Origin of the sequence: Kluyvera genomosp. 1 (assembly GCF_001266615.1) — a bacterium.
GTDB lineage: Bacteria > Pseudomonadota > Gammaproteobacteria > Enterobacterales > Enterobacteriaceae > Kluyvera > Kluyvera cryocrescens_A.
In genome coordinates this window covers 1-57,671 of the sequence record NZ_LGHZ01000032.1, presented here as the reverse complement: position 1 = coordinate 57,671, position 57,671 = coordinate 1, and the positions used below count along the sequence as shown (strand labels likewise).

55 protein-coding genes (1 of these 55 running past the window's edge) are annotated in these 57,671 nt (G+C 54.0%); 35 read left to right on the top strand and 20 right to left on the bottom strand.

The genetic code is table 11. The features are described from left to right. From KP80_RS16920 to rihA, 4 genes are all read left to right on the top strand, one after another. Nucleotides 1–29 carry the final stretch of an amino acid ABC transporter permease gene (locus KP80_RS16920; RefSeq protein ID WP_052284813.1) on the top strand. Its footprint begins 712 nt before the window's first position, so 29 of the gene's 741 nt are visible here — the last part of the coding sequence; its start codon lies beyond the left edge, outside the window; it ends in the stop codon at nt 27–29. Next, nucleotides 29–703: a glutamate/aspartate ABC transporter permease GltK gene (gene gltK / locus KP80_RS16915; protein ID WP_052284812.1), complete on the top strand. Its 675-nt coding sequence runs from the start codon at nt 29–31 to the stop codon at nt 701–703. Before KP80_RS16920 ends, gltK begins: the two co-directional genes overlap by 1 nt. Then, a complete protein-coding gene (locus KP80_RS16910) occupies nt 703–1,428 on the top strand; it encodes an amino acid ABC transporter ATP-binding protein (protein ID WP_052284811.1) in 726 nt (241 codons plus the stop codon). The genes gltK and KP80_RS16910 overlap by 1 nt, the downstream gene beginning before the upstream one ends. A gap of 117 nt (nt 1,429–1,545) precedes the next feature. Beyond that, entirely contained in the window at nt 1,546–2,481 is a 936-nt protein-coding gene (gene rihA / locus KP80_RS16905) for a pyrimidine-specific ribonucleoside hydrolase RihA (RefSeq protein WP_052284810.1), read from the top strand. Nucleotides 2,482–2,541: 60 nt separating this feature from the next. Here rihA and KP80_RS16900 read toward each other — a convergent pair whose 3' ends face one another. Beyond that, the gene (locus tag KP80_RS16900) at nt 2,542–3,024 is read right to left on the bottom strand and encodes a zinc ribbon-containing protein (RefSeq protein ID WP_052284809.1); all 483 of its coding nucleotides are present in this window, start codon (nt 3,022–3,024) and stop codon (nt 2,542–2,544) included. A gap of 225 nt (nt 3,025–3,249) precedes the next feature. Here KP80_RS16900 and leuS point away from each other — a divergent pair, with 225 nt between their 5' ends. The 15 genes from leuS (at nt 3,250) to lipA (ending at nt 18,830) form a co-directional block, all read left to right on the top strand. Then, nucleotides 3,250–5,832 (top strand): leucine--tRNA ligase, encoded by a 2,583-nt coding sequence (gene leuS, locus KP80_RS16895; RefSeq protein WP_156315682.1) that lies wholly within the window; start codon nt 3,250–3,252, stop codon nt 5,830–5,832. 14 nt (nt 5,833–5,846) lie between these two features. After that, nucleotides 5,847–6,419, top strand: a complete 573-nt coding sequence (gene lptE, locus KP80_RS16890) for an LPS assembly lipoprotein LptE (RefSeq protein ID WP_052284807.1) — start codon at nt 5,847–5,849, stop codon at nt 6,417–6,419. Further along, nucleotides 6,419–7,450, top strand: coding sequence for a DNA polymerase III subunit delta (gene holA, locus KP80_RS16885; protein ID WP_052284806.1), 1,032 nt, complete (start codon nt 6,419–6,421; stop codon nt 7,448–7,450). Before lptE ends, holA begins: the two co-directional genes overlap by 1 nt. Next, the gene (gene nadD / locus KP80_RS16880; RefSeq protein WP_052284805.1) at nt 7,443–8,102 is read left to right on the top strand and encodes a nicotinate-nucleotide adenylyltransferase; all 660 of its coding nucleotides are present in this window, start codon (nt 7,443–7,445) and stop codon (nt 8,100–8,102) included. Before holA ends, nadD begins: the two co-directional genes overlap by 8 nt. Before the next feature lie 24 nt (nt 8,103–8,126). Continuing rightward, nucleotides 8,127–8,738, top strand: a complete 612-nt coding sequence (locus tag KP80_RS16875) for an adenosylcobalamin/alpha-ribazole phosphatase (RefSeq protein WP_052284804.1) — start codon at nt 8,127–8,129, stop codon at nt 8,736–8,738. Between the two features lie 259 nt (nt 8,739–8,997). Continuing rightward, the gene (gene rsfS, locus KP80_RS16870; RefSeq protein WP_052284803.1) at nt 8,998–9,315 is read left to right on the top strand and encodes a ribosome silencing factor; all 318 of its coding nucleotides are present in this window, start codon (nt 8,998–9,000) and stop codon (nt 9,313–9,315) included. 3 nt (nt 9,316–9,318) lie between these two features. Further along, nucleotides 9,319–9,786: a 23S rRNA (pseudouridine(1915)-N(3))-methyltransferase RlmH gene (rlmH, locus tag KP80_RS16865; protein WP_052284802.1), complete on the top strand. Its 468-nt coding sequence runs from the start codon at nt 9,319–9,321 to the stop codon at nt 9,784–9,786. Between the two features lie 27 nt (nt 9,787–9,813). Continuing rightward, nucleotides 9,814–11,715, top strand: a complete 1,902-nt coding sequence (gene mrdA / locus KP80_RS16860; RefSeq protein WP_052284801.1) for a peptidoglycan DD-transpeptidase MrdA — start codon at nt 9,814–9,816, stop codon at nt 11,713–11,715. Between the two features lie 2 nt (nt 11,716–11,717). After that, nucleotides 11,718–12,830 carry a peptidoglycan glycosyltransferase MrdB gene (gene mrdB / locus KP80_RS16855; RefSeq protein WP_052284800.1) on the top strand — a complete coding sequence of 371 codons (1,113 nt, stop codon included), beginning with the start codon at nt 11,718–11,720 and terminating at the stop codon, nt 12,828–12,830. A gap of 10 nt (nt 12,831–12,840) precedes the next feature. Continuing rightward, complete coding sequence (gene rlpA, locus KP80_RS16850; RefSeq protein ID WP_052284799.1) at nt 12,841–13,953, top strand: endolytic peptidoglycan transglycosylase RlpA; 1,113 nt, start codon at nt 12,841–12,843, stop codon at nt 13,951–13,953. 138 nt (nt 13,954–14,091) lie between these two features. Continuing rightward, nucleotides 14,092–15,291 (top strand): D-alanyl-D-alanine carboxypeptidase DacA, encoded by a 1,200-nt coding sequence (gene dacA / locus KP80_RS16845; RefSeq protein ID WP_052284798.1) that lies wholly within the window; start codon nt 14,092–14,094, stop codon nt 15,289–15,291. A gap of 105 nt (nt 15,292–15,396) precedes the next feature. After that, nucleotides 15,397–15,660, top strand: coding sequence for a DUF493 family protein YbeD (ybeD, locus tag KP80_RS16840; RefSeq protein ID WP_035894333.1), 264 nt, complete (start codon nt 15,397–15,399; stop codon nt 15,658–15,660). A gap of 99 nt (nt 15,661–15,759) precedes the next feature. Next, a complete protein-coding gene (gene lipB / locus KP80_RS16835; protein WP_052284797.1) occupies nt 15,760–16,401 on the top strand; it encodes a lipoyl(octanoyl) transferase LipB in 642 nt (213 codons plus the stop codon). Nucleotides 16,402–16,706: 305 nt separating this feature from the next. Continuing rightward, on the top strand, nt 16,707–17,663 hold the full coding sequence (locus KP80_RS16830) for a YbeF family transcriptional regulator (RefSeq protein ID WP_052284796.1): 957 nt from the start codon (nt 16,707–16,709) through the stop codon (nt 17,661–17,663). A gap of 201 nt (nt 17,664–17,864) precedes the next feature. Next, nucleotides 17,865–18,830: a lipoyl synthase gene (gene lipA / locus KP80_RS16825; protein ID WP_052284795.1), complete on the top strand. Its 966-nt coding sequence runs from the start codon at nt 17,865–17,867 to the stop codon at nt 18,828–18,830. 211 nt (nt 18,831–19,041) lie between these two features. Here the strand turns inward: lipA and tatE are convergent, their stop codons facing one another. Then, nucleotides 19,042–19,242, bottom strand: coding sequence for a twin-arginine translocase subunit TatE (tatE, locus tag KP80_RS16820; protein WP_052284794.1), 201 nt, complete (start codon nt 19,240–19,242; stop codon nt 19,042–19,044). A 126-nt stretch (nt 19,243–19,368) separates the two neighbouring features. Further along, the gene (locus tag KP80_RS16815; RefSeq protein WP_052284793.1) at nt 19,369–20,157 is read right to left on the bottom strand and encodes a deaminated glutathione amidase; all 789 of its coding nucleotides are present in this window, start codon (nt 20,155–20,157) and stop codon (nt 19,369–19,371) included. Between the two features lie 175 nt (nt 20,158–20,332). On the opposite strand from KP80_RS16815, the gene crcB reads away from it, so the two are divergent. Beyond that, on the top strand, nt 20,333–20,710 hold the full coding sequence (crcB, locus tag KP80_RS16810; RefSeq protein WP_052284792.1) for a fluoride efflux transporter CrcB: 378 nt from the start codon (nt 20,333–20,335) through the stop codon (nt 20,708–20,710). Nucleotides 20,711–20,768: 58 nt separating this feature from the next. Here the strand turns inward: crcB and cspE are convergent, their stop codons facing one another. Beyond that, the gene (gene cspE, locus KP80_RS16805) at nt 20,769–20,978 is read right to left on the bottom strand and encodes a transcription antiterminator/RNA stability regulator CspE (protein WP_000034826.1); all 210 of its coding nucleotides are present in this window, start codon (nt 20,976–20,978) and stop codon (nt 20,769–20,771) included. A gap of 162 nt (nt 20,979–21,140) precedes the next feature. Then, a complete protein-coding gene (pagP, locus tag KP80_RS16800; RefSeq protein WP_197276168.1) occupies nt 21,141–21,698 on the bottom strand; it encodes a lipid IV(A) palmitoyltransferase PagP in 558 nt (185 codons plus the stop codon). Nucleotides 21,699–22,417: 719 nt separating this feature from the next. Here pagP and dcuC point away from each other — a divergent pair. Together dcuC and rna are read left to right on the top strand one after the other, a co-directional pair. Beyond that, entirely contained in the window at nt 22,418–23,788 is a 1,371-nt protein-coding gene (gene dcuC / locus KP80_RS16795) for an anaerobic C4-dicarboxylate transporter DcuC (protein WP_052284791.1), read from the top strand. 93 nt (nt 23,789–23,881) lie between these two features. Continuing rightward, entirely contained in the window at nt 23,882–24,682 is an 801-nt protein-coding gene (gene rna, locus KP80_RS16790; RefSeq protein ID WP_052284790.1) for a ribonuclease I, read from the top strand. Between the two features lie 33 nt (nt 24,683–24,715). Here rna and KP80_RS16785 read toward each other — a convergent pair whose 3' ends face one another. Further along, on the bottom strand, nt 24,716–25,546 hold the full coding sequence (locus KP80_RS16785) for an alpha/beta fold hydrolase (RefSeq protein WP_052284789.1): 831 nt from the start codon (nt 25,544–25,546) through the stop codon (nt 24,716–24,718). 10 nt (nt 25,547–25,556) lie between these two features. Here KP80_RS16785 and KP80_RS16780 point away from each other — a divergent pair, with 10 nt between their 5' ends. The 3 genes from KP80_RS16780 (at nt 25,557) to uspG (ending at nt 26,783) form a co-directional block, all read left to right on the top strand. Continuing rightward, nucleotides 25,557–25,781: a hypothetical protein gene (locus KP80_RS16780; protein WP_052284788.1), complete on the top strand. Its 225-nt coding sequence runs from the start codon at nt 25,557–25,559 to the stop codon at nt 25,779–25,781. Then, entirely contained in the window at nt 25,781–26,191 is a 411-nt protein-coding gene (gene rnk / locus KP80_RS16775) for a nucleoside diphosphate kinase regulator (protein ID WP_052284787.1), read from the top strand. The genes KP80_RS16780 and rnk overlap by 1 nt, the downstream gene beginning before the upstream one ends. A gap of 163 nt (nt 26,192–26,354) precedes the next feature. Then, nucleotides 26,355–26,783: a universal stress protein UspG gene (gene uspG / locus KP80_RS16770; RefSeq protein ID WP_052284786.1), complete on the top strand. Its 429-nt coding sequence runs from the start codon at nt 26,355–26,357 to the stop codon at nt 26,781–26,783. Nucleotides 26,784–26,865: 82 nt separating this feature from the next. Here uspG and ahpF read toward each other — a convergent pair whose 3' ends face one another. Next, nucleotides 26,866–28,431, bottom strand: a complete 1,566-nt coding sequence (gene ahpF, locus KP80_RS16765) for an alkyl hydroperoxide reductase subunit F (protein WP_052284785.1) — start codon at nt 28,429–28,431, stop codon at nt 26,866–26,868. A 245-nt stretch (nt 28,432–28,676) separates the two neighbouring features. Then, nucleotides 28,677–29,240, bottom strand: a complete 564-nt coding sequence (ahpC, locus tag KP80_RS16760) for an alkyl hydroperoxide reductase subunit C (RefSeq protein ID WP_052284784.1) — start codon at nt 29,238–29,240, stop codon at nt 28,677–28,679. Nucleotides 29,241–29,957: 717 nt separating this feature from the next. On the opposite strand from ahpC, the gene citR reads away from it, so the two are divergent. The 3 genes from citR (at nt 29,958) to KP80_RS16745 (ending at nt 32,828) form a co-directional block, all read left to right on the top strand. Beyond that, entirely contained in the window at nt 29,958–30,872 is a 915-nt protein-coding gene (gene citR / locus KP80_RS16755) for a DNA-binding transcriptional repressor CitR (RefSeq protein ID WP_052284783.1), read from the top strand. A 121-nt stretch (nt 30,873–30,993) separates the two neighbouring features. Beyond that, nucleotides 30,994–32,217, top strand: a complete 1,224-nt coding sequence (locus tag KP80_RS16750; RefSeq protein WP_052284782.1) for a phosphoadenosine phosphosulfate reductase — start codon at nt 30,994–30,996, stop codon at nt 32,215–32,217. Further along, on the top strand, nt 32,202–32,828 hold the full coding sequence (locus tag KP80_RS16745; protein ID WP_052284781.1) for an IbrB-like domain-containing protein: 627 nt from the start codon (nt 32,202–32,204) through the stop codon (nt 32,826–32,828). Before KP80_RS16750 ends, KP80_RS16745 begins: the two co-directional genes overlap by 16 nt. Here the strand turns inward: KP80_RS16745 and KP80_RS16740 are convergent, their stop codons facing one another. The 8 genes from KP80_RS16740 to entC form a co-directional block, all read right to left on the bottom strand. After that, the gene (locus tag KP80_RS16740; protein WP_052284780.1) at nt 32,829–33,989 is read right to left on the bottom strand and encodes a pyridoxal phosphate-dependent aminotransferase; all 1,161 of its coding nucleotides are present in this window, start codon (nt 33,987–33,989) and stop codon (nt 32,829–32,831) included. Nucleotides 33,990–34,079: 90 nt separating this feature from the next. Continuing rightward, nucleotides 34,080–34,277 (bottom strand): YbdD/YjiX family protein, encoded by a 198-nt coding sequence (locus KP80_RS16735; RefSeq protein WP_052284779.1) that lies wholly within the window; start codon nt 34,275–34,277, stop codon nt 34,080–34,082. Nucleotides 34,278–34,335: 58 nt separating this feature from the next. After that, on the bottom strand, nt 34,336–36,441 hold the full coding sequence (gene cstA, locus KP80_RS16730; RefSeq protein ID WP_052284778.1) for a pyruvate/proton symporter CstA: 2,106 nt from the start codon (nt 36,439–36,441) through the stop codon (nt 34,336–34,338). 262 nt (nt 36,442–36,703) lie between these two features. Further along, nucleotides 36,704–37,117, bottom strand: coding sequence for a proofreading thioesterase EntH (gene entH, locus KP80_RS16725; RefSeq protein WP_052284777.1), 414 nt, complete (start codon nt 37,115–37,117; stop codon nt 36,704–36,706). A gap of 1 nt (nt 37,118) precedes the next feature. Beyond that, nucleotides 37,119–37,874: a 2,3-dihydro-2,3-dihydroxybenzoate dehydrogenase EntA gene (gene entA / locus KP80_RS16720; protein WP_052284776.1), complete on the bottom strand. Its 756-nt coding sequence runs from the start codon at nt 37,872–37,874 to the stop codon at nt 37,119–37,121. Then, nucleotides 37,874–38,728 carry an isochorismatase gene (locus tag KP80_RS16715; protein ID WP_052284775.1) on the bottom strand — a complete coding sequence of 285 codons (855 nt, stop codon included), beginning with the start codon at nt 38,726–38,728 and terminating at the stop codon, nt 37,874–37,876. Before KP80_RS16715 ends, entA begins: the two co-directional genes overlap by 1 nt. A gap of 12 nt (nt 38,729–38,740) precedes the next feature. Further along, on the bottom strand, nt 38,741–40,351 hold the full coding sequence (gene entE / locus KP80_RS16710) for a (2,3-dihydroxybenzoyl)adenylate synthase EntE (RefSeq protein ID WP_052284774.1): 1,611 nt from the start codon (nt 40,349–40,351) through the stop codon (nt 38,741–38,743). Nucleotides 40,352–40,366: 15 nt separating this feature from the next. After that, nucleotides 40,367–41,548, bottom strand: coding sequence for an isochorismate synthase EntC (gene entC / locus KP80_RS16705; RefSeq protein ID WP_052284773.1), 1,182 nt, complete (start codon nt 41,546–41,548; stop codon nt 40,367–40,369). Nucleotides 41,549–41,781: 233 nt separating this feature from the next. On the opposite strand from entC, the gene fepB reads away from it, so the two are divergent. Further along, a complete protein-coding gene (gene fepB / locus KP80_RS16700; protein ID WP_231625937.1) occupies nt 41,782–42,741 on the top strand; it encodes a Fe2+-enterobactin ABC transporter substrate-binding protein in 960 nt (319 codons plus the stop codon). Between the two features lie 59 nt (nt 42,742–42,800). Here fepB and entS read toward each other — a convergent pair whose 3' ends face one another. Then, on the bottom strand, nt 42,801–44,045 hold the full coding sequence (gene entS / locus KP80_RS16695) for an enterobactin transporter EntS (RefSeq protein WP_052284771.1): 1,245 nt from the start codon (nt 44,043–44,045) through the stop codon (nt 42,801–42,803). 109 nt (nt 44,046–44,154) lie between these two features. Between entS and fepD the strand changes: the two genes are divergently transcribed. Genes fepD through fepC form a run of 3 tightly spaced genes read left to right on the top strand, consistent with a single transcriptional unit; the run spans nt 44,155 to nt 46,942 of the window. Further along, nucleotides 44,155–45,162: a Fe(3+)-siderophore ABC transporter permease gene (gene fepD, locus KP80_RS16690; protein WP_052284770.1), complete on the top strand. Its 1,008-nt coding sequence runs from the start codon at nt 44,155–44,157 to the stop codon at nt 45,160–45,162. Then, nucleotides 45,159–46,151 carry an iron-enterobactin ABC transporter permease gene (fepG, locus tag KP80_RS16685; protein ID WP_052284769.1) on the top strand — a complete coding sequence of 331 codons (993 nt, stop codon included), beginning with the start codon at nt 45,159–45,161 and terminating at the stop codon, nt 46,149–46,151. Before fepD ends, fepG begins: the two co-directional genes overlap by 4 nt. Continuing rightward, nucleotides 46,148–46,942, top strand: a complete 795-nt coding sequence (fepC, locus tag KP80_RS16680; protein ID WP_052284768.1) for an iron-enterobactin ABC transporter ATP-binding protein — start codon at nt 46,148–46,150, stop codon at nt 46,940–46,942. The genes fepG and fepC overlap by 4 nt, the downstream gene beginning before the upstream one ends. A gap of 188 nt (nt 46,943–47,130) precedes the next feature. On the opposite strand, the gene entF is transcribed toward fepC, so the two are convergent. Genes entF through fes form a run of 3 tightly spaced genes read right to left on the bottom strand, consistent with a single transcriptional unit; the run spans nt 47,131 to nt 52,481 of the window. Continuing rightward, a complete protein-coding gene (gene entF / locus KP80_RS16675) occupies nt 47,131–50,994 on the bottom strand; it encodes an enterobactin non-ribosomal peptide synthetase EntF (protein WP_052284767.1) in 3,864 nt (1,287 codons plus the stop codon). After that, on the bottom strand, nt 50,991–51,209 hold the full coding sequence (locus KP80_RS16670; RefSeq protein ID WP_052284766.1) for an MbtH family protein: 219 nt from the start codon (nt 51,207–51,209) through the stop codon (nt 50,991–50,993). Before KP80_RS16670 ends, entF begins: the two co-directional genes overlap by 4 nt. A gap of 15 nt (nt 51,210–51,224) precedes the next feature. Further along, complete coding sequence (gene fes / locus KP80_RS16665; protein ID WP_052284765.1) at nt 51,225–52,481, bottom strand: enterochelin esterase; 1,257 nt, start codon at nt 52,479–52,481, stop codon at nt 51,225–51,227. Nucleotides 52,482–52,757: 276 nt separating this feature from the next. On the opposite strand from fes, the gene KP80_RS16660 reads away from it, so the two are divergent. The 3 genes from KP80_RS16660 to KP80_RS16650 all read left to right on the top strand — a co-directional run bounded on the left by KP80_RS16660 (nt 52,758) and on the right by KP80_RS16650 (nt 57,458). Continuing rightward, nucleotides 52,758–55,028: a TonB-dependent siderophore receptor gene (locus KP80_RS16660; protein WP_052284764.1), complete on the top strand. Its 2,271-nt coding sequence runs from the start codon at nt 52,758–52,760 to the stop codon at nt 55,026–55,028. A 51-nt stretch (nt 55,029–55,079) separates the two neighbouring features. Further along, nucleotides 55,080–55,703, top strand: a complete 624-nt coding sequence (entD, locus tag KP80_RS16655) for an enterobactin synthase subunit EntD (protein WP_052284763.1) — start codon at nt 55,080–55,082, stop codon at nt 55,701–55,703. A 192-nt stretch (nt 55,704–55,895) separates the two neighbouring features. Continuing rightward, on the top strand, nt 55,896–57,458 hold the full coding sequence (locus KP80_RS16650) for an AbgT family transporter (RefSeq protein WP_052284762.1): 1,563 nt from the start codon (nt 55,896–55,898) through the stop codon (nt 57,456–57,458). Nucleotides 57,459–57,671: the final 213 nt, after the last annotated feature.

Sequence of the window (57,671 nt, the reverse complement as noted above, 5' to 3'; positions counted from 1 at the left end):
GCCTGCCGGGCAATTTGGGGGGTAAATAATGTACGAATTTGACTGGAGTTCTATCGTCCCGTCGATGCCCTACCTGCTGGCAGGTCTGGTTATCACGCTAAAAATCACCGTTACGGCGATTATCATCGGTATTGTCTGGGGCACTATCCTTGCGGTAATGCGCCTGTCGACATTTAAACCCATTGCCTGGTTTGCCAAAACCTACGTCAACGTTTTCCGCTCTGTACCGCTGGTAATGGTACTGCTGTGGTTTTATCTGATTGTGCCGGGTTTTCTGCAAAACGTGCTGGGGCTGTCGCCAAAAAGCGATATCCGTCTGATTTCGGCGATGGTGGCATTTTCGATGTTTGAAGCCGCCTACTACTCGGAGATTATCCGCGCCGGGATTCAAAGTATCTCCCGCGGGCAGTCGAGCGCCGCGCTGGCACTGGGGATGACCCACTGGCAGTCAATGAAACTCATCATTTTGCCACAGGCGTTCCGCGCCATGGTGCCGCTGCTGCTTACCCAAGGGATCGTACTGTTCCAGGATACCTCGCTGGTATACGTCCTGAGCCTGGCTGACTTCTTCCGTACCGCCTCAACCATTGGCGAGCGTGATGGTACCCAGGTGGAAATGATCCTGTTTGCTGGTTTTGTTTACTTTGTTATTAGCCTTAGCGCCTCGCTGCTGGTCAGCTACTTGAAGAAAAGGACCGTGTAATGATTACCCTGAAAAATGTTTCTAAATGGTATGGCCACTTTCAGGTGCTGACCGACTGCTCCACGGAAGTGAAAAAAGGCGAAGTGGTGGTGGTGTGCGGACCATCAGGCTCCGGTAAATCCACGTTGATTAAAACCGTAAACGGTCTGGAGCCAGTGCAGCAAGGCGAAATTCTGGTCAACGGCACTCAGGTGAACGATAAGAAAACGGATCTCGCCAAGCTACGTTCTCACGTTGGCATGGTATTCCAGCATTTTGAATTGTTCCCGCATCTGTCAATCATCGAAAACCTGACGCTGGCACAGGTCAAAGTCCTGAAGCGCGATAAAGCCGCCGCTCGTGAAAAAGGGCTCAAGCTGCTTGATCGCGTGGGGCTTTCCGCGCACGCCAATAAATTTCCGGCCCAGCTTTCTGGTGGCCAGCAGCAGCGTGTGGCAATCGCTCGCGCGCTGTGTATGGATCCGGTAGCGATGCTTTTTGATGAACCAACATCTGCGCTCGATCCGGAGATGATCAACGAAGTGCTGGACGTGATGGTTGAACTGGCCCACGAAGGGATGACGATGATGGTGGTAACCCACGAGATGGGCTTTGCCCGTAAAGTGGCTAACCGAGTGATCTTTATGGATGAGGGCAAAATCGTCGAAGACGCCGAAAAAGAAGCCTTCTTCGCGAACCCGAAATCCGATCGCGCCAAAGACTTCCTGGCGAAAATCCTGCACTAATCTGACCGCGCGCACTCAGCAGAGTGCGCGCTTCATCACGCTTTAACGTATCCATTCTCGTTCATTCCACATGTAAGCCTTACCCTTGTCACAAAACAACGCTGACAAGGAACTGCTATGGCACAGCCAATTATTATTGATTGCGATCCGGGTCATGATGACGCCATTGCTATCGTACTCGCCCTCGCCTCCCCAGAACTGGAGGTCAAGGCCATCACCTCTTCTGCAGGCAACCAGACGCCTGACAAAACCCTGCGCAATGTGCTGCGGATGCTCACGCTACTCAACCGAACGGATATTCCCGTAGCCGGTGGCGCGATTAAGCCATTAATGCGTGAGCTGATTATTGCCGATAACGTACATGGCGAAAGCGGACTCGATGGCCCTGCGCTGCCAGAACCCGCATTTATGCCGCAAAACATGACCGCCGTGGAACTGATGGCAAAAACGCTGCGCGAAAGCCGTGAGCCGGTCACCATCGTGTCGACCGGGCCACAAACCAACGTTGCGCTGTTATTAAACGCTCACCCTGAGCTGCACGCGAAAATTGCCCGCATCGTTATCATGGGCGGAGCGATGGCGCTGGGTAACTGGACGCCGGCCGCTGAGTTCAATATCTACGTCGACCCGGAAGCGGCGGAAATCGTCTTCCAATCAGGCATACCCGTGGTGATGGCAGGCCTGGATGTCACGCATAAAGCGCAAATCCACGCTGAAGATATTGAGCGTTTTCGTGCCATTGGCAATCCCATTTCCACCATCGTGGCGGAACTGCTCGACTTCTTTATGGAATACCACAAAGACGAAAAATGGGGCTTTGTTGGCGCGCCATTGCACGACCCGTGCACCATTGCCTGGCTGCTAAAGCCGGAGATGTTTACCACCGTGAAGCGCTGGGTCGGCGTTGAAACGCAGGGGAAATACACCCAGGGGATGACGGTGGTGGATTACTACTTCCTGACCAGGAATACACCGAACGCCGAGGTGATGGTCGATATCGATCGCCAAAAGTTTGTCGATTTGCTGGCGCAAAGGTTGGAATTTTACGCCTAACCCCTTCCCGCTTAACAGAAACACGGCCGGATAGCGTTACCCCCTATCCGGCCCAATGGATTACGGTTCGAATGGCCGTCTCTGGAACTGGTCATGGCCGCATTTCGGGCAGCGCGGCAGCACATCCGGCGTGTACACCGCCAGATGGTAATGGCATTTCTCACACACCAGATTGCCTAAGCCTACCACCTCACCGCTGTGGTACACGCCATGGTGATTCAGATCCTGGAAGACCTCACGCCACTCCAACTGCGTTTTGTCGGTGATATCGGCCAGCTCCTGCCAGATACTCTCTTTAATCACCCGCAAGAAGACGCTGTCGGACTCATCTTCCTGGCTTTCACCGTAGCTCATGGCGAACTCTTCTAAATCGCGGCGCACCGCGCGAATCAACTCATCAATTTCAGTGCGCGTTAACTCGCTGGTTTGCGCGACCTTCGCTCTCGCCTGCATCACCAATGCATCAATATCGCGTTCGCCGTTACGCAGGCGTTCGGTCAGCGTACCGACCAGTTCACGGTAAATTTGAGCAACCTTGTTCATTGTTTCCTCTCCCAGCCGGTTAACCTATTCTAATAGTAGCTGTTATTTCTTTTTCGCTTTGCCAGCTTCGCCACAGAGTTCACAATTTACGCCGACAGCTTTTCATTCGCGTAATGTGCGAAAGGCTGTTTTGACGGCAGCGTTTGGGCTATGCTATGCGGATCTGAAATACCACATCTACTGGCTACATTTGTAGCTGCATTGAAAACAGGATCACTGGCTGCCATGCAAGAGCAATACCGCCCGGAAGAGATAGAATCGAAAGTCCAGCTTCACTGGGATGAGAAGCGCACATTTGAAGTTACTGAAGACGAGAGCAAAGAGAAGTATTACTGCCTGTCGATGCTTCCCTATCCTTCTGGTCGACTACACATGGGCCACGTCCGTAACTACACCATCGGCGATGTGATTGCTCGCTACCAGCGTATGCTGGGCAAAAACGTGCTGCAGCCAATCGGTTGGGATGCATTCGGCCTGCCGGCTGAAGGCGCAGCAGTGAAAAACAACACCGCGCCGGCGCCTTGGACCTACGACAACATCGCGTACATGAAAAACCAGCTTAAAATGCTGGGCTTTGGCTATGACTGGAGCCGCGAGCTGGCGACCTGCACTCCGGAGTATTATCGCTGGGAGCAGAAATTCTTTACCGAGCTGTATAAAAAAGGCCTGGTTTACAAGAAAACCTCTGCGGTGAACTGGTGTCCGAACGACCAGACCGTGCTGGCTAACGAACAGGTTATCGACGGCTGCTGCTGGCGCTGCGACACCAAAGTTGAGCGTAAAGAAATTCCACAGTGGTTCATCAAAATCACCGCTTACGCGGACGAACTGCTGCGCGATCTGGATAACCTGGATCACTGGCCTGACACCGTGAAAACGATGCAGCGTAACTGGATTGGCCGTTCAGAAGGAGTAGAAATCTCCTTCAACGTGAACGACTACGCCGACAAGCTGACCGTCTACACCACCCGTCCAGATACCTTTATGGGTTGTACTTACCTGGCCGTGGCTGCGGGTCACCCTCTGGCCCAGCAAGCTGCTGCCAACAACGCAGAGCTGGCAACCTTCATCGATGAGTGCCGTAACACCAAAGTGGCCGAAGCCGATATGGCGACCATGGAGAAAAAAGGCATCGATACCGGTTTTAAAGCGATTCATCCGCTGACCGGCGAAGCAATTCCTGTCTGGGCCGCTAACTTCGTTCTGATGGAGTACGGCACAGGCGCAGTCATGGCCGTTCCGGGTCACGATCAACGCGACTACGAATTTGCGACCAAATACGGTCTGAACATCAAGCCGGTTATCCTGGCCGCTGATGGTTCTAAACCTGACCTGTCCGAGCAAGCGCTGACTGAAAAAGGCACCCTGTTTAACTCCGGCGAATTCGACGGTCTGAGCTATGAAGCTGGCTTTAACGCCATCGCTGACAAACTGGCTGAAATGGGCGTCGGTGAGCGTAAGGTAAACTACCGTCTGCGTGACTGGGGCGTATCCCGTCAGCGCTACTGGGGTGCACCAATTCCAATGGTCACCCTGGAAGACGGCACCGTGCTGCCAACGCCAGAAGATCAACTGCCGGTTATTCTGCCGGAAGATGTGGTCATGGACGGTATCACCAGCCCAATCAAGGCTGACCCAGAGTGGGCAAAAACCACCGTTAACGGGATGCCTGCACTGCGTGAAACCGATACCTTCGATACCTTTATGGAATCATCATGGTACTACGCGCGCTACACTTGCCCGCAGTATCAGGAAGGCATGCTGGATTCAAAAGCGGCTAACTACTGGCTGCCAGTTGATATCTACATTGGTGGTATCGAACACGCCATCATGCACCTGCTGTATTTCCGCTTCTTCCACAAACTGATACGCGACGCGGGCCTGGTTAACTCTGATGAGCCAGCAAAACAACTGCTGTGTCAGGGCATGGTTCTGGCTGATGCCTTCTACTTCGTGGGCGCAAACGGCGAACGTAACTGGGTTTCACCAGTTGATGCCATCGTTGAGCGTGACGAAAAAGGCCGTATCGTGAAGGCGAAGGACGCTGAAGGCCATGAGCTGGTGTATACCGGCATGAGCAAAATGTCCAAGTCGAAAAACAACGGCATTGACCCGCAGGTGATGGTTGAGCGCTACGGCGCGGATACCGTCCGTCTGTTCATGATGTTCGCATCTCCAGCCGATATGACGCTGGAATGGCAGGAATCCGGTGTTGAAGGGGCTAACCGCTTCCTGAAACGCGTATGGAAATTGGTTTATGAGCATACTGCACGTGGCCCGGTTGCTGCGCTCAACGCCGAAGCACTGAGCGAAGATCAGCAGGCTCTGCGCCGTGATGTTCACAAAACTATCGCTAAAGTGACCGATGATATCGGTCGTCGTCAGACCTTCAACACCGCGATTGCCGCAGTGATGGAACTGATGAACAAACTGGCAAAAGCCCCACAAGAAGGCGAGCAGGATCGTGCACTGATCCAGGAAGCTCTGCTGGCGGTGGTGCGCATGCTTAACCCGTTCACCCCACACGTCTGCTTTACTCTGTGGCAGGAACTGGGCGGCGAAGGCGATATCGACAACGCACCGTGGCCAGTGGCTGACGAAAAAGCGATGGTGGAGAACACTACGCTGGTCGTCGTGCAGGTTAACGGTAAAGTTCGCGGTAAAATCACCGTTGCGGTTGATGCGACCGAAGAACAAGTGCGTGAACGTGCAGGCCAGGAACACCTGGTGGCAAAATACCTTGAGGGCGTGACCATACGTAAAGTCATCTACGTACCGGGCAAGCTGCTTAACCTGGTCGTTGGCTAAGCGCGGGAGGAAGCGTGCGATTTCTGACAACATTGTTGTTATCTGTGGCGGTGCTGGTCACCGCCGGATGCGGCTGGCACCTGCGTAGTACCACGCAGGTACCCGACGAAATGAAAACCTTGATCCTTCAGTCTGGCGATCCGAACGGCCCGTTTAGCCGTGCGGTACGTGAACAGTTACGGAGCAATGACATTACTGTGCTCGATCAAAGCACGCTGCGTCAGGATGTTCCATCACTGCGCCTTGGCAACGTAAGTCTGTCGCAAGATACCGCTTCCGTATTCCAGAATGGTCAGACGGCGGAGTACCAGATGGTCATGACGGCGCATGCTACGGTACTGATCCCGGGGCAGGATATCTTCCCGATCTCCACCAAAGTGTATCGTTCATTCTTCGACAACCCACAAAAGGCACTGGCAAAAGATAACGAACAAAGCATGATCGTTCAGGAAATGTACCAAAAAGCCGCTGAACAGCTGATCCGTAAGCTGCCAAGCGTGCATATCGCTGATGTCAAAGAGAGCGCAAAAGCATCGGCCGACAAGCCGAACAGCAGCTCTCGTGTATCAACGACTCTGGGTAACTGATGATTCGGTTGTACCCAGAACAACTCCGCGCGCAGCTCTCTGAAGGGCTGCGCGCGGCGTATCTCCTGCTCGGTAATGACCCCCTCTTCCTTCAGGAAAGCCAGGATGCCATCCGGCATGCCGCCGCTGGCGAAGGTTTTATCGAACATCACACCTTTACGCTCGATGCCAGCACCGATTGGCAGGAGCTGTTTTCCCTATGTCAGGCCATGAGCCTGTTTGCCAGCCGCCAGACGTTGTTGCTGCTGCTGCCGGAGAATGGCCCCAACGCGGCAATCAATGAACAGCTGGCGACCCTGGTGAGTCTACTGCATGACGATCTCTTACTGATCGTGCGCGGCAACAAGCTCACTAAAGCGCAAGAAAACGCCGCATGGTTGACCTCGCTTGCGACCCGCGCTGTGCAGATCAACTGCCAGACGCCGGAGCAAGCACAGCTACCACGCTGGCTGGCTAACCGCGCCAAACAGCATAATCTTCAGCTCGACGAACCTGCCAGCCAGCTGCTGTGTTACTGCTATGAAGGTAATCTTCTGGCATTGGCTCAGGCACTGGAACGTTTATCGCTGCTGTGGCCGGACGGCAAGCTGACGCTCCCCCGCGTTGAGCAGGCCGTCAACGACGCCGCGCACTTTACGCCGTTCCACTGGGTAGACGCCGTACTGGCCGGAAAAAGCAAACGTGCGCTGCACATACTGCAGCAGCTGCGACTCGAAGGCAGTGAACCGGTTATTTTGCTGCGAACATTGCAACGTGAACTCCTGCTACTGGTCACGCTAAAGCGGCATAGCACACACACGCCGTTGCGTTCCCTGTTTGATAAACATCGGGTCTGGCAAAACCGCCGGGCAATGGTTGGCGAAGCCGTTAACCGTCTGAGTAGCGCGCAGCTTCGCCAGGCAGTCACTCTGCTGAGCCACGCAGAACTTACCCTGAAACAAGATTACGGTCAGTCAGTCTGGGCTGAACTGGAAAGTTTGTCGCTGCTGCTTTGTCATAAAGCGCTAGCCGACGTTTTTATCGATGGATGATATGGCAAAATTACAGGCGCTTTTCGGCGGGACCTTCGATCCCATCCATTATGGTCACCTGAAACCGGTGGAGATTCTGGCGAATCAAATTGGTCTCTCTCGGGTGATTATTATGCCCAACAACGTCCCCCCGCACCGCCCGCAGCCGGAAGCCACTAGCGAACAGCGTAAACTGATGGTCGAACTGGCAATCGCCGATAAGCCACTGTTTGTACTAGACGAGCGCGAACTGCGCCGGGACACACCATCGTTCACGGCAGATACCCTGCAACAGTGGCGCCAGGAACAAGGGCCAGACAAACCGCTGGCCTTTATTATCGGCCAGGATTCACTGTTGACGTTTCCAAGCTGGCATCGCTACGAGACGATTCTCGACAACACCCATCTGCTGGTTACCCGCCGCCCAGGTTACCCTCTCACCATGGCTCAGGAAGAACATCAGCAGTGGCTCGACCAACATCTCACCAGCAACATTGAAGAGTTACATAATCAGCCGGCGGGTAAAATCTACCTTGCAGAAACTCCTTGGTTTGACGTCTCGGCCACCCTCATCCGGGAACGACTGGAGCGCGATGAATCGTGTGAAGAGATGATGCCAGAAGCCGTGCTCACTTATATTATGCAGCAAGGGCTCTATCACCACGGCGCGTAGCGTCTTCTTAAGGGGACTGGCATCATGAAACTCTGGTTAGTACGCCATGGCGAAACCGAAGCCAACGTTGCCGGGCTATACAGTGGCCACTCTCCTACTCCACTCACTGATAAAGGCCAAGCCCAGGCACGTCGTCTCGGCGAAATGCTACAGCAGGTTCCGTTTGACCGGGTGTTGTGCAGTGAACTTGAACGCACTCAGCATACCGCACGCCTGCTGCTCGGCGACCGTCAGTTGCCTATGACGGCTCATCCGCTGTTAAACGAGATGTTTTTCGGCGACTGGGAGATGCGCCACCATCGCGACCTGCAGGTTGAAGATAAAGCAAACTATGATGCCTGGTGCGCCGACTGGCAGCATGCGGCCCCGACCAACGGCGAGGGCTTTCCCGATTTCTCCCTGCGCGTGAAGGCATTTGCCGATGAGCTTGCTGATTATGATGATAAAAATCTGCTCATTGTTAGCCATCAGGGAGTGCTTAGCCTCCTGACCGCCTTATTGTTAGGGATGCCAACCGCCAGCATGTGGCATTTTCGTATCGATCACGGAGCATGGAGCGTCATTGATTTTCACGCACAGTTCGTCACGCTGCGCGTGCTCAATAGCAGAGCTATCTGGACGCCAAGCGAAGGATAAAACGTATTTCTGCCACTGAGATCCGCCAACCCATTGACACGCATAAATAGACTGTTATTCTCCGCAGCCTGAAACATCCCCCTCCAGCACTTGTAGACAGCAATTGTTTTACAAAAATGGCGATGCAATCGGCATTAAGGAATGGGATGATAGCCCGCCAGAACGCCGATAGGTGTTTTTTTGTCCCGACATTAATTTCAGTTCGGGTATACTGTTGGGCTGTTTTATATTGTTTATCTTCACACCCCAGGGGGAACACTTGCAGGGTAAAGAACTCCAGGATTTTGTTGTCGACAAAATTGATGATTTGAAAGGTCAGGATATCGTCTCCATCGATGTTCACGGTAAATCCAGCATCACCGACTGCATGATTATTTGCACCGGTACCTCCAGCCGCCACGTTATGTCTATTGCCGATCATGTGGTACAGGAATCTCGTGCTGCCGGTCTGCTGCCGATGGGCGTTGAAGGCGAAAACGTTGCCGACTGGATCGTTGTCGATTTAGGCGATGTCATTGTCCACGTTATGCAGGAAGAAAGCCGTCGCCTGTATGAACTGGAAAAGCTCTGGAGTTAAGTTGTGAAGCTGCAGTTGGTCGCCGTCGGCACCAAAATGCCGGATTGGGTACAAACCGGTTTTACCGAATACCTTCGTCGTTTTCCGAAAGATATGCCGTTCGAACTGGTGGAAATTCCTGCCGGCAAGCGCGGCAAGAATGCGGACATCAAACGTATTCTGGATAAAGAAGGCGAGCTGATGCTCGCCGCCGCAGGAAAAAATCGTATCGTCACGCTGGATATCCCAGGAAAACCATGGGATACGCCTCAGCTTGCTCGCGAGCTGGAGCGCTGGAAGCAGGATGGTCGTGACGTCAGCTTGCTGATTGGCGGTCCTGAAGGTCTTTCTCCAGCATGCAAGGCCGCAGCAGAACAAAGTTGGTCTCTCTCCACATTAACGTTACCTCACCCGCTGGTGCGCGTGCTGGTTGCGGAAAGCCTCTATCGGGCGTGGAGTATCACCACCAACCACCCTTACCACCGCGAGTAATGATGACCAGGGTAGATTAAGCAGCGAATGAAACTACAGAATTCTTTTCGCGACTATACGGCAGAGTCCGCGCTTTTTGTGCGCCGGGCTGTGGTCGCTTTTTTGGGAATTTTGCTGCTGACCGGCGTGCTGATTGCCAATCTCTACAATTTGCAGATCGTTCGCTTTACTGACTACCAGACGCGTTCTAATGAAAACCGCATTAAGCTGGTGCCCATCGCACCCAGCCGCGGCATCATCTACGATCGCAACGGCACTCCGCTGGCGCTGAACCGCACCATCTACCAGTTAGAGATCATGCCGGAGAAAGTCGATAGCGTGCAGCAGACGATTGACGGTCTGCGCGACGTTGTCGATCTCTCTGATGACGATATTGCTGCGTTTAAAAAAGAGCGCGCCCGTTCACACCGCTTCACCTCTATTCCATTGAAAACCAACCTCACGGAAGTGCAGGTGGCGCGCTTTGCCGTCAACCAATATCGCTTTCCGGGCGTTGAGGTAAAAGGCTACAAGCGCCGCTTCTATCCGTACGGTTCCGCCCTCACCCACGTTATCGGCTATGTCTCAAAAATTAACGATAAAGACGTCGACAGACTGGATAAAGACGGCAAACTGGCCAACTATGCGGCAACACACGATATTGGCAAGCTCGGTATCGAACGTTTTTACGAAGACATGCTCCACGGTCAAACAGGCTATGAAGAGGTTGAAGTTAACAACCGCGGCCGCGTTATCCGTCAGCTAAAAGAGGTGCCGCCGCAGGCCGGGCATGATATTTATCTGACCCTCGACCTGAAGCTCCAGCAGTACATTGAAACACTGCTAGCAGGCAGCCGTGCTGCCGTCGTCGTGACGGATCCGCGTAATGGCAGCATTCTGGCGCTGGTTTCCATGCCAAGCTACGACCCGAACCTGTTTGTTGATGGCATCTCCAGTAAGGATTACAGCGGTCTGCTGAACGACCCGAATACGCCGCTGGTTAACCGTGCCACGCAGGGAGTCTACCCTCCAGCATCGACGGTCAAACCTTACGTGGCTGTGTCCGCGATGAGTGCAGGCGTGATTAACCGTAATACCAGCCTGTTTGACCCAGGTTGGTGGCAGCTTCCGGGTTCCGACAAACGCTATCGTGACTGGAAAAAATGGGGCCACGGCCACCTGAACGTCACCAAAGCGCTGGAAGAATCCGCGGATACCTTTTTCTATCAGGTCGCCTACGACATGGGGATCGACCGCCTATCCGAATGGATGAGTAAATTTGGCTACGGCGACTATACCGGCATCGACCTTTCGGAAGAGCGCTCCGGTAACATGCCGACCCGTGAGTGGAAGTTAAAACGTTTTAAAAAGCCGTGGTATCAGGGGGATACCATTCCGGTCGGTATCGGCCAAGGCTACTGGACGGCAACGCCTATCCAGATGAGTAAAGCGCTGATGATCCTGATAAACGATGGCATCATCAAAACGCCTCATCTGCTGGCCAGCACCGTGGAAGAAGGGAAAAAAGTCCCGTGGATCCAGCCGCAGGAGCCGCCGATTGGTGACATTCATTCCGGCTACTGGGAAATTGCCAAAGACGGCATGTACGGCGTGGCTAACCGTGGCAACGGTACCGCGCACAAATATTTTGCCAGCGCACCGTATAAAATCGCGGCTAAGTCCGGTACCGCACAGGTCTTCGGCCTGAAGGCCAACGAAACCTACAATGCTCACCGTATTGCTGAGCGTTTACGTGACCACAAGCTGATGACTGCCTTTGCGCCATATAACGATCCGCAGGTCGCAGTTGCTATCATTTTAGAGAACGGCGGCGCAGGCCCGGCGGTCGGTACCATCATGCGTCAGATCCTTGACCACATCATGCTGGGCGACAATAACACCGAACTGCCGACAGAAAACCCAGCGGCCACCGCGTCGGAGGACCAATAACTATGACGGATAATCCGAACAAACGCTCGTTCTGGAATAAAATCCATATCGACCCTGCCATGCTACTGATCCTGTTGGCGCTGCTGACTTATAGCGCGCTGGTTATCTGGAGCGCCAGCGGCCAGGATATGGGGATGACGGAACGTAAAATCGGCCAGATTGCGATGGGTCTGGTGATTATGGTCGTCATGGCGCAGATCCCGCCTCGCGTGTACGAAGGCTGGGCGCCATGGCTGTATATCTTCTGTATTATTTTGCTCGTCGCAGTTGACGCCTTTGGCGCAATTTCGAAAGGGGCACAGCGCTGGCTCGACCTCGGTATTGTCCGTTTCCAGCCATCAGAAATTGCCAAAATTGCCGTACCGCTGATGGTAGCGCGCTTTATCAACCGCGATGTCTGCCCACCGTCGCTGAAAAATACCGGCATTGCGCTGGTACTGATTTTCATGCCGACCCTGCTGGTCGCCGCACAGCCTGACCTCGGCACCTCGATTCTTGTTGCCCTTTCCGGCCTGTTCGTACTGTTCCTGGCGGGGCTAAGCTGGCGCTTGATTCTGGTAGCCGTGCTGCTGGTTGCCGCCTTTATCCCGATTTTGTGGTTCTTCCTGATGCACGATTATCAGCGCCAGCGCGTGATGATGCTGCTCGACCCAGAATCCGACCCGCTCGGCGCGGGCTATCACATTATTCAGTCCAAAATTGCCATTGGCTCAGGTGGCCTGCGCGGGAAAGGTTGGCTACACGGAACACAGTCGCAACTGGAATTCTTACCTGAACGCCACACTGACTTTATCTTTGCGGTACTGGCTGAAGAGCTGGGACTTATCGGCATACTGATTCTGCTCGCACTCTATGTGCTTTTGATTATGCGCGGCCTATGGATTGCCGCCCAGGCGCAAACCACCTTTGGCCGCGTGATGGCAGGCGGTTTGATGCTGATTTTATTCGTTTATGTCTTCGTAAATATTGGTATGGTAAGTGGCATCTTGCCGGTGGTAGGCGTTCCGCTACCGTTGGTCAGCTACGGGGGGTCTGCCCTGATCGTACTGATGGCCGGGTTCGGTATCGTGATGTCGATACATACCCACAGAAAAATGTTGTCAAAAAGCGTCTAAGGGGTGCTCAATGCGTAAGCAATGGCTTGGGATCTGCATAGCGGCAGGGCTGCTGGCGGCTTGTTCGAGTAATGATGTTCAACAACAGACCGTTTCCGCACCACAACCTGCGGTATGTAATGGCCCGGTAGTCGAAATCAGCGGGGCCGATCCACGCTTTGAACCCCTGAATGCGACCGCCAATCAGGACTATGAACGCGACGGCAAGAAATACAAAATTGTGCAAGATGCGTCAAAATTCAGCCAGGCGGGTTTTGCGGCAATCTATGATGCCGAGCCCGGCAGTAATTTGACGGCCAGCGGTGAAGCATTCGATCCGAATCAGCTAACCGCTGCGCATCCAACGCTGCCCATCCCGAGCTATGCGCGGATCACCAACCTCGCCAACGGTCGCATGATCGTAGTGCGCATTAACGATCGTGGCCCGTACGGCAACGATCGTGTGATTTCGCTTTCTCGTGCCGCGGCCGATCGCCTCAATAACTCAAACAACACCAAAGTTCGCATCGATCCCATCATCGTTGCCCAGGATGGTTCGCTTTCGGGTCCAGGCATGGCCTGTACGACGGTAGCCAAGCAGACTTACGCGCTACCGAGCCGCCCTGATTTGAGCGGTGGCATGGGTAGCGTCTCCTCTGCTCCACAGGCAGCGGCTCCGCAGGGTGATGTGCGTGCTATCAGCAACGATACGCTAACCGCCACCAGCAGCGGTGATGGTGCGCCAGTGAAAAGCGGCGGTTTCCTCGGTGCCCCAACGCCACTGAATAGCGGCGTGCTGGAAGAGAGTGCTCCGGCGGTCACGACTCCAGCACAAACGGCAGCCCCGGTAACCGCGCCAGCAAGCACAGCACCCGCTGCGGCCGTAGCCGCACCGGCAGCAACCACGGCAGCCTCCACCGGCGATTATGTCGTCCAGGTTGGCGCGGTGAGCGACCAAACGCGTGCCCAGCAGTACCAGCAGCGTTTGAGCCAGCAATTCTCCGTACCGGGTCGCGTGACGCAAAACGGCGCGGTCTGGCGTATTCAACTTGGTCCATTCGCCAGTAAAGGCGAGGCCAGTACCATCCAGCAACGTTTGCAGAGCGAAGCGCAGCTGCAATCGTTTATTACACACGCCAACTAACGTGCTCAGCGGCGTCCGATTTTTCGCAAATGTAAAAGTCATTAACAAAGTCATATGCGATGTCGGATGCCTGTCTGAAGGGCATTTGTTATAGTAAGGCACTTTTTTAACTCCATCACGGACGTCGTTGTTCTGACCATGAAGACCTCTTTCCTCGCACGCTTACTTATTCCGGCGCTTTCAGTAGCAGCTCTGACCTCCGCTGCCCACGCCGATGACCTGAACATCAAAACCATGATCCCAGGCGTTCCGCAGATTGATGCGGAGTCCTACATCCTTATCGATTACAACTCTGGCAAAGTGCTGGCAGAACAGAATGCGGATTCCCGCCGCGACCCTGCGAGCCTGACCAAAATGATGACCAGCTACGTCATCGGTCAGGCAATGAGAGCGGGTAAATTCAAAGAATCCGATCTGGTGACCATTGGTAACGATGCCTGGGCTACCGGTAACCCTGTGTTCAAAGGCTCCTCACTGATGTTCCTGAAGCCAGGAATGCAGGTGCCGGTGTCGCAGCTGATTCGCGGGATTAACCTGCAATCTGGCAACGATGCCTGCGTGGCAATGGCCGATTATGTCGCCGGCAGTCAGGACTCCTTCGTCGGTCTGATGAACAACTATGTCACTCAGTTAGGCCTGAAAAACACCCACTTCCAGACCGTTCATGGCCTGGATGCTGATGGTCAGTACAGCTCTGCGCGCGATATGGCGCTTATCGGTCAGGCGCTTATCCGCGACGTACCGAATGAGTACACCATCTATAAAGAAAAAGAATTTACCTTTAACGGTATTCGCCAGATGAACCGTAACGGCCTGCTGTGGGACAACAGCCTGAACGTTGACGGCATTAAAACCGGCCATACCGATAAAGCAGGTTATAACCTGGTTGCCTCAGCGACCGAAGGCCAGATGCGCCTCGTTTCCGCCGTAATGGGCGGTCGCACCTATAAAGGCCGCGAGACCGAGAGCAAAAAATTACTGACCTGGGGCTTCCGCTTCTTTGAAACCGTTAACCCAATTAAAGCCGGCAAAGAGTTTGCGTCAGAGCCAGCCTGGTTCGGCAACACCGACCGTGCTTCCCTGGGTGTGGATAAAGACGTTTACCTGACCATTCCACGTGGCCGCATGAAGGATCTGAAGGCCAGCTACGTGCTGACCAACAGTGAACTGCACGCACCGCTGCAGAAAAACCAGGTTGTGGGCACCATTAACTTCCAGCTGGACGGTAAAGTTATCGATCAACGTCCTCTGGTGGTATTGCAGGAAATCCCTGAAGGCAACTTCTTCGGCAATATCATTGATTACATTAAGTTAATGTTCCATCACTGGTTTGGTTAAAAATCACCCACTTGAAAGTGTGATTTCCATCCCCATATAATATGCATAGCAAAAACAACTCCCGCCCAGAAGCGGGAGTTGTTCTTTTTTAACTCTGGAGCTGACATGAAAACCAAACTGAACGAACTGCTTGAATTCCCTACACCATTTACTTACAAAGTGATGGGTCTGGCGAAACCTGAGCTGGTTGACCTGGTGGTTGAAGTGGTACAGCGCCATGCGCCAGGTGACTACTCTCCACAGATAAAGCCAAGCAGCAAAGGCAATTACCACTCGGTGTCCATTACCATCAATGCCACTCACATTGAGCAGGTCGAGACGCTTTACGAAGAGCTGGGCAATATCGAAATCGTCCGTATGGTGCTGTAATATCATCATCGTTACCCGGCACAGTCGGGTAACGCTTCCGCTCCCCCTGCTGTGATATACTCTGCGCCCATTCATTCCCCTCCCCGCGGAGACGCTGTTTTGGACTTAAATACCCTTCTCATCCGTCAACTGGGTCTGCAACCCTACGAACCCATCTCGCAGGCCATGCACGACTTCACTGATACTCGCGACGACGCCACGCTCGATGAAATCTGGCTGGTAGAGCATCAGCCCGTCTTTACCCAAGGACAGGCAGGTAAAGCCGAACACGTGCTGGTTCCCGGCGATATCCCGGTCATTCAAAGCGATCGCGGTGGTCAGGTTACCTATCACGGTCCAGGCCAGCAGGTGATGTATGTGCTGCTTAACCTCAAACGCCGTAAGCTCGGCGTTCGCGAGCTGGTCACACTTCTCGAACAGACCGTTGTTAATACGCTGGCAGAGGTGGGTATCGAAGCGCATCCCCGTGCCGATGCGCCAGGGGTCTACGTTGGGGAGAAAAAAATCTGTTCATTGGGGCTACGCATTCGCCGAGGTTGTTCATTCCACGGGCTAGCACTCAATATTGCCATGGATCTAACGCCATTCCTGCGCATCAACCCTTGCGGTTATGCGGGTATGGAGATGGCTCAAGTTTCGCAGTGGGTTGCCGAAGCAAAACCAGAGAATATATCCACAATTATGGTATCCCAATTTTTAGCCCTGCTAAACAATCCCCCACATAAATATATTTCTGAATAATATATCATACATTATGGCCCGATATTTTTCGGGCCATCCTACCACGTCTGTCATTATCATTTATAAGCACGCAAAATTTTGTGCTTTTTCTGTACGCATCTACACTAAAATTGTACTTGGATCTCATTTCCATGAAAATTTGCCAATAATTACATACACCACATGAATACATTAGCTTAGTTAATGCATTGAGTATCCAAGAAAATTTGTCGTTTTCACCTTGCGAATTTCAGTTCATCAGAATAATAATGATAATGAAATCATCAACTATCATTCATGATATGAATGAATATGGAGTGCGTAGTGTGGATTATAACGATAAGTCGGAAAATAAAATAAACTTGAATGTCGATAATGATACGCCACAAATCTTCCGGACCCTGCGTAATATAGACCTCAATTTATTGACCATATTTGAAGCGGTTTATGTTCATAAAGGCATCGTCAATGCCGCGAAGATTCTGAACCTTACTCCATCGGCTATCAGCCAATCGATCCAAAAACTCAGGCTTCTGTTTCCCGATCCATTGTTTATCCGTAAAGGCCAGGGCGTGACGCCAACGGCTTACGCCACCCATCTTCATGAATACATTAGCCAGGGGCTGGAGTCGATCCTCGGCGCATTAGATCTTAACGGAAGTTATGATAAGCAGCGGGTGATCACCATTGGCACCGCAGCCTCTGTGGGCGCAATAGTGATGCCGGTTATCTACCAGGTCGTGAAGAAAACCTATCCTCAGGTGCTATTGCGTAATGTGGCCGTCACTGATGCTAATACCCAGCTGAGTCAGTTCCAGACTGATTTAATTATCGATAACCACGAACACAACAACCCACGTACGTTAGGACGCCATCCGCTCTTTAGCGATAAGCTGGTACTGGTTTGCCGCAACGACCATCCGGCGCATAACGCTGAGCCTTCTGTCGATACCTTGATGCAGTATGAACACACATTATTGACGATGGATGGTGCCGGACAAAACGATCTGTACAAACGCATTCGCGATATGCTGCCTGACCGCCAGGTCAGCGTTAGCAGTTACAATTTATTCACCATCGCGTCACTGATCGCGTCGAGCGATCTGATAGGCATTATGCCGCTGCGTTTTTATCATATCTTCAAACAGTGCTGGCCACTGCAGGCGCTTGAGTTTGCGCCACTCCAGCAAGAACAGATCGATTTTTCATTGCATTACAACAAACTCAGCCTGCGCGACCCGGTAATGCAAAACATTATCAACGTCATTCACGAAGCATTCTGAGCCCCTGCTCCTCTGTATCCCCACCGCCGGCAAAAAAGCATTATTCAACAACTATTTTACAATTTGCCGGCCAGTTAGGCTGCTTTATGCCCCATTTCAATGGTATACTGCCTGTCATTAATTCAAAAATAGTTGATAAATACAACAATCCCTTGAATTGAAAAGCTTTCCCTCGATACTCGGAACTGGAAGACGCATGCTATGAGTAAACCCATTGTGATGGAACGCGGTGTTAAGTACCGTGACGCCGATAAAATGGCCCTTATCCCGGTAAAAAACGTCGTAACAGAGCGTGAAGCGCTGCTGCGAAAACCGGAATGGATGAAAATCAAACTTCCGGCAGACTCTTCACGTATCCAGGGTATCAAAGCAGCCATGCGCAAAAATGGCCTGCACTCGGTCTGTGAAGAAGCATCCTGTCCAAACCTGGCAGAATGTTTTAACCACGGAACCGCGACCTTTATGATTCTCGGCGCTATCTGTACGCGCCGCTGTCCATTCTGCGATGTGGCGCACGGCCGTCCGGTGACGCCGGATGCCAACGAACCGCAGAAACTGGCGCAGACGATTGCCGATATGGCGCTGCGCTATGTTGTTATCACCTCGGTGGATCGTGATGATCTGCGCGACGGTGGTGCTCAGCATTTTGCGGACTGTATCTCAGCGATTCGCGAGAAGAGCCCAAGCATCAAAATTGAAACGTTAGTGCCTGACTTCCGTGGCCGTATGGATCGCGCTCTGGAAATACTGACCGCAACGCCACCAGACGTATTCAACCATAACCTCGAGAACGTTCCGCGTATCTACCGTAACGTACGCCCGGGTGCTGACTACAACTGGTCACTGAAACTGCTGGAGCGTTTTAAAGAAGCGCATCCAGATATCCCGACTAAGTCTGGTCTGATGGTGGGCTTGGGTGAAACCAATGCTGAAATCATCGAAGTAATGCGCGATCTGCGTCGTCACGGCGTTACCATGCTGACGCTGGGACAGTATCTGCAGCCTAGCCGTCACCACCTGCCAGTTCAACGTTACGTTAGTCCGGACGAATTTGAAGAGATGAAAGAAGAAGCAATGGCAATGGGCTTTACCCACGCGGCCTGTGGCCCATTCGTTCGTTCTTCTTACCACGCAGATCTCCAGGCCAAAGGCATGGAAGTGAAGTAAGCCTCATCTGCGAAACAAAAAAGCCGCTCTCTGTAGATAGCGGCTTTTTTTATCCCTTCATAAGATGCAAATTGTTTCAATTAAACATCAACTGCAATATGTCACCCATGAAAAAGGGCCAGAACGTTATCACGCTGTAGCCCCTTTCGCGGGAGTTATCCCTGCGCATAAGATGCACGCTGACTGCACCTCACGTTAATCGCTGCCCTGCTTACTCTTTATGAGAGAGCTTCTCTGCTGGAGTCTCGTCCGCGCTTTTCTGCGCCGTGGTTTCATCATCATTCATGGCTTTCTTAAAGCCTTTGATGGCTGAACCCAGATCTCCACCCAAAGTCCGTAATTTTTTGGTACCAAACACCAGAATAATCAGTGCTGCCACTACCAGCAGTTTGGTAATACTAATCTCACCCATAGATACCTTCTTTTCAAAAACAGGCTGCAAAATGCGCCACATCACTGTGGTTTATTAACGGTCATCTGGCGCGTGCACACAATAGCAATCTGTAACAAGGTGAATCAAGCGTTGTTTAAAAAAACGTCACGTTAATTGCGGTAGCGCAAAGCGCCGGTTCTGTAATACAGGAAGCTGTTGGCGAACGGTTAAAAGATGTTCGCGACTTACCTCTCCCATGATCAATTGCGGCTGCTGGGTTGCGCCGGCAAGGGTGACGCCAAGCGGGTCAATAATCCGGCTTTGCCCAATATTCCGGTTACCACACTCACCGCTTGCCACCAGATAACAGGTGGTATCCAACGCACGAGCAGCTAACAGCGTAGACCAGTGGTGTTCCTTCAGCGGCCCACGAACCCAGGCGGCAGGTAGAACCAGAATTTCAGCGCCTGCCAATGCCATAGCCAATGCCATATCGGGAAATCGCAGGTCATAACAGGTCATCAACCCAACCTGAAAACCCGCAACCTCAATCAACGGCGGCAACTCCTGCCCGGCATCCACCCGTTTCGATTCCTGTATGGAGAAGGCATCATAGAGATGCAGTTTGTGATAGTGGGCAATCACCTCACCTTCACGCAGCACCACCAGCGTATTATTCGCTCTTCCTTCGCCCACAGGCGTATGAATAGTCAGTATTGTGGTTAGCGTATTATTACGGCTCTGTGCCTTGAGCTGCTGTATGAATCCGCCATCCAGCGGTTGCGCTGATTTAACCGACAAATCTGGATCGCTATCATCTCGAGCCAGCAAGGCCTCCGGCAATACCAACAGTTCCACGCCCAGTTCACTCGCCTCCTGCATCAAGCGTACGCAGGTTTTCGCGTTCATCAGCCAATCCGGTGTCACCACAAACTGTCCTGCTGCAACCCGCATCATCACCCCCAAAGTTTTGCTAATATATCAACATTATGAATAACGATGAGAATACGCGTCATCTTACAAGCGGCTACCAAAATGACCGCTATTCTATACCTCGTGAGTATATAGCCATATTAGCCCTTTCAACGTTAAACTCAGGGTATTGCTCAAAAATTGGCAGGGATTAGGCATGATGCAACTTTTGTTAGCCGTATTTATTGGCGGTGGTACCGGGAGCGTAGCTCGCTGGCTACTAAGCCTCAAGCTCAACCCCATGCACCACGCGCTGCCGCTGGGTACGCTCACGGCAAACCTGGTTGGCGCTTTCATCATTGGTGCAGGCCTTGCCTGGTTCAATCGGCTGCCGCAAATCGACCCCGTGTGGAAGTTGCTTATCACCACTGGCTTTTGTGGTGGGCTAACAACATTCTCCACCTTTTCGTCAGAAGTCGTGTTTTTACTGCAGGCAGGGAAAGTGAGCTGGGCACTGCTAAACGTGGCGGTAAACCTGCTGGGATCGTTCGCCATGACGGCGTTGGCGTTTTGGCTGTTTAGCACCAGTCGGTAACAAAGAATAAAAAAAACCCGCGATTAAGCGGGTTTTGAATTCTAACTACTAGCGTCGCTTACAGAGCGGTTACGTTAGCAGCAGAAGGGCCTTTGGCACCGTTAGTGATTTCGAACTCTACACGCTGACCTTCAGCCAGAGTTTTGAAACCGTTGGTCTGGATTGCAGAGAAATGTACGAATACATCTTTGCTACCATCTTCCGGAGTAATGAAACCGAATCCTTTGGACTCATTAAACCACTTAACGTTACCTTTAATCTTAGACATCAAAATTACCTTTATATGAAAAAACGACACTAATCTGTGTCAGTAAACAGTACAACAATTGTGGTGCGTTTTGTCCAGCCCAAGTTTGTTAAAAAGTGATAAATGTCGCTAACTTTTATTCGCAGGTTGACTTTATCTCTAAATTAGCTACAAGCACCATTTTTAGAACTGAAAACGCAGCCAGGCGAAGTAGACATTACCGTTATTGTAAGTACCTGGAATGTAAGTCATCTGGAACGTTGCGGGGCCATAGCCAATGGATGCCATTGGCAGCACAACCGGAACGGGAATGTAGTTCCAGTTATCGCGCGCAGTCACCCCGACAGTGTACCCAAGACCCCAGTGGAAATTATCATCCGCCAGCGGTCTCCAGGTCGCCTCCCAACCGTAGCCACCGATGGGTTCCCATTTATTATAGGAATCCTTGAAGGCCATTAGATAGATACCGTGCCAGTTCCCTTTGTCATCCCAGCGCGACACACCAAAGCCGGCGCCCCAGGGACGTTCATTATATCTGTCGGTTTTATCTTTATCGTACGCAAAGCGCGCATGCCAGGTAATTGCGGGAACGTATAGATCGTAATTCTGTGGCGATTCCCAGGTTTGCGCTATGTTGCTGCTTAGCGTGTTGTAACCATCTTTGACGGTCTCGGTGAAGGACGCATAGGCCGGTTGAACCGTCCCTGACAGCCCTGCGGCGACAACTAACAGTGGGGAAATTTTATTTAGTTTTAACACGATGCTCTTGCCAATTCATCATCTATTAAGAATAGTCTAACAAGAGTAAGCTTAATCGAACCTTAACGGTATCGATGTTCTTCTCTTTTCGCCACCAGAAATTATAAATTAGAATATTCCTAATCAACGCGTCAAGCTTGCAAAATGACCAACAATAAATAAGGGGTTATTCGTGCACAGCCAAAATACAATATATTATTACGCCACGGAGAACACCTATTATTCAATCACGAAAACATTTAATGTGTGATTTATTAATAATATATAAACCACATGGTATCGCTAATAATTTATCTAAAATCAATCAGCACCTATTTCTAATAGGCAAATGGTAGTTATCTAAATATCCAGAATAGAGATATTCCCCAGCACACGAGTCAGGGCATCAACCAACACGCCCCTCCTGCCACGGCTTCTACCATCATTAAGCATCTCAACTTGTTGCTAACACGACGAATTAACTATAAAAATAATAACATTCCATTTACCTGAATTGTTTATTAATCCAGCACTGCGCTATACTCGTGACGATGCGAGTGTTCAGCTTTGTGAGTACATCGTGTAAATTGAAATCTCATTCTCTTTAATTAGTCTGTTTTTTGATTTTCATCAGCTAATTTCGCCGGTTTTTTCGGCACATTCCACCCCTTACTTTGATGCAGGTCTGCGTCAATTTTACAACTGGGCGATAGGTGTTAATAATGTTAACGTTCTTTGAACTCCTGATTGGTGTTGTGGTTATTGTGGGCGTTGCCCGCTACATCATCAAAGGATATTCCGCAACGGGGGTCCTGTTTGTGGGTGGCCTGCTGTTGCTGATTGCCAGCGCATTGATGGGACATAAGATTTTACCGAGCAGCGAAACCAGCACCGGTTACTCTGCTACCGATATTATTGAATACATTAAGATCCTGCTGATGAGCCGCGGCGGCGATCTCGGTATGATGATTATGATGCTGTGCGGTTTCGCAGCATATATGACGCATATCGGCGCCAACGATATGGTGGTCAAGCTGGCTTCCAAGCCGCTGCGTTTCATTAACTCACCTTACCTGCTGATGATTGCCGCCTATTTCGTGGCTTGTCTGATGTCACTGGCGGTCTCTTCCGCTACGGGCCTTGGCGTGCTGCTGATGGCAACGCTATTCCCGGTCATGGTTAACGTCGGAATCAGTCGCGGTGCCGCTGCTGCTATCTGCGCTTCGCCAGCTGCCATTATTCTGTCACCAACGTCCGGCGACGTGGTGCTGGCCGCTAAAGCGGCGGAAATGCCGTTAATTGATTTTGCATTCAAAACCACGCTGCCTATTTCCATCATCGCGATTATTGCCATGGCGATTGCCCATTTCTTCTGGCAACGCTATCTGGACAAAAAAGAGAACATCTCTCATGAAATGCTGGATGTGAATGAGATTACCACCACCGCACCAAGCTTCTACGCCATCCTGCCGTTTACGCCAATTATTGGCGTACTGATTTTTGACGGCAAATGGGGCCCAGAACTGCATATCATTGCCATTCTGGTTATCTGCATGCTGCTGGCGGCTATTCTCGAATTCTTCCGCGGATTTAATACTCAGAACGTCTTTGCCGGCCTGGAAGTTGCCTACCGCGGGATGGCTGACGCTTTTGCAGGCGTGGTTATGCTGTTGGTTGCCGCGGGCGTATTCGCCCAAGGCCTGAGCACCATTGGATTTATTAACAGTCTGATTTCCATCGCCACATCATTTGGCTCCGCGAGCATTATTCTGATGTTGGTACTGGTCGTGCTAACCATGCTGGCCGCCATGACCACCGGCTCCGGGAATGCACCGTTCTATGCTTTCGTAGAGATGATCCCTAAACTGGCTCACTCTTCCGGGATTAACCCAGCCTATCTTTCGATTCCAATGCTGCAGGCCTCTAACCTGGGTCGTACCATTTCGCCGGTTTCCGGCGTGGTCGTGGCTGTCGCGGGGATGGCAAAAATCTCTCCATTTGAGGTGGTTAAACGTACCTCGGTACCGGTTATTGTCGGTCTGATTGTGGTAATTATCGCCACTGAAATTCTGGTGCCTGGCGCCGCGGCATAATCATTTGCCCATCAAATAAATAAGGCGCCTAAGGGCGCCTTATTTTATGATTAAACCACACCCTTTAATGATGAAAAACGTGGAGTCAGGAATATGCTCAGGAAGACTATTGTGTCAGGGTGTGCGCTGTTGCTCTGCGCCGGCAGCCTTCACGCCGCCCCTCTCGCACCCGCACAATATGGTGACTTCGACCGTTATGTTCTGGCGCTTTCCTGGCAAACGGGTTTTTGCCAAAGCCAGCATGATAGAAACCGCAAAGAACCGCTGGAATGTCAGCAACCTAAAGAGGCCGCAAATAAAGCGGATTATTTAACGGTTCACGGCCTGTGGCCAGGTTTACCAAATTCTATCGCCTCGCGCGGTGTCGATAATAACCGCTGGATGCGTTTTGGTTGCGCGACGCGACCCATTCCCAATATGCCTGAAGCGAAAGCAAGCAGAAAATGTGCCGCCGAAGAGACCGGCTTATCGCTGGAAGTTGCCAATAAGCTCAATCAAGTGATGCCCGGCAGCGGTGGGAAATCCTGCCTTGAGCGGTATGAATATGCCAAACATGGCGTCTGTTTCGGCTTCGACCCCGATGCCTATTTTGACACCATGGTCCGCTTAAATAGTGAAGTGAAGCAAAGTGCGATTGGCCAATTCCTGGCCGCAAACTACGGCAAAACCGTGGACCGCGCCAGTTTTGATAGCGCTGTGGCCCACGCCTTTGGTCAGCAGAACGTTAAAGCCTTTAAATTAACCTGCAACGGTAACCCGGCTTATCTGACGGAAATGCAGATTGCGATTAAATCCGTCCGTATAAATGAGCCGCTTTCGGCCGAATCGTTGCTCCCGCAGCCGCATCCGGGGAACTGTGGCAAACAGTTTGTGCTGGATAAAATCGGTTACTGATCCACGCCCCCGCATCCTGCGGGGGCAAAACCATTATCGCTGAATGAATGCTAGCAGATCATCGTTGATCTGGTGCTTATGGGTTGTGCAAATTCCGTGCGACCCTCCATGATAAACCTTAAGCTCAGCGTCTGGCAGAAGCTCAGCAGCCACCTTACCGCAGGTTTCAAACGGCACAATCTGATCGTCGTCACCGTGGATCACCAGCGTCGGAATGGTCATCTTACGCAGATCCTCACGCAGATCGGTTTCCGAGAAGGCTTTAATACAGTCATAAAGTGCTTTGATCGAACCCTGTAGCCCTTGTTCGACAAAACCTTCACGTACCGCTTTCGACTCCTTGGCGCCATCACGGTTATAGCCGTAAAAGGCCGCCGTCAGTTCATAGAAAAACGCGCCGCGATCGTTGATGACACCTTCACGAATGCCATCAAATACCTCAATCGGTACGCCATGAGGGTTAAAATCCGTTTTCAGCATGATGGGTGTTACCGCACCAATCAGCACCGCCTTTGCCACCCGACTGGTGCCGTGACGGCCAATATAGCGCGCAACCTCACCACCACCGGTCGAGTGCCCAACGTGCACCGCATCTTTCAAATTAAGGTGCGCCGTCAGCTCTGCCAAATCATCCGCATACTGATCCATATTATGCCCATCCCAGGGCTGTGCAGAGCGTCCATGTCCACGCCTATCATGGGCGATTACGCGATACCCTTTTGAACCCAGATATAACATCTGATCCTCAAATGCGTCAGACGTCAGCGGCCAGCCATGGCTGAACACAATCGGCTGCCCACTCCCCCAATCTTTGAACCACAGATAGCTACCATCTTTCAGGGTCAGTTTATCGAAACCGCTCATACGATCTCCTGTGCTGGAAGGTCGCTGCCAGTTGCAGCTTAAAAAGAATAAGCCAGATTTACTGGCCACGACGGATTTCGCACAAAATTCACACAATGGCCGGGTCGCCATTCCTGAATGTGCGCTGCATCACTTCAAACCTGATGCTGGGATCAGTATGATGGGGAAAGATGAACCCTTGCCGCTGGCGGTGAGGGTTTTCTTTTGGATAATAGATATGACATGGAGTAGATAATGACCAGACCTGCCATCATTATTAATGAGTTCGATGCCGAGCGTATCGACCGCCTGCTTGAGCAACCCGCTTATGCAAATTCACCGGTGGCGAACGCGCTAAACGACGAACTGGATCGTGCCCAGATGTGTGCCCCAGAGGCCATGCCGCATGATGTAGTAAGTATGAATAGCCAGGTCAGATTCCGCGATCTCACCACCGGCGAAGAGCGCGTGCGCACGCTGGTATTCCCGGCGCAGATGACCGATAGCAGCAGCCAGCTTTCGGTGATGGCACCGGTTGGTGCTGCCCTGCTCGGCCTGCGCACCGGCAACACCATTCACTGGGAGTTACCGGGTGGCGCATCAACCCACCTGGAAGTGCTTGAACTACTCTATCAGCCGGAAGCTGCTGGCGAATTCAACCGCTAAACCCCACCGCGAATAATTAAGAGGATGCCCGGCATCCTCTTTCTGTCTGTGTCTGACTTAACTTTACAACTTCTTCTTGCTCACTAAACTAATTTGCGAACTCAATGACATATTCTCAATCCGTAATATGTTTTGATAGTTCCACAAAGACAAGGAGGAGCCTATGTACAAAACAATCATTATGCCAGTTGATGTTTTTGAGATGGAGTTAAGTGACAAAGCGATTCATCACGCCGAGTTTATGGCCCAGCAGGATGGTGTTATCCATTTGCTGCACGTACTGCCTGCTTCAGCCAGCTATACCATGAGCCGTTTCGCTTCTGACCTGCGCCGCTTTGAGGAGCATCTACAGCAAGAAGCAGAAACGCGTCTGCAGACGATGGTGAGTCACTTCAACATTGATCCTTCACGAATCAAGCTCCACGTACGCCTCGGCAACGTACGCGATGCGGTAAATGAGCTCGCGGAAGAACTGCACGCTGATATGGTGGTGATTGGTTCTCGCAATCCATCCATCAGCACTCATTTGCTAGGCTCGAACGCCTCGAGCGTTATCCGCCACGCCCATATCCCGGTGCTGGTTGTACGCTAATCATTATCCGGCCTGACGGCCGTCGATAACAAAAAAAGGCCACCTTTCGGTGGCCTTTGACATTGCAGGCATTGTCTTCTTTTTATGCTGTTTTGGTACGAATCAGATAATCAAACGCACTCAGGGAGGCTTTTGCGCCTTCGCCTGCGGCGATAATAATCTGTTTGTAAGGCACCGTGGTGCAATCGCCGGCGGCGAATACGCCCTTCACGTTGGTCTCACATTTCGCATCAATAATAATTTCACCCATGCGGTTACGCTCGATCGCGCCTTCCAGCCAGTTGGTGTTTGGCAACAGACCGATCTGTACGAAGATCCCTGCCAGTTCAACATGGTGCTCGTCGCCGCTCACGCGGTCACGGTACTGCAGGCCAGTTACTTTACTGCCATCACCCTTCACTTCAGTAGTTTGTGCATTCAGAATAATGTCGACATTCTTCAGGCTGCGAACTTTATCCTGCAGAACCTGGTCAGCTTTCATTTCTGGCGCAAATTCCAGCAGAGTGACGTGTTCAACCACACCGGCCAGGTCAATAGCCGCTTCCACGCCGGAGTTACCACCACCGATAACCGCCACGCGTTTACCTTTAAACAGCGGGCCGTCGCAGTGCGGGCAGTAGGTAACGCCCTTGGTGCGATACTGATCTTCACCCGGCACATTCATGTTACGCCACTTCGCACCGGTAGAGATGATGATGCTACGAGCTTTCAGCACCGCGCCAGAAGCGGTTTCAATCTGGTGTAGACCGCCTTCTACCGCTGCCGGAACCAGCTTAGACGCGCTCTGGGAGTCAATCAAATCAACATTGTATTCGCTCACGTGTGCTTTTAACGCACCCGCCAGCTTCTGCCCTTCGGTTTTCGGCACGGAAATGTAGTTTTCAATATCAACGGTATCCAGCACCTGGCCGCCGAAGCGCTCGCCCATCAGGCCAGTACGAATACCTTTACGCGCAGAATATACCGCAGCTGCTGCACCGGACGGGCCGGATCCGACAATCAGCACATCATAAGCATCACGCTGATTCAGCTCTTCTGCTGCACGTTTTTCGGCACCGGTATCCACCTTCGCCACGATCTCAGTCAGAGTCATACGGCCCTGGCCAAATTCCTGGCCATTCAGGTAAACCGCAGGGACACCCATCACGTTACGTTCGGTAATTTCGTTTTGATAAGTGCCACCATCAATGGCCGTATGCTTAATACGCGGATTCAGCACCGCCATCAGGTTCAGCGCCTGTACCACGTCCGGGCAGTTGTGGCAGGAAAGTGAGTAATAGGTTTCAAACTCAAAATCGCCGTCCAAATCGCGAATCTGCTCCAGCAGAGACTGTGCTTCTTTTGATGGATGACCACCGGTCCACAGCAGCGCCAGTACCAGCGAGGTAAACTCGTGACCCAGCGGAGAGCCTGCAAAACGCGGCCCCTGGTGAGACCCCGGGTTTGTAATCAGGAATGACGGTTTGCGTACAGCCAAAGAGTCGTCTTGTTTAAAGGTCACTTTGTCTGACAGTTCAGCGATCTCAGCCAACAGTTCCTTGATTTCTGCCGATTTAGCGCTGTCATCCAGCGTGGCAATCAGCTCAACAGGTTTGGTCAGCTTCTCAAGATACGCCTTGAGCTGGGTTTTCATGTTGGTGTCGAGCATTTTTATCTCCTGGGCTTAAAACATCATCATGCAAGCGGCCTTAGGGCTGCCTGAATGCGGCTTGCATCATGGTTTTGGGAAAGAAAACGGGTGCGAAAACGCCCCCGTTTGTCGTCGTCAATTTCCTTTGGATTTCGCGTCAGGGCAAGGCGGCTCCCCTGTGAGGCCCCGGGAGCTTACAGAAGTAAGTGACCGGGGTGAGCAGGTGATGCCAACGCCGTCATGGCGTGAAAGACATGGAAATTTTAGATTTTGCCGACCAGGTCCAGAGATGGAGCCAGAGTCGCTTCACCTTCTTTCCACTTAGCTGGGCAAACTTCACCTGGGTGAGAAGCGACATACTGAGCTGCTTTGATTTTACGCAGCAGGTCAGACGCATCGCGGCCGATACCTTCAGCGGTAACTTCGATTGCCTGAATGATACCCTGTGGGTCAACAACGAAGGTTGCGCGGTCAGCCAGACCTTCATCTTCACGCATGTTTTCAAAGTTACGGGTCAGGGCGCCAGTCGGGTCGCCGATCATCGCATATTTGATTTTAGCGATGGTGTCGGAGCTGCCGTGCCATGCTTTATGAGTGAAGTGGGTATCGGTAGAAACAGAGTAAACGTCTACGCCCAGCTTCTGCAGCTCTTCGTAATGATCTGCAACGTCGCCCAGTTCGGTCGGGCATACGAAAGTGAAGTCAGCCGGGTAGAAGAAGAAGACGCTCCAGCGACCTTCGGTATCTTTCTCGGTTACTTCGATGAACTCACCGTTTTTGAACGCCTGGTTTTTGAAAGGTTTGATTTTGGTATTAATTAAGGACATCTATACTTCCTCCGTGTTTTCGTTGAGGTCTAAGTTAACGAAATTCTTCCGATTCGACCAATGCGTTTACATTATCAAATCAATAAGCGTTATCTAACAACCGGAACAAGACAGCTTTGTGAACCTATGAACCGGGTTCGCACAAATCGCTCATCCCATAACGTAAAAAGGCCACAACATGGTGGCCCGTTTACCTGAATCTCCCGCAGGTGAATTCAGTGCCAGCCAGGCTGGCTAAGTGTTGCGCCCCGCATGACCCTATAAAATCAGCGGTAGCATTCGGATTACATCACCCACGTCTGCAAAGGGCAATCAGCTCAACGTCGGTGTTACCTATAGCTGTGATAGGTTACACCGCAAGTGTTCCTTTACTCACTGATTTTACAGAGCTTTTCTATACAGCACCGTTCTTTACCTCCGTTTTCCTCTGCTCGGTTACCGCGATGGAATGATTGATGTCATGGATAAAGAAAAAATGCTGAACCCAGCTATGTGTCAGGCTAATGATAAGCTAGAGTTAACTTTGAGCATTATGCATTGAAAAAATAAATTATATTTAATTAATCAATGTTCACATAATGATATTTAACGGTAGATAAATACGGATATCCTGATATATATTCAGCATGGTTTCAGATGTTTTTAAGTTTTACGAATACACGGATTGTAGTGATAAGGGAAGTAAATACCCCCCCCTGTGATATATAAGGATACTATATGGCAAATCTTTATGACCTGAAACGATTTGATCTTAACTTATTAGTTATTTTTGAATGCATTTATCAGCATCTTAGCATCAGTAAAGCGGCTGAAATGCTCTTTATTACGCCTTCTGCTGTCAGCCAATCTCTACAGCGCCTGCGTACACAGCTCAACGACCCTCTTTTTGTCCGCTCGGGGAAAGGAATTACCCCAACGACCGTTGCCGCCAATTTACACCAGCATCTGTCAAAGAATCTTAATCAGCTAGAGCAGACGATTAATATGATGGGCAATGTTGAACTGGAGAAAAAGTTTGTGATCTACGGTCCAGAGCTCAACTTCACTCCTCGGCTTGCTGACTTTATGAATGCGCTATTGGCCGAGCCCGATCTGCAGATTGAATACCATGACTTTGCAACGACCGGTGATAGCGCAGAAAACCTACTTCACTATCGCAAAGCAGACATCATCTTCACCACCACAGCAATTCACAATCGCTCATTTGTTTGTGAAAAATTCCTTGATGTTAAAGTGGTTCTCGTCTGCAGAGAGGATCACCCACGGCTGGGTAATTACGCCTCTCTAGATGAAATACTGAAGGAAAGATTCACTCACTATGACGTGCAAGATCCGTGGATAAAGCAGTATCAGTACGATACGGATAACATCTGGGCCGAGCGTAAATTCGCTTTCCGTTCATCATCTTTCATCTCAATCATTAACGCGATTCACAAAACTGATTTAATAGGAATCATGCCCTATTCTTATTTCACAATGTTAAAAGATTCTTTGCGATTAAAAGAGGTTTCACTTTCTGAGTCGTTACCCGAGATAAGCGTCTACACCCTCTACAATCGAGCCTCGCTTAACTCCGAATTATTCACCAGAATAATAGGTAAACTGTCCATGAACTCGCCTGGCGGAGGCTAACCATCCTTTTTAAGCTTGCTGAATTATGATGAAAATAACTATTTATGGCCGTTATTAACATTCTTATTATTGTATTATCTTTAATTCTATTTGCTAAACTCGAAACAAGGATGGCCAGCAGATGTCCATGGTCAAACTCCCGCTAACCCAATCAGTGCTGGAAGCGGCATACGATCGTATTGCATGGACGCTGGACAATTTCGCCCGCATTTGTGTTTCATTTTCAGGCGGCAAAGACTCCACCGTCATGCTGCATTTAGCCGCGCAGCTGGCACGGGAGAAGAATAAGAAAATCTGCGTACTGTTTATTGATTGGGAGGCACAGTTTTCATCCACAATCAGTCACTGTGAAAAGCTTCGCGCACTCTATCAGGATATCATTGAGGATTTTTATTGGGTCGCGCTACCCCTGACGACGCAAAACGCATTGACTCAGTATAAGCCTGAATGGCAATGCTGGGAGCCAGGCGCAAAGTGGGTACGGCAACCGCCAGAATATGCCATCACCGACCCTCATTTTTTCCCCTTTTATCAACCGGGTATCACCTTCGAAATATTTGTGCAGAAATTTGCCGAATGGTTTTCCCGGCAACGCCCGGCTGCGGTCATGGTCGGTATTCGCGCCGATGAATCCTACAACCGTTTCCTGACTATTGCTTCCCAGCGCAAACGCCGTTTTGCTGATGATAAACCGTGGACCACCGTTGCTCCGGGGAATCACGCCTGGTACATCTATCCCATTTACGACTGGAAAACGGCTGATATCTGGACGTGGTTTGCCAGAAGCGAGTTACCTTATAACCCACTTTACAACCTCATGTTTCAGGCCGGCGTCCCGCTGCGCTATATGCGTATCTGCGAACCGTTTGGCCCCGAACAGCGCCAGGGATTATGGCTCTATCACGTTCTGGAGCCTGAGCGCTGGGCGGATATGTGTCAACGAGTGAGCGGTGTTCACAGCGGCGGTATTTATGCCGGGCAAGACAATCAGTTCTATGGCCATCGAAAAATAGACAAACCACAAAACCATAGCTGGCAAAGCTATGCTCATTTCTTGCTGCAAAGCATGCCGGAAGCCACGGCAGAGCACTACCGCAACAAAATTGCCGTCTATCTCCGCTGGTATCAAAAGCAGGGTTGGGAAGGCATTCCTGACAGCCAGGATAAAGATATGGGTTCCAAAGATATACCGTCATGGAGGAGGATTTGTAAGGTGCTGTTAAACAATGATTACTGGTGCAGAATGCTCTCGTTTAGCCCAACCAAAACCAGCCACTATCAACGCTATCGCACACGCATGGAACAAAAACGCCAACAATGGGGGCTCTTATGCGACAACGACTAATTGAGCAATTGCATCGCTATCTGCAAACGCTCCCTCTTGAGGAAAAAATCAACGCCCTGAACCAGTTCCGTCAGGCGCTGCATGAAGAAAGTCCCTTTAACGATCAGCCCGTTGACTGCGTACTGTGGGTTAAAGAGGAACAGGTTTCCCCCAATAGCTACAACCCCAACAATATGGCACCACAGGAAAAAAGACTGCTGACAAAATCGCTGGAAACCGATGGTTTTACTCAACCCATCGTGGTGATTGAGAAAAAAGACAGCAGCTTTGAAATCGTCGACGGCTTTCATCGGCATCTGCTGTCCCAGTCAAAAGCAGCGTTAAAAAAGCGCTTTCATGGCTATTTACCCGTGACTGCACTTGCGCATCATGACCCTTCGCTGTCCAGCCGAATGGCGGCCACCATTCGCCATAATCGTGCCCGTGGTCGCCACCAGATTAGCGCCATGTCTGAAATTGTACGAGAGCTCAGCCAGCTTGGCTGGAGCGATGAGAAAATGGCGCAAGAACTGGGAATGGACGCTGACGAAGTATTGCGGTTGAAGCAGATTAACGGCCTGTGCGAAATGTTTGGCCATCGCCAGTTCTCACAGGCCTGGACAGTTAAATAGCTACAGCTGACACAGCCGCTCGGCGGCAGCCAGCAGAGTTGACTCCTGCTTGGCAAAGCACAGGCGAATGAGCTTGTGAGGGAAAGGATCGGCACAAAATACCGATAGTGGTATCGCCGCCACGCCAACCTCTGTGGTCAGCCACTGGCAGAAACTTACATCATCAAGATTTGAGATCTCGCTGTAGTCGGCCAGCAGGAAGTAAGTGCCTTCGCAGGGCAGCAGTTTCAATCGACTCTGGCTTAATGCATCAATAAACAGATCGCGTCGCGCACGGTAAAAATTCGGCAGTTCCCGATAATGTTCGGGTTCGGCGCGCAGCATATCAGCCAACGCCAGCTGCGCCGGAGTATTGACGGCAAAAGTCAGATACTGGTGCACTTTGCGAAGCTCGGCGCTAATCGCTGCCGGCGCTACGCAGTAACCCACTTTCCAGCCGGTCATATGATAGGTTTTACCAAACGACGAAACGGCTACCGACCGTTGGCGCAGCTCCGGATGCGCCAGCACGCTAGCATGGCCTTCTTCAGCAAAACAGATGTGTTCATATACTTCATCACTCACCACATAGATTTCGCGTTCGGCAATTGCCTGCCACAGCGCCGCAAAATCGGCCTTCTGCCACACTGTCGCCGAGGGATTATGCGGCGTGTTGAGAATAACCAGCCGGGTTTTATCGCTTAACTGTGCGGCAAACGCCTGCCAATCGACACGGAAATGAGGCGGCTGTAGGGCAATACGCTTCACGATACCGCCAGAAAGCTCGACTGCTGGCGCATAGCTATCGTAGCTGGGATCAAAACAGATAACCTCATCACCTTCCCGCACTAACGCGGTAATTGCCGCATACAGCGCTTCGGTCGCCCCTGCGGTAACCGTAATGTCGCTGTTCACATCCGGCATATGGCCATACAGTGCGGCGGTTTTCTCCGCGATAGCTTCGCGTAGCGCCAGCGCACCGGTCATCGGTGCATACTGATTCGCTCCGCTAGCCACATGGTGTGCCAGACGCGCCTGAAGATAGCTCGGACCGTCGAAATCCGGGAATCCCTGAGAGAGATTGATAGCCTGATGCTGCTGGGCTAGCGCACTCATTTGGGTGAAAATGGTGGTACCGAGATTGGGAAGTTTGCTCTGAGGGATGAGTTGCTTTGTTGTCATTCGTTATCTGCCGCTCGTTGAACCAGTGTTAACAGCAATATAACACGGCGAGCGGACTTGGCAATCAAGACGTTTAGATGTCTAAATCCATTAACAGCATTTAGCCCCCCCTTTTCCACCGTAACGCGCATCCTGGCGATCGCGGAAAAAAGCTTCATAGGTCATCGGCGTCTGATCGGGATGGTTAATACGCATATGTTCGACATAGTTGTCGTAGTCCGGCACACCGATCATCATCTTTGCCGCCTGACCGAGGTACTTCCCGGCTTTAGAAAGAGTATCGAACATGGCTTTTTCCTTTTAAATTAACCCGGCCTCGCATCACGAGACCGGGCTACGGATGACATTAATGTGCGCGTTTCGCCATAGCAACCAGATTCTCCGCATCGGCCGGCATTGGCTCATACGGGGTCTCTTTCGCCGTTGGTTTGTCCTCTTTCAGAGCCGCCAGTGCGGTTTTGATAGAGAACACCGCCAGCACCACAACCACCACCATGAAGAAGATGGTGAGACCGGCATCAAGACGGTTGTTAAATACCAGCTGCGACAGCTGTGATTCGGTGTACTGCGGAGGAATATTGCCGCTGTCGATCATCGCCTGGAACTTATTGGCAATGGCCAGGAAGCCCACTTTGGTATCGGCGCTAAACGACTTCTGCCAACCCGCCACTAGCGTACAAATCAGCAGCCACGCCGTTGGCACCAGGGCCACCCACGCATAACGCTGACGTTTCATTTTAAACAGTACCACCGCACAGAGCATCAATGCCATACCTGCCAGCATCTGGTTCGCAATACCGAACAACGGCCACAGGGTGTTGATACCACCCAGCGGGTCAACAACCCCTTGATGCAGGAAGTAGCCCCAGGCCAGCACACACAGCGCCGTTGCCAGCAGGTTCGCCGGCAGCGAATCGGTACGCTTGAGCCCCGGATTGATAACGCCCAGCAGGTCCTGCAGCATAAAGCGCGCTGCGCGGGTACCGGCGTCCACCGCCGTCAGGATAAACAGCGCTTCAAACAGAATAGCGAAGTGATACCAGAAGGAGACATCCATCAGGCCGCCCAGCGCACCGTGAAGAATGTAGGCCATCCCCACTGCCAGCGTTGGCGCACCGCCCGCGCGCGAGATGATCGACTGCTCACCCACTTCATTGGCAATCTGATGCAGCAGGTCCGGCGTAACCGCAAAGCCCCAGCTGCTCACCACCTGCGCGGCAGAAGCGACCACGTCTGCGGTACCCGCAGGTGCCAGCATTGCCATCGGGCTGTTCATCGCAAAGTAAACGCCCGGATCGATAATACAGGCAGAAACCAGTGCCATAATGGCGACGAAGGATTCCATTAACATGCCGCCGTAGCCGATGAAGCAGGCCTGGCCTTCGTTTGCCAGCATCTTCGGCGTGGTACCGGAAGAGATCAGCGCGTGGAAGCCTGATACCGCGCCGCAGGCAATGGTGATAAACAGGAACGGGAACAGATCGCCCGTCCACACTGGGCCAGTGCCGTCGACGAATTTCGTCAGCGCTGGCATGGTGAGGGTTGGGCGCATAATCAAAATACCAATCGCCAGCCCGACAATGGTACCGATTTTCAGGAAGGTTGAGAGGTAGTCACGCGGTGCCAGCAGCAGCCACACGGGCAGAACGGAGGCCACAAAGCCGTAGCCCACCAGCATCCAGGTCAGCTGTACGCCGGTATAGTCAAACCACGGGGCCCAGGTTTCACTTGCCGCTACCCAGCCGCCAGAAATAATCGCAAACACCAGCAGCACCAGGCCGATAACCGACACCTCACCGATACGCCCAGGACGCAGATAGCGAATGTAGATCCCCATAAACAGCGCCAGCGGGATGGTAAAGGCCACGGTGTAGGTGCCCCACGGGCTGTGGGTCAGCGCTTTCACCACGATCATGGCCAGCACCGCCAGAATGATCACCATAATCATAAAGGTGGCAATCAGCGCAATCACGCCAGCGGTCGGTCCCATCTCTTCTTTGACCAGTTCGCCCAGAGAGCGGCCGTCACGACGGGTCGAGACGAACAGCACCATAAAGTCCTGTACCGCCCCCGCCAGCACCACCCCGGCCAGCAGCCAGATCATGCCCGGCAGATAACCCATTTGCGCCGCCAGCACCGGCCCCACCAGCGGGCCAGCCCCGGCAATCGCCGCGAAGTGGTGGCCAAACAGCACTTTCTTATCCGTTGGTACATAGTCAAGACCATCGTTATGGCGCACAGCTGGCGTCATACGCGTTGGGTCAACCTGCAGCACGTTTTTCGCAATATAGAGGCCGTAAAAACGGTAAGCGATGAGATACACGCAAACCGCCGCCACGACTATCCATAAGGCATTTATCTGTTCGCCACGATTAAGGGCGATATAGCCCAGGGCAAAGGCTCCAACAATGGAGATCAATGCCCATATAAGGTATTTCCCTGAATTGTTCATAGTTATTGTCCGTATCGGTAGCAGAGGATGTTACATTTTGTGTCCATAGCAACACCTCTGATTTAACATCCTTGAAACCGATATGAACAGGAACGGAACCTGACATTTACATCACATTGTTAACGGGATCACTTAACGGCGGAAAATGGCTGAATATGCGAGGGAAAAGGGTGAACTGCTCATGATATGAAAGCACGGTAGGTCGTGACGGATGGCGTAGCGCTGATGTCGCATCGCCATCCTTCTCGAATCGTTTGGGTGCTTAACCCAATACTGCAGTACCTAATCGACAGGTGCAGCAGCGCCGTCCCTGCTCATCAAATACCACAATTTCCCAGCTCTGACTTTGGCGGCCAAGATGCAGCGGCTGGCAGACCGCCCGCACCTGTCCCTGCGATACCGGGCGATGGTGCGATGCATTAAGCTCTGTCCCCACCACGCACTGGCCTTCGCGGGTCATCAGAAAACCGGCCATCGAACCCAGCGTCTCCGCCAGCGCCGCCGACGCACCGCCGTGCAGCAGGCCAAACGGTTGATGGGTGCGACCGTCTACCGGCATCACGGCTTCAAGGCTGTCATCACCGATATGGGTGTAGACGATTCCCAAATGCGCGACCATGGTGTTATTACTGGTCGCGTTCAGCTCCTCAAGCGTCAAAGGACGTTTCCAAATCATCTTAAGCCCCCAGCGTGGAACCGCCGTCCACGACAATGTCCTGTAGCGTGATATGGCTGGCACTACTGGATGCGAGGAACAAAATGGTATTGGCGATCTCTTGCGGACGAGCGATTTTACCCAGCGGAATACCCAGTTTGAACTGTTCAGCAAAACCGCGAATTCGCTGCTGTTCAGCGTCATCACTGACCCACAGCACGCGCTGCATATCGGTGTCGGTGGACCCCGGTGAAACAATATTGCAGCGTACCCCGGCGCTCGCCAGCTCCAGACCGACCGTCAGCGCCAGGCTTTTCAGCGCCGCTTTTGAGGCACCATAGGCGCTCATGCCGATGCGCGGCGTGTGCGCCGCATCAGAAGCCACGGTCACAATCGCTCCGCCCTGCTGACGGCGAAACTGCGCCATCGTCTGCTGGAACAGGTTAAATGCGCCGCCGACGTTGACCGCGAAGGTCTGCTGCCAGTCGGCAAGGCTCAAATCATCCGTCGCCCCCATGCGTAAAATCCCGGCAGCGTTGACCAGCACGTCGAGTCGCTCGGTCTTCGCCAGCAAACGCTCGCATACCTGCGCCACCTGCTGTGCATCCGCCACGTCGAGCACCTCGGTAGTAAACGGATATGCTCCGCCGTCAAACGCGAGGTCAAAACCGGTGACCGTCGCCCCCGCCTCTACAAATGCCAGCGCAGTAGCGTGACCGATCCCTTTTCCAGCCCCGGTGACCCACACGGTCTGGCCGTTAAAATCCAGACCGGCCATTATTTCACCTCGCGGGAAAGCAGTGCCCACCAGGCATCGATGCTTGGATTTTTCGCCAGCATCACGAAGTCGATATCGCCGTGCGCTTTGCGCCAGCGAGCGGCCAGCGCCATCATGCGGACCGAGTCGAGACCGTAATCAATCAAATTGTCGTCATCGAGCGGTTCGTCGGATTCATCCAGCAGCGGCAGCACCAGCGCGCGCAGCGCATCTTTGCTGGCGGGAATGGACGGTAGCAGTTCATCGGTCATCACCACGCGGCCACTGCGGCCGGCCACGTATTTCAGCGACATCAGGTGCTCATCACGGCTAAAGTCCGCCAGAGCATCGGCGACGAAGAACGGTTTAATATCGCGCATAAACGCGTCTGTTGCGGTCGTCATGCAGCCGATATGCGCGTACACGCCGGTAATGATCAGCTGGTCGCGTCCGCTTTCTTTGAGCATCTGCTCCAGCGGTGAGCGATGAAACGCGCTGTAGCGCCATTTCACCAGCACGGTATCCGCTTCGTCCGGTGCCAGTGCGGCAACCACTCGCTGCTGCTCAGGCGAACGGGTCAGCCCCGGCCCCCACATGTCATTCAGCAGCGCACGGTCTTCATCGCTCTGCTCTTTTGGCTGCGCGGTGTAATAAACCGGAATGCCGTTCTTTTTGCAGAAATCACGCAGCGCGGCGATGTTGGCGACCACCGTCTCCATCATCTCGCTGTCATCGCCCCAGAAGTTGAGGAAATATTCCTGCATATCATGAATCAGCAGCGCCGCACGCGCCGGTTCAAATGCCCAGTTCACCTTGTTTTCTGGAAGATCCAGCGCGGTTGGCAGCGCGTAGCCCTGTAGTTTTGGAATCGCCATAATATTCTCTCTTTAGCCCTGCGAGCGGCTTGCCAGCCACTGACGTAATTGTTTTTTATCCACTTTACCGACGTGGGTCAGCGGTAGTTCATCCACACACTCGACTCTGTCCGGCAGCTTAAATTCGGCCACGCCCTGCTCACGCAGGAAACGTCGTACCTGAACGGCACGCAGCGGCTCTTTCACCACCAGATAGGCACAACTTTTCTCGCCCAGCAGCGTGTCTTCCATACTGACCAGCGCCGCGTACACCACCGACTCGTGGCGCAGTAACAGGTTTTCGATCTCTTCAGCGGCAATCTTCTCACCGCCGCGGTTGATCTGATCTTTCTCACGCCCTTCCACGGTGATGTAGCCATCTTCATCGATGGAGATCAGATCGCCGGAACAGTAAAAACCCTCGGCATCAAAAGCATTGGCGTTGTGTTGGGGACTTTTATAGTAGCCACGGAAAGTGTAGGGGCCTCGGGTCATCAGCCGGCCAACGTCACCTCGCGGCAGCGGATTACCCTCGGCGTCTGCCACCCACACTTCATCATCCGGGCACATCGGGTAGCCCTGGGTGTTGAGGATTTTCTCCTGGCTGTCGTCAAGACGCGTGTAGTTCACCAGTCCTTCCGCCATGCCAAACACCTGCTGCAGCTGGCAGCCAATCTCGGCAGGAATGCGCGCCGCCAGCGTTGCCGACAGACGCGCACCGCCAACCTGTAACAGCGTCAGTGAACGAAGCTGGGCATTGCTGCCCCACTCAGTAATCGCCTGCAGCCACAGGCTCACCGCCGGAGGCACCAGCGCCGCCACGTTGACCTGATGCTTTTCAATCAACGGGAAACACAGCGTTGGGCTCGGATCGGCCGCCAGTACAACGGTCCCTTCAGCAAGGAAAACGCCCAGTGCGCCCGGTGAGCTCATGGCGTAGTTGTGTGCCGACGGGATCGCGCACAGATAGCGCGTTTGCGCATCAAAATGGCACACCTCGTTACTGCGGCGAATGCTGTAGTAATAATCATTGTGGGTACGCGGAATAAGCTTCGGCGTCCCGGTGCTGCCGCCCGAGAGTTGAAAAAAGGCCACTTCATCAGCGGCAGTAGGCGTCGGGATGAAATCGTCAGCCGGATGCGCCATCGCGGCTTCCAGCGCGTATTCACCTTCACCGTTACGCAGCAACACTACGCGCACGGAACGGAACTGTTCGCAGAACGTATTCAGGTACGTATCGTCACCAAACAGCGCATGACCACGATCGGCAATCAGTACCGACGGAGCAATTTGTTCGGCGTAGGCGTTCAGCTCGCTACGTTGATGGCTAAACAGCGCGTTCACCGGTGCAACACCGATTTTCAGCAGCGCAAACAGCGTCGTATAAAACTCAGCAATATTGCCCAGCTGCACCAGTGCGGTTTCGCCACGCTTAAGCCCCTGACGCTGCAGGGCGGCGGCAAGGTTATCAACAGATTGGTTTAACTGGCGGTAGCTTATCTGGCGCTCGCCATCAATCACCGCTATCGCGTCGCTGTCCGCATGGCGAGTCAGCATGTCCGTCAATGGCAGATCCTGCCAGTAGCCTTTTTCGCGATAGCGTGCCGCGAGCGCGTCCGGCCAGCGGGTAAATTCCACGGTCATAATGGGGTGAGGCTCCTAGTGCAGGCCAAATACGTTCAGCATGGTAGAAAGTTTGACGCCAGTTTCACGCCACTCGGACTCAGGTGATGATGCAGGGACAATGCCCGCGCCAGCAAACAGGCGCACGCCGTTATCCTTCACCCGTGCGCAGCGGATAGTCACCACCCACTCGCCGTTGCCTTCGCTGTCGCACCAGCCGACGATGCCGCCGAACAGGTCACGTTCAAAAGGCTCCAGTTCAGCAATCACCTGTTTAGCAATCTGATGCGGGAAACCGCTCAGCGCTGGCGTGGGATGCAGCAGGCAAGCCAGGGTCAGCGCGTTCTCTTCGGCTTTGGCCTGGCCTTCAATCGGCGTCGCGAGATGCCATAGGGTTGGCGTGTTGACCAACTGCGGCGTTTGCGGCAATGACAGCTGCAGGCTACGAGGCGCCAGCGTCTGTTTCATCGACTGCGTCACCAGCTCATGCTCGTGACGGTCTTTTTCCGAGGCCAGCAGGCGGTTACCCGCTTCACGGTCCAGTACGTCATCCGGCTGGCGACGCGCAGAACCGGCCAGCGGCAGCGAGCTATAATGATCGCCCTCTTTGCGCAGCAGCAGCTCTGGGCTTGCGCCGAGCAGCACGCCGCCATCGGGCAGTGGCACGTGGAAATTAAAGCTCGCCGGGTTTTGTGCCACCAGGCGCTCCAGCAGCGCACCGCTGTCCAGCGTCTGCGCAGCGGTAATATCAATCAGCCGTGAGAGCACGACTTTATCGACCTGCGGCGTCGCCGTCAGCGCAGCCGCCTGAGCAACCATATCGAGGAATACAGGGTGTTCGGGAATTTCCTGGCGCGCAGTCACCGCCATCGGTTCACGCGAGGCATTGTAGCGTGACGACTTCTGTTTCGCGGTCCGCGAAAAGGTTTCGCAGCGTTCGGGAATAAACAGTGCCGAAGGCTGGCGGGTATCGAAGGGGATTGCGCCAACCATCACTGGGTTTTCAATTCCGGCCGCTTTGGCGGCAGCAAACGCCGATGCAAGCCCCTGCTGGAAAGCGCTGTCTGGGTTATCGCCCCCTTCTGCTGGGCAGGTAAAACGCGTAAAGCAGCCAGATGTCGTAAAACTGCGAAACGGCGACATAAAGAAAAAGTTGTCGGCCGCGATCGTGGCCTGATCCTGCTGTTGTTGCGTTTCCGCAGCCAGTGACGTTTCCATATCATCCTCCAAAAACGATAAAGATATTACGAATAATTATCATTTATATTTTGGTTCGGTAACCTAAAAGTAAACGCCTCGTATGTCAACAGGACAAAGCAGCATCTTGTGCTTAATAGCAACGTCGTATGCCCGATGTTGTTCTCCACCTTCGCGCGCAGAGCGCTTGCATCAGGATGGGTCAATAGTTGAAAATGAGAAGCATTAACCAACAACAACCAGGACTTGTCTCCGTGAACTTCACCGCCCTGTGGCGTACCGCCGCACTCCTCGCAGGCTTTAGCGTTTTGGGATTATCCTCAGCTCACGCAGCAGATTGGCCGCGTCAGATTACCGACAGCCACGGCGTACACACGCTGGAACATAAACCGACCCGCATCGTCTCCACCAGCGTGACCCTGACCGGCTCACTGCTGGCCATCGACGCACCGGTAGTCGCCAGCGGGGCGACTACGCCAAATAACCGTGTCGCCGACGATCAGGGCTTCCTGCGCCAATGGGGCGATGTGGCCAAAGCGCGCAAGCTGGCTCGCCTGTATATCGGCGAACCCAGTGCTGAAGCCGTCGCCGCGCAAATGCCGGATCTGATTTTAATTAGCGCCACTGGCGGTGACTCCGCGCTGGCGCTGTACGACCAGCTCTCCACCATCGCCCCAACGCTCATCGTCAACTACGATGATAAAAGCTGGCAGGCACTGCTCACCCAGCTTGGGCAGATGACCGGCCAGGAGAAACAGGCCGCCGAGCGTATTGCCGCTTTTGACAAGCAGCTGGCAACGGTGAAACAGCAAATTAAACTGCCACCGCAGCCGGTGAGCGCGTTGGTTTACACCGCCGCTGCGCACAGCGCAAATCTGTGGACCAGCGAATCCGCCCAAGGACAGTTCCTCCAGCAGCTTGGCTTCACCCAGGCCACTCTGCCCGCAGGGCTACACGCTAGCCAGAGCCAGGGCAAGCGCCATGACATCATCCAGCTTGGTGGTGAAAATCTGGCGACTGGCCTGAACGGCGAAAGCCTGTTCCTGTTTGCTGGTGACCAGAAAGATGTTGATGCGATCTATGCCAACCCGCTGCTGGCGCATCTTACCGCAGTGAAGAATAAGCACGTTTACGCGCTGGGCACCGAAACGTTCCGTCTGGATTACTACAGCGCGACCCGCGTGTTAGAACGTCTGTCGGCGCTATTTGGCTAAGCCTGCTTGATGACGTATCCGGCTCGCACGCCCGTGCACGCCGGATACGGACCTCGCGATTAGACTTCTGCCGACGCCGGCATTTCACGTCTGAATCGGCGCAGCTCCCCCAGTAACAGCAGTAAAATCCCACCGACAATCGCCAGCCCCCAACCGCTGACGCTGGCTGAGGCTACCGGAGTCAATATTGCGCCCAGCCCACCTAACAGCGCCGCCCCGATGGCATCACCGGTGACGTTCTGCGCGGTCCACAGACCGTTAATCCGCCCCAGCATCGCCTCTGGCGTTTGCGTTTGAATCAGAGTGTATTGCAGCAGCGAGCTGATAGCGCTGAGCCAGCCGAACAGGGCCAGACACATCATGGCAAGCGCCCAGTGCGGCATCATGGCAAACAGCCCAATGGCAACAAAGGCGCCGACGGTTGCCAGCAGCATAATCCAGCCCGGACGCTCATTTTGTGCCAGCCGTCCGCTGGTCAACGCGCCAAAGGCCGCCCCAAGGGGAATGGCCGCATACAGCAGGCCAATCTGCGATGCCGACATTTGCCAGCCTTGTGCCAGCGCTGGATAGAGTACGCGTACCGCACTGGCCATCGTGACCAGCGCGCCCAGCAGCGCAATACCGCCAATCAGCGGGCTGCCGAGCAGGAACCGAAAACCGGCCACCAGCGATTTCAGCGGGTGTTCGCGCGGCTGCGGTGGTGGCGGTAGCTGCGGTAAACGCAGTAGCGTCAGGGTAGTGATAAAGGTCCCGAGCGCCGCCAGCAGGTAGTTCCATGACACGCCGCCAGAGGCCAGCAACAGGCCGCCAACCATCGGCGAGATCACCGAACCCAGGCGCACCGTCAGCATGGTGATTGCTCCCGCCTGCATCAGGTTTTCACGCCCAACCAGCGCCGGTGTCGCTGCCAGTAGCGCGGTCACGCCCAGCGAGGCAAAGAAACCGTCCCACAGTCCCAGCAGATAGATCGCCACCAGAGAGGGTTCAGGCAGTAGCGCATTGAGCCACAGGCCAATAAAACCCACGCCGCAGGTGCCGCGCGCCAGCAGAATCAGCTTACGGCGCTCGTAGCGGTCTGCCAGCACGCCGCCAACCATCAGGCCGACGAACATCGCCCCGCCGGTCAACGTCACCGACAGCCCGACTTGCCAGGTCGAATGGGTCATCATTTGGATTTGAACCGGCACAGCAACGCCGAGCAGACCCAGTGAAAGAATGGAGATAAAGCGAGCGATAAAGACGGCGCGGAAAGCCGGATGCGTTTTGAGCAGGCTCAGATCAAGGAGCCGGGATTGTCGGTTCATTACAAGGCCTTGTATTTTTTTCATACCCTTTCCAAGGGCGCTCATGCTACCATAAACGAATAAGATAGATAACGATAATCACTATCATTATCACATCAGGGATGTCACCATGTCGTTTTCCACCCCCGTGCTGCGCGCCATCACGCTGCCCGGTTTGTTGATACTGCTGTTTCTCGCCGTTACGCTCAGCTTATTAATTGGCGCCAGACCACTACCCATTTCCGTCGTCGTTGATGCTCTCAGCGGCACCTGTCAAAGCGCTGACTGCATTATCGTGCTCGACGCCCGTCTGCCGCGCACCCTGGCCGGGTTGCTCGCCGGTGGCGCCCTAGGCCTGGCCGGCGCACTGATGCAAACCCTCACGCGTAACCCCCTTGCCGACCCGGGCATTCTCGGCGTAAATGCCGGTGCTAGTTTTGCTATCGTTCTCGGCGCGGCGCTGCTCGGGATCTCTTCGCCACAGGAGCAGCTGGCAATGGCCTTTTGCGGTGCGTTAGCCGCTTCACTCATCGTCGCCTTCACCGGTAGCGCGGGCGGAGGCCAACTCAGCCCGGTCCGCTTAACGCTGGCGGGCGTGGCGCTGGCGGCGGTACTGGAAGGTTTTTCCAACGGTATCGCCCTGCTCAACCCCGATGTTTACGATCAGCTGCGTTTCTGGCAGGCCGGTTCGCTGGATATTCGCACCCTGCAAACCCTGAAAACGGTGCTTATTCCCGTACTGATTGCAGGCGTTGTGGCGCTGATGATGAGCCGCTCGCTCAATAGTCTGAGCCTGGGCACCGATACCGCTACCGCGCTGGGCAGCAAAGTGGCACGTACGCAAATCACCGGGCTACTGGTGATTACGATCCTGTGCGCCAGTGCCACTTCGGTGGTCGGCCCTATCGCCTTTATTGGCCTGATGATGCCGCATATCGCCCGCTGGTTGGTGGGTGCCGACCATCGCTGGTCGCTGCCTGTTACCCTGCTAGCCACCCCGTCTTTGTTGCTGTTCGCCGATATTATCGGTCGCCTGCTGGTGCCTGGTGAGCTGCGCGTGTCGGTGGTCAGCGCCTTTATCGGCGCGCCGGTGCTGATTTTCCTTGTTCGTCGTAAGGCGAATGGAGGTGGTCGATGATCTCCCCTTCCCGCCGCCTGATTGTCAGCTGTCTCCTGCTGGTCATCGCCTGCTTGCTGCTCACGATGTTGAGTTTGCGTAGCGGTGCGGTCACGCTGGAGCTGTCGCAAGTTTTCGCGGCTCTCTTTGGCGATGCGCCGCGCGCCATCACCATGGTGGTTACCGAGTGGCGTTTGCCACGGGTGCTGATGGCGCTGCTGATTGGTGCCGCGCTCGGTGTTAGCGGCGCGATTTTCCAGTCGCTAATGCGTAACCCGCTGGGCAGCCCGGACGTGATGGGCTTCAACACCGGCGCATGGAGCGGCGTCCTGGTGGCGATGGTTTTCTTCGGCCAGAATCTCACCACCATTACGCTGGCCGCGATGGCCGGGGGCATTGTGACTTCGCTGCTGGTGTGGGCGCTGGCATGGCGCAACGGCATCGACACCTTCCGGCTGATTATTATCGGCATTGGTATCCGGGCGATGCTGATGGCCTTCAACACCTGGCTGCTGCTGCGGGCATCGCTAGAAACCGCGGTTTCCGCCGGGCTGTGGTTCTCCGGCTCGCTCAACGGGCTAACCTGGGCGAAAATCTGGCCCGCCGCGCCGCTGATGGGAGTCGCCCTGATCTGCTCGGCGCTGCTGGTGCGCCGCCTGCGATTGTTGGAAATGGGCGACGACAGCGCCTGCGCGCTGGGCGTGCGCGTGGAGTATTCTCGTCTGCTGTTAATGTTGATTGCCGTGGTACTCACCGCCGCCGCCACCGCGCTGGCCGGGCCTATCTCATTTATCGCGCTGGTTGCGCCACACATCGCCCACCGTCTTAGCGGCACCGCCCGCTGGGGACTCACCCAGGCGGCGCTGTGCGGTGCGGTACTGCTGGCCGCCGCCGATTTCTGCGCCCAGCAGCTGTTCTTGCCTTATCAACTTCCGGTGGGCGTGGTGACCGTCAGCCTTGGTGGTATCTACCTCATCGTGTTGCTTATTCAGGAGTCTCGCAAAAAATGACCGACAATGTAGCCCGTTTGCGCGGCGACCAGTTAACCCTCGCCTACGGTAAAAAAACCATTGCCGAGTCGTTGAACGTCACCATCCCGGATGGCCATTTCACCGCGATTATCGGCCCCAACGGCTGCGGAAAATCGACGCTGCTGCGCACGCTCAGCCGTTTGATGACGCCGACGAAGGGTCACGTCTACCTTGATGGCGAAGAGATCCAGCACTACGCAAGCAAAGAAGTCGCACGCCGTATCGGCCTGCTGGCGCAAAACGCCACTACGCCGGGCGATATTTCGGTGCAGGAATTGGTGGCGCGCGGTCGCTACCCACACCAGCCGCTGTTTAGCCGCTGGCGGCAAGAAGATGAAGATGCCGTGCAAAACGCCATGCAGGCCACCGGGATTGTTAATCTGGCTAGCCAAAGCGTGGATACGCTCTCCGGCGGACAGCGACAGCGAGCGTGGATTGCGATGGTGCTGGCGCAGGACACCTCGATTATGCTGCTTGACGAGCCGACGACGTGGCTGGATATCAGCCATCAGATAGACCTGCTGGAACTGTTAAGCGAGCTGAACCGCGAGCGTGGCTTCACGCTCGCCGCCGTGCTGCACGATTTAAACCAGGCCTGCCGCTATGCGACGCATTTAATTGCGCTGCGTGAGGGGAAAATTGTGGCCGAAGGTGCGCCAAAGGAGATCGTGACGCCAGAGCTGATTGAAGCGGTGTACGGGCTGCGTTGCATGATTATTGATGATCCCGTGGCACATACGCCGCTGGTGGTGCCGCTTGGACGGCGCTGAGGTTTGATAATCTGCGAATCCCCCTCACCCTAACCCTCTCCCCAAAGGGGCGAGGGAACCGTACGGTGCCAATTGTAAAGTTCAGACTCAGTCTGCCCCCTCTCCCTTTTTAAGGGAGAGGGTTGGGGTGAGGGTTTCTGCACGTACGCAAAGTACGTCCATCCCCTCCCCGACTGACTACAACTCACCTACCCCAGAATCTCACGAATCACCGGACCAATCGCTTCAAATGCCGCTGGCGTAATGATATCCACGTGCGCGCAGTTCTGGCTGTAAACCTCCAGTTCTCCCACCCACGGCCCCCAGGCTACTTGCGGATCGGCCTGACGGGTTTTCTCCGCCACAAACAGCGTGGCCTTACCGTCAAACTGCGCACTGTGGGCGGTAGTGAGCAGGCGTACCGCATCGGCGTAATTGCCTTCAATCGCGGTAAATAGCTCGCTGGAAGCCTGCCCCTGCTGCGCGGCGAGGAACGCTTCACGTTCGCGGTCAATCTCAGCTAACACGGCTGGATCGAGACCGTTGGCCTCTTTTTCCGCCCAGTTTTGCGTTTCCGGCGGCCAGGTATCCAACAGCCCGAGGAACGCCACGTCTTCGCCCTGCTGACGCAGACGCGCGGCAATTCCCTGTGCCAGCGTACCGCCCAGCGAGTAGCCCAGCAGATAATACGGCCCGTGAGGCTGCTGCTGGCGTAGCGTGGCCAGATGGTGCTCGCAAACTTCATCCAAAGTAGCGGCTGTTTGCATCGGCCCCTGCGGACGCGGCGACTGAATACCGGTAATTGACCAACGCGGCGATAGGTAGCGCGACAGCACGCTGAACTGCCAGGCAAAACCGGACGCCGGATGGAAACAGAACAGCGTCGGTCCCGTCCCGGTACGCAGCGGCAGCAGCGGCTCATAGCCCAAGCGCTGCGCGAGCTCATCGTCATTCGCCTCCAGCAGCGCGCTAAGTTTGCCCACCGTCGATGACACCATCACCTGCCCCGGCGTGACCTGACGGCCCACGCTGCGGCTCAGCATCGCCGCCAGCCGCATCGCCAGCAGCGAATGGCCACCAAGGGCGAAGAAGTCGGCATCGATATCATTAATTTCACAGCCCAACAGTTCACTGAAAGCGCCAGCGACCAGCGTTTCCGTTGCCGATTGCGGCGCACGGCCTGCGGTTTTCTGCGTCAGCGACGGCAGCGGTAACGCTTTGCGATCAAGCTTCCCGTTCGCACTGAGCGGCAATACACTTAATTGCAAGATCACCACCGGCACCATGTGCGGCGGCAGCTGTTCGCGCAGGCGCGCCAGCAGCGCATCCGTCTCCAGAGGCAGTCCGGAGGCCGACACCACATAGCCCACCAGCTGGCGTGCATCACCGCCGGTGGCCGCTGCCTGGTTTATCACGCAGGCATGGGTCACAGCCTGCTCGACACCCGGCAGCGATTGCATCACCCGATCGATTTCGCCCAGCTCAATGCGCTGGCCGCGGATCTTTAGCTGATCGTCGCTGCGGCCTAAATATTCCACCGCACCATTATCCAGCCAGCGCGCTACGTCGCCGGTGCGATACATGCGTTCACCGGGAGCAAACGGATCGGCAATAAAGCGGCTGGCGGTCAGATCCGGGCGGCCCAGATAGCCCTGCGCCAGCTGAATGCCGGTAAGATAGAGATCGCCTGCCACGCCAAACGGCACCGGACGCATCATGGCATCCAGAATACGTAGCCCGGTATTCCACACCGGGAAACCAATTGGCACGCTGTTGCCGGTCACCGCCGACAGCGCTTCACCGTAGGCCGGATACCAGCTCACGTCTACCGCCGCTTCCGTCGGGCCGTACAGGTTATGCAACGGCACGTGGGTTAATATTTCCCACTCGCGGCACAGCCCGGTCGGCAGCGCTTCACCGCTACAGAACACCTGTTTGAGCGAACGACAGCAGTCCGCCGTTTCCGGCGTCAGCGAAGCGACAAACGCCGCCAGCATCGACGGCACAAAGTGTGTGGTGGTGACGCTATACTCAGCAAAGAACTGCTGCATAGCCAGCGGGTCACGGTGCGCTTCCGGCTCTGCCATTACCAGGCTTGCGCCGGTGATAAACGGCCACCAGAATTCCCAAACCGAGACGTCAAAACTGCACGGCGTTTTCTGCGCCACCACATCGTCAGCGGTGAGCGGATAGTGGTCCTGCATCCACAGCAGGCGATTGACGATAGCCTCATGCCCCACCATCACCCCTTTCGGGCGACCGGTCGAGCCAGAGGTAAAGATGATGTAGGCCGTCTGTTCAGGCTTCGCTAGCTTCAGCGGCAACGCGTCACCCGCAGGCAATGGCGCATTCAGACACAGGCTTTCGATATTGGGGAATCGGTGCAGCTGGTCATCGGCAGTAATCAGCAGCGAAGGCCGCGCGTCCTCCAGCATCATCTGCAAACGATCGTCCGGGTAGCCGGTGTCCAGCGGCAGCCAGGCGGCCCCCGCTTCCACAATCGCGTGCAGCGCCAGCGTCAGGAATACCGAACGCGGCAACGCCACCGCCACGCTGTCACCAGGCTTAACGCCGCGCTGGCGCAGCACGTTGGCCAGCGCAATCACCTGCTGGCGCATTTCACGGTAGGTAAATCGATACTGCGCATCAACCAGCGCCACGGCATCCGGCGTCTTACGCGCCTGCTCTGCAACCAGCGAACTTAACGTTGCCGACGGTAAGGTTTTCTCGGTGGCGTTAATCTGCGCCAGGCGCTGATATTCCGCCTGCGAAACCAGTTCCGCATCGGCGCAACGAAGTGCAGGATTATCGGCGAACTGCTGTAAAATTGCGGATAAACGGGCGATATGCTGCTGTAACGTCGCTTTATCATAACGTTGTTGATTGGCGAGAATCTCAAGGGATAACCCACCATTTTCATCCGGGAACAGCGCCAGCTCCAGATCGTTGACCGGACCAGTCGCCAACGTGTGCGTCGTGAAGTCAACATCGTCAAAACCGAGGCGATAATCAAACATTTTGACGTTAAATACCGGGCCAAATAGCGCTTCATCACCGGCGGCTTTCCCGGCATCACGGACGATTTGCTCGGCGTCATAGCGCTGGTGGCGGCGCATTTTTTTCAACTGCCCGGAAAGGCGCGTGGCCAGGTCAGCCAGCGTTTCCTGGCCGTTCAGCGTCACCGCCAGCGGCAGGACGTTGAGCACAGGCCCGGTGGCCGTCAGCGCGGCGGAACCCATGCGGCGCATAAAGATAAATCCAGCGGCGTATTCACTGCGCCCGCACAGGCGCCCCAGCCACAACGCGGCTAAAGCCAGCGCCAGATCGGCGGGTTGACACTGCGGCCCGGCGGCGCTCAAACGGGAAAATGCCCGACGATCGGCATTGAGTTTAAGGCGCCAGATAGCGGTGCTCTCAGCGCGCCCCGGTAACGGTGCGGGAGAGAGCGAGGCCGGTGATGGCAGCGCCCGACGCTGTTCGGCCCAGAACGCTTTATCGCGCTGGCAGGCTTCACTGTCGCGGTAACGCTGATATTCTTCGACCACCTCAGCAAACGGTGTGAAGACCGACTCCGGCGTGGCGTCACCTTTCTGCCAGGCCTGATAAATCAAGCTTATCTGGCGGGTTATCGCTGGGAAGCTAAAGCCATCAACCAGCAGGTGGTGATAGCGTTGATACCAGAACCAGTGGTTGTCACCCCCCCGGAGAAGCTGATGGCAGAACAGCGGATTGCCGCTGTCTACACGACTATTTTGCGCCAGGTCAGCCTGCATTTGCGCGATTGCCGCCTGCTGTGGTTCGACCTGATGGCGTAAGTCAAAAATAGGTGGCTCAGCAATCACCGCGCTTTCATCCACCCACTGCCAGATATCACCGTTGTCCTGCGCAAAACGCATTCTTAACGTGTCGGCCTGCATCATCCCGGCGGCGATAGCGCGCGCCAGCAGTTCACCGTCAATATCCCCTTTCAGTTCAACGTAATGCGCCACGCTCCAGGCGTTAGGCAGCGTAGACAGCGCTTCTGCCATCCAGATCCCCGGCTGCGCGGCGATAAGCGGTAAACGTGCGCTCATGCCAGGCCTCCCGCAGTAACAAAATTCTCGGGAATAAGCGTGTTCCAGTTGGCCGACAGCCAGGCGTTGCATGCCTCAAGCGGCTGCGGTTCACAGACGACCGTCCAACCGGCAGGCAGCGAGCACTGCTGCGGCCAAAGGCTAAACTGCTGCTGAGGGTTTTGCAGAAGGTAAAATTGCCCTTGCGCCACATCGAAGGGGTTACTGACTTGCATACCAAACTCCTGTCGTTAATCCGGCTTTGCGGCCTGGGTATCCCAGAGCGTCATCAGCCCAGCGGTAAGCCCGCCGCGCCAGCAAAGCGCATCATGTCCGCCGTCAACCTGACGCCAGAAAACGGACTGCTGCATGTGCTGTAATTGGGTCAAAAGCGCCTGATTGGCGCGAAAAATAATCGGCTCGCGAATCCCCGCTTCCAGCACGATCCGCAAGCCCTGAGGGTGGAGTTCGCCGCGCTGCAACTGTTCCAGGATTTCGCCGATTTGTCGGCCTCCGCGATGCGGCCACCAATAGGATCCCGACTGGCTCAGCACGCAGCCAAAACGCTGCGGCCAGCGCAGACCGGCGTACATCGCCGACAGGCCGCCAAAGCTCTGCCCCGCGACCACGGTACGGTCGGCACGGTCGCTAAACGGCGCTATCGCCTGCACCTGCGGCAACAGTTCTTGCTGCACCGCTAGCCAGAATTCCGGGTTACACGGCAACTCTTCGCTGCGATGAGCGTTGTCGATAACGTCAATCAGCAGATAGACCGCCGGGGGGAGTTTCTTTGACTCGGTTAATGCGGTAAGCGCTGGCCACACGGGCATACTTTCAGCCCAGAACTGCCCATCAAGCAGCACGGCAAGTGGCCGTTCGCCGTCGGACTGTTTCCCGGTGGTGAATACCCATACCCGGCGCTGGTTACCCAACCGTTCGCTGCGCCAGGTGATGCATTGTGGCTCAGGCCATTCGGCGGCGGGCGTTGACCAACCGGGTTGTTCAGGCGCTTGCGGCAGCTCGAACGCAGAGACCGCATGGCCGCGCCCGCCCTTCCAGCTTTGCGCATTTAAAGGATCGGCAATCGCGCGCGGCAGCAGCTTGCGCCAGCCTTCCCGCAGCAGCATACGGTCGGGTTCAACAGCGGTAAAAATTTCCGGGGAAAAATCATCTTCACGCTCGGAGGGGACAAAACAGTAGCTGCCACGCCAGGTTGGCGGGAGGGTCGTTGTCCAGCACCAGGCATCGGAGTGAGGAACGCGTTGTAAGGTTTGCGGAGCGGAGTTGTGATGGTGGTCAGTGACGCCGGTAATGTAAATCCAGACCCGCTGAATCGGCGATGCGGTTTCGTTTCCGGCGGGGTCTCGCCACCAAAAAGTCACCTGAAAATCATCGTTAACCTGTTCATATTGTGGACCTTTTACCGTCGCCCACCATGCGTCACTTCCTGTCACTAACTTTCCCACCACGTTAACCCCATGTTTATTGTGGAATTTCTTGTTACACATGAAAATTTATTGATAATATTATTGATAACTATTTGCATTTGCAATAGCGTATTGGCGCGCAACTTTCACATGCTTCATACCCAAAATCATTCACACGAAGGAAGTTGGTAAGAGAGCGAGTCCCCCGGAGCGTACATCAGTCCGTGATTGAGATAAGCGAACGCAGCCAACGCACCTGCAGCGTGAAGTATGACGGGTATCGCATATAACCACGTCGTAGCATCCCCTTTGGGAATGGATACACACAGCATACGGCGACGAAAAGCAGGACACACAATGAATAATAAAATCAAATCCCTGGCCTTCCTGGTCAACTTGGGTATTTATGGCGTCGCGGCTCCGGCTTTTGCCGCAGAGACCACCACCAAAGACGCAGACGGGGAAACCATGGTCGTCACCGCTGCCGAGCAGAATCTGCAGGCACCGGGTGTCTCCACCATCACCGCCGATGAAATTCGCAAACGCCCACCGGCGCGCGACGTTTCTGAAATCATCCGTACCATGCCGGGCGTTAACCTGACCGGTAACTCCACTAGCGGCCAGCGCGGTAACAACCGCCAGATCGATATTCGCGGTATGGGTCCGGAAAACACCCTGATTCTGATTGACGGCAAACCGGTTACCAGCCGTAACTCCGTGCGTCAGGGTTGGCGCGGTGAGCGTGATACCCGCGGCGATACCGGTTGGGTACCGCCAGAAATGATTGAACGCATTGAAGTCCTACGTGGCCCTGCAGCTGCTCGTTATGGTAACGGCGCAGCGGGCGGCGTGGTGAATATCATCACCAAAAAAGGTGGCGATGAGTGGCACGGTTCATGGAATACCTACCTGAACGCGCCGGAGCACAAAGAAGAAGGTTCGACCAAACGTACCAACTTTAGCCTGAACGGCCCGCTGGGCGGAGATTTCAGCTTCCGTCTGTACGGTAACCTTGATAAAACCCAGGCTGATGCGTGGGATATCAACCAGGGGCACCAATCTGTCCGTACAGGGACCTATTCAGACACGATGCCTGCAGGACGTGAAGGCGTTGAAAACAAAGACATCAACGGCCAGGTTCGCTGGGACTTTGCGCCAATGCAGTCTCTGGAGTTCGAAGCAGGCTACAGCCGTCAGGGCAACCTGTACGCGGGCGACACCCAGAACACCAACAACGATAACAAAACCAATGGATTGGTGAAAAAATACTACGGTAAAGAAACTAACCGTATGTATCGCCAGAACTATGCACTGACCTGGAATGGCGGTTGGGACAACGGCATCACCACCAGTAACTGGGCGCAGTACGAACATACCCGCAACTCTCGCCTGGGCGAAGGTCTGGCCGGTGGCCTGGAAGGTCTGTTTAATAGCAATCTGTTCAGTGATACTGACCTGGCAGATGTGATGCTGCACAGCGAAATCAGCATTCCATTTGAGCTGGGCATCAACCAAAACCTGACGTTGGGTACCGAATGGAACCAACAGCGCATGAAGGATTCCAGTTCCAATACTCAGACCTTCCTGGGCGGCAACATTCCTGGTTATGACAGTACCAATCGCAGTCCATACTCACAGGCGGAGATCTTCTCGCTGTTCGCTGAGAACAATATGGAAGTCACCGACAGTACTATGTTGACACCTGCGCTACGCTTCGATCACCACAGCATCGTCGGCGACAACTGGAGCCCATCCCTGAACCTGTCTCAGGGTCTGGGTGACGACTTCACCCTGAAAATGGGCATCGCGCGCGCCTACAAAGCGCCTAGCCTCTACCAGACCAACCCGAACTACATCCTGTACAGTAAAGGCCAGGGCTGCTACGCCACGGGTGCCAGCACCGGCATCGGTTGCTACATGATGGGTAACGATGATCTGAAGGCTGAAACCAGTATCAACAAAGAAATTGGTCTGGAGTTCAAGCGTGAAGGCTGGCTGGCCGGCGTGACCTGGTTCCGTAACGATTACCGCAACAAAATTGAAGCGGGCATGACGCCGCTTAGCAGAACCTCCATTACCAGTGGCACAAAAACTACCTATACCGATATTTATCAGTGGGAAAACATTCCGAAAGCGGTGGTTGAAGGTCTGGAAGGGACGTTGAACGTACCGGTTAGCGAGACCGTTAACTGGACCAACAACATCACCTACATGCTGCAGAGTAAAAACAAAGAGACCGGCGAACGTCTGTCGATTATTCCGGAGTACACGCTGAACTCAACGCTGAGCTGGCAGGTACGTCAGGATGTCTCTCTGCAATCCACCTTTACCTGGTACGGTAAACAGCAGCCGAAGAAATACGATTACCAGGGTAAACCGGTAACCGGCACATCAGCTAACGAGATTAGCCCGTACAGCATCGTTGGCCTGAGCGCGACCTGGGATGTGAACAAAAACCTCAGCCTGACCGGCGGCGTGGATAACGTCTTCGACAAACGCCTGTGGCGCGAAGGTAATGCCCAAACTACAGGCAGCACCACCGATGTTTCTTATATGGCGGGCGCTGGCGCGTACACCTATAACGAGCCGGGGCGTACCTGGTACATGAGCATTAACACTCACTTCTGATAAGATGTGCCCCTCCCTCTCCCATCCGGGAGAGGGTTTTTCAGGAGCCACATGCAGACGCATCATCGCACCTTCCACGCCATTGAGCGTATTGACTTTGATCCTGACACCTTTAGCCCAGCCGATCTGCTGTGGCTACCCCACCACGCCCAACTGGCAAAATCCGGTAAAAAACGACAAACCGAACATCTTGCCGGCCGCATTGCCGCTGTTCACGCACTGCGTACATTTGGTGAAAAAGCCGTGCCCGGCATTGGCGAACGCCGCCAGCCACTGTGGCCGTCGGGGCTTTACGGTAGCATTAGCCACTGTGGGAATACGGCGGTTGCAACGGTATCGACAAAGCCCGTTGGGATCGATATTGAAGACGTTTTTACACCCCAATGGGGAGAAACTTTAGCTCCCGAAATCACCACCCATGACGAACTTGCCGTACTGCGAACCGGCCCTCTGCCTTTTCCTCTGGCGTTAACCCTCGCATTTTCGGCTAAAGAGAGCCTCTATAAAGCACTGGCGGAGCGCCACCCCACTTTGGTCCATTTTCATGATGCAACGACGCTTCATGTCGATGAGCAACACATCACAATACTCATCCCCGCCCTCTCACTGACAGCCCAGGTAAGCTGGTTCACATTTGAAGCGCGAATGATCCTGACCTTATATCATCAGCCATAAATATGACCAGTAATCGAAAATACCGAATCAACAACCAGCTATAAACTTATTGCCAGAATAAAAAATCAATAAATGCGATTTTCATCAGTTTTATACGCCATAAAAACATAGTTTCCCTACGCAATTACCCCTATTATTCATTCGAAATATTCATACAAACAATGAAACAATTGTTCTGAAGTAAGGAATCGAATGAATACGCAAACACGGACACGGAATGAAGTGAGCGAAAGTCGCCTGATGAGCGGCTTCCTGAATGCCATCGAAAAAGCGGGTAACCGCCTGCCTGAACCGGCGCTGATCTTTTTCTATTTTTTACTTGCCGTCATGGGACTCTCGGCCGTGCTGTCGATGATGACCTTTGACGTCATCAACCCGATGACTCAGGAAGCGGTCAAGGTTAACAACCTGCTCTCTGCCGAGGCGTTAACCAATACCCTGGCCAATATGGTCACCACCTTCACCGGCTTCGCACCGTTGGGAATTGTCCTTGTCGCAATGCTGGGTGTCGGCGTGGCGGAAAGCTCCGGCTTTATTAACGTCGCGCTGAAAAAAATGCTGCGCGTGACGCCGAAAAAACTGCTGACGCCAATGCTGATTTTTGTCGCCATGTTCAGCCACGTGGCTGCTGATGCCGGCTATGTGTTGGTCATCCCGTTAGGTGCCATTATCTTTATGTCCGCCGGACGCCACCCGCTGGTCGGGATTGCCGCCGCATTCTCCGGCGTCTCCGGTGGCTTTGCCGCCAACATGGTCCCCACCGGTAACGATGCGCTGCTGCAGGGCTTTACTCAGGCCGCAGCCCAGCTGCTGGACAGCAGCTACACCGTCAACACCCTGTGTAATCTGTTCTTCGGTATCGCCTCCTCTATCATCATTACGCTGGTCGGCTGGTGGGTCACCGAGCGTATCGTCGAGCCACGCGTCAGCAAAATGACCATCGATGGCGACTTTAAGCATGATGAAGATATGTCCAGCGTCACTTCGCAAGAGAGCCGCGCTTTTAACCGCGCCTCGTTGGTGATGCTGCTGGGTCTGGCCGCGCTGGCGGCTGCGGCATGGCCGGAAAGCTCCATGCTGCGCGGTACCGACGGTTCATTGACCTCCTACAGCGCGCCGATTATGAAATCCATCGTCCCGCTGATTTTCCTGATCTTTATCCTGCCGGGTATCGTCTACGGCTTTGCCTCCGGTACGTTTAAAACCGGCAAAGACGTCATTGGCTCAATGAATGACTCCATGAGTAAGATGGGGTCGTACATGGTGATGGCCTTCTTCTGCGCCATGTTTATCAAAGCGTTCAGCGACTCCAACATCGGCACACTGTTTGCGTTGATGGGCGCAGACGGCTTGAAAGCGCTGGAGCTGCCGGGGCAGGCCACAATTATTGGCATGATTGTACTGACGGCGGTAGTGAACCTGCTGATTGGTTCCGCATCGGCAAAATGGGCGCTGCTGTCGCCGATTATGGTGCCAATGCTGATGGCAGTGGGTATCTCCCCAGAACTGACCCAAGCGGCATTCCGTATCGGTGACTCCTGCACCAACATCATCACACCGCTGATGGTCTTCTTCCCGCTGATCGTTATCTACTGCCAGCGCTACGTGAAGGGCGCCGGTGTGGGTACGCTGGTATCGATGATGATGCCGTACTCGATCGCCTTCTTCGTAGCGTGGAGCATCCTGCTGCTGGTGTGGTGGGGCGTTGGCCTGCCGCTGGGCGTGGCGGCTCCGTATACCTGGAGCCCGAGCTAATATTTTCGTAATGCAGATAAGGCATGCGCACGCTTAATTGCAGAAAAATCAGTTAGCCGCAATGCTGGTCAGCTAGACGGTATTACCTTCAGCTTCTCAGCTGATTGCGCTCCTTGTTCATCTCATGCCACATAATCTGTGCGGCGCAAGGAGCGCGCAGGGGGCGGACAATTGCCTCCGCCCCCTGCCCCCCCGCGCTCTGGCGGCAGAATC

Coding starts and splice junctions, on each gene's coding strand:
- gltK (WP_052284812.1), top strand. CDS start 29: ATGTACGAATTTGACTGGAGTTCTATCGTCCCGTCGATGCCCTACCTG.
- KP80_RS16910 (WP_052284811.1), top strand. CDS start 703: ATGATTACCCTGAAAAATGTTTCTAAATGGTATGGCCACTTTCAGGTG.
- rihA (WP_052284810.1), top strand. CDS start 1,546: ATGGCACAGCCAATTATTATTGATTGCGATCCGGGTCATGATGACGCC.
- KP80_RS16900 (WP_052284809.1), bottom strand. CDS start 3,024: ATGAACAAGGTTGCTCAAATTTACCGTGAACTGGTCGGTACGCTGACC.
- leuS (WP_156315682.1), top strand. CDS start 3,250: ATGCAAGAGCAATACCGCCCGGAAGAGATAGAATCGAAAGTCCAGCTT.
- holA (WP_052284806.1), top strand. CDS start 6,419: ATGATTCGGTTGTACCCAGAACAACTCCGCGCGCAGCTCTCTGAAGGG.
- nadD (WP_052284805.1), top strand. CDS start 7,443: ATGGATGATATGGCAAAATTACAGGCGCTTTTCGGCGGGACCTTCGAT.
- KP80_RS16875 (WP_052284804.1), top strand. CDS start 8,127: ATGAAACTCTGGTTAGTACGCCATGGCGAAACCGAAGCCAACGTTGCC.
- mrdA (WP_052284801.1), top strand. CDS start 9,814: ATGAAACTACAGAATTCTTTTCGCGACTATACGGCAGAGTCCGCGCTT.
- mrdB (WP_052284800.1), top strand. CDS start 11,718: ATGACGGATAATCCGAACAAACGCTCGTTCTGGAATAAAATCCATATC.
- rlpA (WP_052284799.1), top strand. CDS start 12,841: ATGCGTAAGCAATGGCTTGGGATCTGCATAGCGGCAGGGCTGCTGGCG.
- dacA (WP_052284798.1), top strand. CDS start 14,092: ATGAAGACCTCTTTCCTCGCACGCTTACTTATTCCGGCGCTTTCAGTA.
- ybeD (WP_035894333.1), top strand. CDS start 15,397: ATGAAAACCAAACTGAACGAACTGCTTGAATTCCCTACACCATTTACT.
- lipA (WP_052284795.1), top strand. CDS start 17,865: ATGAGTAAACCCATTGTGATGGAACGCGGTGTTAAGTACCGTGACGCC.
- tatE (WP_052284794.1), bottom strand. CDS start 19,242: ATGGGTGAGATTAGTATTACCAAACTGCTGGTAGTGGCAGCACTGATT.
- KP80_RS16815 (WP_052284793.1), bottom strand. CDS start 20,157: ATGCGGGTTGCAGCAGGACAGTTTGTGGTGACACCGGATTGGCTGATG.
- crcB (WP_052284792.1), top strand. CDS start 20,333: ATGATGCAACTTTTGTTAGCCGTATTTATTGGCGGTGGTACCGGGAGC.
- cspE (WP_000034826.1), bottom strand. CDS start 20,978: ATGTCTAAGATTAAAGGTAACGTTAAGTGGTTTAATGAGTCCAAAGGA.
- dcuC (WP_052284791.1), top strand. CDS start 22,418: ATGTTAACGTTCTTTGAACTCCTGATTGGTGTTGTGGTTATTGTGGGC.
- rna (WP_052284790.1), top strand. CDS start 23,882: ATGCTCAGGAAGACTATTGTGTCAGGGTGTGCGCTGTTGCTCTGCGCC.
- KP80_RS16785 (WP_052284789.1), bottom strand. CDS start 25,546: ATGAGCGGTTTCGATAAACTGACCCTGAAAGATGGTAGCTATCTGTGG.
- rnk (WP_052284787.1), top strand. CDS start 25,781: ATGACCAGACCTGCCATCATTATTAATGAGTTCGATGCCGAGCGTATC.
- uspG (WP_052284786.1), top strand. CDS start 26,355: ATGTACAAAACAATCATTATGCCAGTTGATGTTTTTGAGATGGAGTTA.
- ahpF (WP_052284785.1), bottom strand. CDS start 28,431: ATGCTCGACACCAACATGAAAACCCAGCTCAAGGCGTATCTTGAGAAG.
- ahpC (WP_052284784.1), bottom strand. CDS start 29,240: ATGTCCTTAATTAATACCAAAATCAAACCTTTCAAAAACCAGGCGTTC.
- citR (WP_052284783.1), top strand. CDS start 29,958: ATGGCAAATCTTTATGACCTGAAACGATTTGATCTTAACTTATTAGTT.
- KP80_RS16750 (WP_052284782.1), top strand. CDS start 30,994: ATGTCCATGGTCAAACTCCCGCTAACCCAATCAGTGCTGGAAGCGGCA.
- KP80_RS16745 (WP_052284781.1), top strand. CDS start 32,202: ATGCGACAACGACTAATTGAGCAATTGCATCGCTATCTGCAAACGCTC.
- KP80_RS16740 (WP_052284780.1), bottom strand. CDS start 33,989: ATGACAACAAAGCAACTCATCCCTCAGAGCAAACTTCCCAATCTCGGT.
- KP80_RS16735 (WP_052284779.1), bottom strand. CDS start 34,277: ATGTTCGATACTCTTTCTAAAGCCGGGAAGTACCTCGGTCAGGCGGCA.
- cstA (WP_052284778.1), bottom strand. CDS start 36,441: ATGAACAATTCAGGGAAATACCTTATATGGGCATTGATCTCCATTGTT.
- entH (WP_052284777.1), bottom strand. CDS start 37,117: ATGATTTGGAAACGTCCTTTGACGCTTGAGGAGCTGAACGCGACCAGT.
- entA (WP_052284776.1), bottom strand. CDS start 37,874: ATGGCCGGTCTGGATTTTAACGGCCAGACCGTGTGGGTCACCGGGGCT.
- KP80_RS16715 (WP_052284775.1), bottom strand. CDS start 38,728: ATGGCGATTCCAAAACTACAGGGCTACGCGCTGCCAACCGCGCTGGAT.
- entE (WP_052284774.1), bottom strand. CDS start 40,351: ATGACCGTGGAATTTACCCGCTGGCCGGACGCGCTCGCGGCACGCTAT.
- entC (WP_052284773.1), bottom strand. CDS start 41,548: ATGGAAACGTCACTGGCTGCGGAAACGCAACAACAGCAGGATCAGGCC.
- entS (WP_052284771.1), bottom strand. CDS start 44,045: ATGAACCGACAATCCCGGCTCCTTGATCTGAGCCTGCTCAAAACGCAT.
- fepD (WP_052284770.1), top strand. CDS start 44,155: ATGTCGTTTTCCACCCCCGTGCTGCGCGCCATCACGCTGCCCGGTTTG.
- fepG (WP_052284769.1), top strand. CDS start 45,159: ATGATCTCCCCTTCCCGCCGCCTGATTGTCAGCTGTCTCCTGCTGGTC.
- fepC (WP_052284768.1), top strand. CDS start 46,148: ATGACCGACAATGTAGCCCGTTTGCGCGGCGACCAGTTAACCCTCGCC.
- entF (WP_052284767.1), bottom strand. CDS start 50,994: ATGAGCGCACGTTTACCGCTTATCGCCGCGCAGCCGGGGATCTGGATG.
- KP80_RS16670 (WP_052284766.1), bottom strand. CDS start 51,209: ATGCAAGTCAGTAACCCCTTCGATGTGGCGCAAGGGCAATTTTACCTT.
- fes (WP_052284765.1), bottom strand. CDS start 52,481: ATGTGTAACAAGAAATTCCACAATAAACATGGGGTTAACGTGGTGGGA.
- KP80_RS16660 (WP_052284764.1), top strand. CDS start 52,758: ATGAATAATAAAATCAAATCCCTGGCCTTCCTGGTCAACTTGGGTATT.
- entD (WP_052284763.1), top strand. CDS start 55,080: ATGCAGACGCATCATCGCACCTTCCACGCCATTGAGCGTATTGACTTT.
- KP80_RS16650 (WP_052284762.1), top strand. CDS start 55,896: ATGAATACGCAAACACGGACACGGAATGAAGTGAGCGAAAGTCGCCTG.